Annotated in this window: 47 protein-coding genes and 1 pseudogene (2 of these 48 running past the window's edge); 19 read left to right on the forward strand and 29 right to left on the reverse strand. The window is 60.3% G+C overall.

From position 1 onward, the window contains the following. Positions 1-347: the 5' end (the start) of an NAD(P)-dependent oxidoreductase gene (locus J4D99_RS01915; protein ID WP_208129996.1), read on the reverse strand. It extends 868 nt beyond the left edge of the window; only the first 347 of its 1215 coding nucleotides appear in the window; it begins with the start codon at positions 345-347; its stop codon lies off the left edge, out of view. A 107-nt stretch (positions 348-454) separates the two neighbouring features. On the opposite strand from J4D99_RS01915, the gene gcvP reads away from it, so the two are divergent. Both gcvP and J4D99_RS01925 read left to right on the forward strand, forming a co-directional pair. After that, complete coding sequence (gcvP, locus tag J4D99_RS01920; protein WP_208129997.1) at positions 455-3379, forward strand: aminomethyl-transferring glycine dehydrogenase; 2925 nt, start codon at positions 455-457, stop codon at positions 3377-3379. A 238-nt stretch (positions 3380-3617) separates the two neighbouring features. Next, on the forward strand, positions 3618-4247 hold the full coding sequence (locus J4D99_RS01925) for a DUF4136 domain-containing protein (RefSeq protein ID WP_208129998.1): 630 nt from the start codon (positions 3618-3620) through the stop codon (positions 4245-4247). Between the two features lie 78 nt (positions 4248-4325). Here J4D99_RS01925 and lipA read toward each other — a convergent pair whose 3' ends face one another. Continuing rightward, positions 4326-5228, reverse strand: a complete 903-nt coding sequence (gene lipA, locus J4D99_RS01930; protein WP_370551394.1) for a lipoyl synthase — start codon at positions 5226-5228, stop codon at positions 4326-4328. Positions 5229-5278: 50 nt separating this feature from the next. Continuing rightward, a complete protein-coding gene (locus J4D99_RS01935; protein WP_208130000.1) occupies positions 5279-6133 on the reverse strand; it encodes a hypothetical protein in 855 nt (284 codons plus the stop codon). 77 nt (positions 6134-6210) lie between these two features. Here J4D99_RS01935 and J4D99_RS01940 point away from each other — a divergent pair, with 77 nt between their 5' ends. From J4D99_RS01940 to J4D99_RS01950, 3 genes are all read left to right on the forward strand, one after another. Continuing rightward, the gene (locus tag J4D99_RS01940) at positions 6211-6639 is read left to right on the forward strand and encodes an OsmC family protein (RefSeq protein WP_208130001.1); all 429 of its coding nucleotides are present in this window, start codon (positions 6211-6213) and stop codon (positions 6637-6639) included. 98 nt (positions 6640-6737) lie between these two features. After that, a complete protein-coding gene (locus tag J4D99_RS01945) occupies positions 6738-7379 on the forward strand; it encodes a sulfite oxidase-like oxidoreductase (RefSeq protein WP_208130002.1) in 642 nt (213 codons plus the stop codon). After that, positions 7376-8119 (forward strand): ferredoxin reductase, encoded by a 744-nt coding sequence (locus J4D99_RS01950; RefSeq protein ID WP_208130003.1) that lies wholly within the window; start codon positions 7376-7378, stop codon positions 8117-8119. The genes J4D99_RS01945 and J4D99_RS01950 overlap by 4 nt, the downstream gene beginning before the upstream one ends. A gap of 6 nt (positions 8120-8125) precedes the next feature. Here the strand turns inward: J4D99_RS01950 and J4D99_RS01955 are convergent, their stop codons facing one another. The 3 genes from J4D99_RS01955 to uvrA are packed head-to-tail and all read right to left on the reverse strand — an operon-like array spanning position 8126 to position 11875. Next, positions 8126-8419, reverse strand: a complete 294-nt coding sequence (locus J4D99_RS01955; protein ID WP_236018458.1) for a type II toxin-antitoxin system RelE/ParE family toxin — start codon at positions 8417-8419, stop codon at positions 8126-8128. A 43-nt stretch (positions 8420-8462) separates the two neighbouring features. Further along, a complete protein-coding gene (locus J4D99_RS01960; protein ID WP_208130005.1) occupies positions 8463-8726 on the reverse strand; it encodes a hypothetical protein in 264 nt (87 codons plus the stop codon). Between the two features lie 47 nt (positions 8727-8773). After that, positions 8774-11875 carry an excinuclease ABC subunit UvrA gene (uvrA, locus tag J4D99_RS01965; RefSeq protein ID WP_236018463.1) on the reverse strand — a complete coding sequence of 1034 codons (3102 nt, stop codon included), beginning with the start codon at positions 11873-11875 and terminating at the stop codon, positions 8774-8776. A gap of 196 nt (positions 11876-12071) precedes the next feature. On the opposite strand from uvrA, the gene J4D99_RS01970 reads away from it, so the two are divergent. The 3 genes from J4D99_RS01970 (at position 12072) to J4D99_RS01980 (ending at position 14534) form a co-directional block, all read left to right on the forward strand. Continuing rightward, positions 12072-12467 carry a hypothetical protein gene (locus J4D99_RS01970; protein WP_208130006.1) on the forward strand — a complete coding sequence of 132 codons (396 nt, stop codon included), beginning with the start codon at positions 12072-12074 and terminating at the stop codon, positions 12465-12467. Between the two features lie 84 nt (positions 12468-12551). Continuing rightward, positions 12552-12998, forward strand: a complete 447-nt coding sequence (locus J4D99_RS01975) for a hypothetical protein (protein WP_208130007.1) — start codon at positions 12552-12554, stop codon at positions 12996-12998. Positions 12999-13697: 699 nt separating this feature from the next. Then, positions 13698-14534 (forward strand): hypothetical protein, encoded by an 837-nt coding sequence (locus J4D99_RS01980; RefSeq protein ID WP_208130008.1) that lies wholly within the window; start codon positions 13698-13700, stop codon positions 14532-14534. Positions 14535-14635: 101 nt separating this feature from the next. Here the strand turns inward: J4D99_RS01980 and J4D99_RS01985 are convergent, their stop codons facing one another. Both J4D99_RS01985 and asnS read right to left on the reverse strand, forming a co-directional pair. Beyond that, positions 14636-16267, reverse strand: a complete 1632-nt coding sequence (locus J4D99_RS01985) for an FAD-dependent oxidoreductase (protein ID WP_208130009.1) — start codon at positions 16265-16267, stop codon at positions 14636-14638. 120 nt (positions 16268-16387) lie between these two features. Continuing rightward, on the reverse strand, positions 16388-17791 hold the full coding sequence (gene asnS, locus J4D99_RS01990) for an asparagine--tRNA ligase (protein WP_208130010.1): 1404 nt from the start codon (positions 17789-17791) through the stop codon (positions 16388-16390). A gap of 173 nt (positions 17792-17964) precedes the next feature. On the opposite strand from asnS, the gene rpoN reads away from it, so the two are divergent. The 3 genes from rpoN (at position 17965) to J4D99_RS02005 (ending at position 20774) form a co-directional block, all read left to right on the forward strand. After that, positions 17965-19578, forward strand: a complete 1614-nt coding sequence (gene rpoN / locus J4D99_RS01995) for an RNA polymerase factor sigma-54 (RefSeq protein ID WP_208130011.1) — start codon at positions 17965-17967, stop codon at positions 19576-19578. 77 nt (positions 19579-19655) lie between these two features. Beyond that, positions 19656-20303 carry an NAD-dependent epimerase/dehydratase family protein gene (locus J4D99_RS02000; RefSeq protein WP_208130012.1) on the forward strand — a complete coding sequence of 216 codons (648 nt, stop codon included), beginning with the start codon at positions 19656-19658 and terminating at the stop codon, positions 20301-20303. Between the two features lie 84 nt (positions 20304-20387). Next, positions 20388-20774 (forward strand): hypothetical protein, encoded by a 387-nt coding sequence (locus tag J4D99_RS02005; protein ID WP_208130013.1) that lies wholly within the window; start codon positions 20388-20390, stop codon positions 20772-20774. Positions 20775-20786: 12 nt separating this feature from the next. On the opposite strand, the gene J4D99_RS02010 is transcribed toward J4D99_RS02005, so the two are convergent. Continuing rightward, complete coding sequence (locus J4D99_RS02010) at positions 20787-22340, reverse strand: hypothetical protein (RefSeq protein WP_208130014.1); 1554 nt, start codon at positions 22338-22340, stop codon at positions 20787-20789. A gap of 124 nt (positions 22341-22464) precedes the next feature. Between J4D99_RS02010 and J4D99_RS02015 the strand changes: the two genes are divergently transcribed. Then, positions 22465-22731 (forward strand): CsbD family protein, encoded by a 267-nt coding sequence (locus J4D99_RS02015; RefSeq protein ID WP_208130015.1) that lies wholly within the window; start codon positions 22465-22467, stop codon positions 22729-22731. Between the two features lie 61 nt (positions 22732-22792). Here J4D99_RS02015 and J4D99_RS02020 read toward each other — a convergent pair whose 3' ends face one another. After that, a complete protein-coding gene (locus tag J4D99_RS02020; RefSeq protein WP_208130016.1) occupies positions 22793-23710 on the reverse strand; it encodes a histone deacetylase family protein in 918 nt (305 codons plus the stop codon). 258 nt (positions 23711-23968) lie between these two features. On the opposite strand from J4D99_RS02020, the gene J4D99_RS02025 reads away from it, so the two are divergent. Continuing rightward, positions 23969-24172, forward strand: coding sequence for a hypothetical protein (locus J4D99_RS02025; protein ID WP_208130017.1), 204 nt, complete (start codon positions 23969-23971; stop codon positions 24170-24172). 6 nt (positions 24173-24178) lie between these two features. Here J4D99_RS02025 and J4D99_RS02030 read toward each other — a convergent pair whose 3' ends face one another. The 4 genes and pseudogenes from J4D99_RS02030 to J4D99_RS02045 all read right to left on the reverse strand — a co-directional run bounded on the left by J4D99_RS02030 (position 24179) and on the right by J4D99_RS02045 (position 29097). Beyond that, entirely contained in the window at positions 24179-24961 is a 783-nt protein-coding gene (locus J4D99_RS02030; protein ID WP_208130018.1) for a TIGR00266 family protein, read from the reverse strand. A 284-nt stretch (positions 24962-25245) separates the two neighbouring features. Then, positions 25246-25659, reverse strand: coding sequence for a hypothetical protein (locus J4D99_RS02035; protein ID WP_208130019.1), 414 nt, complete (start codon positions 25657-25659; stop codon positions 25246-25248). 114 nt (positions 25660-25773) lie between these two features. Then, positions 25774-27978, reverse strand: coding sequence for an Ig-like domain-containing protein (locus J4D99_RS22125; RefSeq protein ID WP_208130020.1), 2205 nt, complete (start codon positions 27976-27978; stop codon positions 25774-25776). A 168-nt stretch (positions 27979-28146) separates the two neighbouring features. Continuing rightward, positions 28147-29097, reverse strand: a pseudogene (locus J4D99_RS02045) (DDE-type integrase/transposase/recombinase). Positions 29098-29893: 796 nt separating this feature from the next. Between J4D99_RS02045 and J4D99_RS02050 the strand changes: the two are divergent. Continuing rightward, on the forward strand, positions 29894-33775 hold the full coding sequence (locus tag J4D99_RS02050; protein ID WP_208130021.1) for a cadherin-like domain-containing protein: 3882 nt from the start codon (positions 29894-29896) through the stop codon (positions 33773-33775). 195 nt (positions 33776-33970) lie between these two features. Here J4D99_RS02050 and gltX read toward each other — a convergent pair whose 3' ends face one another. The 4 genes from gltX to J4D99_RS02070 all read right to left on the reverse strand — a co-directional run bounded on the left by gltX (position 33971) and on the right by J4D99_RS02070 (position 38967). Continuing rightward, positions 33971-35518: a glutamate--tRNA ligase gene (gltX, locus tag J4D99_RS02055; protein WP_208130022.1), complete on the reverse strand. Its 1548-nt coding sequence runs from the start codon at positions 35516-35518 to the stop codon at positions 33971-33973. Between the two features lie 98 nt (positions 35519-35616). After that, positions 35617-36006: a Rid family detoxifying hydrolase gene (locus J4D99_RS02060; protein WP_208130023.1), complete on the reverse strand. Its 390-nt coding sequence runs from the start codon at positions 36004-36006 to the stop codon at positions 35617-35619. A 96-nt stretch (positions 36007-36102) separates the two neighbouring features. Beyond that, positions 36103-37938 carry a glutamine--fructose-6-phosphate transaminase (isomerizing) gene (gene glmS, locus J4D99_RS02065; RefSeq protein WP_208130024.1) on the reverse strand — a complete coding sequence of 612 codons (1836 nt, stop codon included), beginning with the start codon at positions 37936-37938 and terminating at the stop codon, positions 36103-36105. A 216-nt stretch (positions 37939-38154) separates the two neighbouring features. Then, the gene (locus J4D99_RS02070; protein ID WP_173116962.1) at positions 38155-38967 is read right to left on the reverse strand and encodes a glycogen/starch synthase; all 813 of its coding nucleotides are present in this window, start codon (positions 38965-38967) and stop codon (positions 38155-38157) included. A gap of 116 nt (positions 38968-39083) precedes the next feature. On the opposite strand from J4D99_RS02070, the gene panC reads away from it, so the two are divergent. Beyond that, positions 39084-39926, forward strand: a complete 843-nt coding sequence (gene panC / locus J4D99_RS02075) for a pantoate--beta-alanine ligase (protein WP_208130025.1) — start codon at positions 39084-39086, stop codon at positions 39924-39926. Between the two features lie 20 nt (positions 39927-39946). Here the strand turns inward: panC and J4D99_RS02080 are convergent, their stop codons facing one another. After that, positions 39947-40960 (reverse strand): sugar phosphate nucleotidyltransferase, encoded by a 1014-nt coding sequence (locus J4D99_RS02080; RefSeq protein WP_208130026.1) that lies wholly within the window; start codon positions 40958-40960, stop codon positions 39947-39949. Between the two features lie 180 nt (positions 40961-41140). Between J4D99_RS02080 and J4D99_RS02085 the strand changes: the two genes are divergently transcribed. The 3 genes from J4D99_RS02085 to J4D99_RS02095 all read left to right on the forward strand — a co-directional run bounded on the left by J4D99_RS02085 (position 41141) and on the right by J4D99_RS02095 (position 43192). Then, on the forward strand, positions 41141-41773 hold the full coding sequence (locus J4D99_RS02085; RefSeq protein ID WP_208130027.1) for a LemA family protein: 633 nt from the start codon (positions 41141-41143) through the stop codon (positions 41771-41773). Between the two features lie 139 nt (positions 41774-41912). After that, positions 41913-42374, forward strand: a complete 462-nt coding sequence (locus J4D99_RS02090) for a TPM domain-containing protein (protein ID WP_208130028.1) — start codon at positions 41913-41915, stop codon at positions 42372-42374. Continuing rightward, the gene (locus J4D99_RS02095; protein ID WP_208130029.1) at positions 42371-43192 is read left to right on the forward strand and encodes a TPM domain-containing protein; all 822 of its coding nucleotides are present in this window, start codon (positions 42371-42373) and stop codon (positions 43190-43192) included. Before J4D99_RS02090 ends, J4D99_RS02095 begins: the two co-directional genes overlap by 4 nt. A gap of 77 nt (positions 43193-43269) precedes the next feature. Here the strand turns inward: J4D99_RS02095 and J4D99_RS02100 are convergent, their stop codons facing one another. Together J4D99_RS02100 and recJ are read right to left on the reverse strand one after the other, a co-directional pair. Beyond that, positions 43270-43878 carry a 3'-5' exonuclease family protein gene (locus J4D99_RS02100; RefSeq protein WP_208130030.1) on the reverse strand — a complete coding sequence of 203 codons (609 nt, stop codon included), beginning with the start codon at positions 43876-43878 and terminating at the stop codon, positions 43270-43272. An 88-nt stretch (positions 43879-43966) separates the two neighbouring features. Next, entirely contained in the window at positions 43967-45841 is a 1875-nt protein-coding gene (gene recJ / locus J4D99_RS02105; RefSeq protein ID WP_208130031.1) for a single-stranded-DNA-specific exonuclease RecJ, read from the reverse strand. A 219-nt stretch (positions 45842-46060) separates the two neighbouring features. On the opposite strand from recJ, the gene J4D99_RS02110 reads away from it, so the two are divergent. Then, a complete protein-coding gene (locus J4D99_RS02110; protein ID WP_208130032.1) occupies positions 46061-46840 on the forward strand; it encodes a hypothetical protein in 780 nt (259 codons plus the stop codon). A 62-nt stretch (positions 46841-46902) separates the two neighbouring features. On the opposite strand, the gene J4D99_RS02115 is transcribed toward J4D99_RS02110, so the two are convergent. The 8 genes from J4D99_RS02115 to J4D99_RS02150 all read right to left on the reverse strand — a co-directional run. After that, positions 46903-48756, reverse strand: coding sequence for a tetratricopeptide repeat protein (locus J4D99_RS02115; protein ID WP_208130033.1), 1854 nt, complete (start codon positions 48754-48756; stop codon positions 46903-46905). A 141-nt stretch (positions 48757-48897) separates the two neighbouring features. Next, positions 48898-51027: a peptidylprolyl isomerase gene (locus J4D99_RS02120; RefSeq protein WP_208130034.1), complete on the reverse strand. Its 2130-nt coding sequence runs from the start codon at positions 51025-51027 to the stop codon at positions 48898-48900. Positions 51028-51141: 114 nt separating this feature from the next. Continuing rightward, the gene (locus J4D99_RS02125; RefSeq protein ID WP_208130035.1) at positions 51142-51396 is read right to left on the reverse strand and encodes a hypothetical protein; all 255 of its coding nucleotides are present in this window, start codon (positions 51394-51396) and stop codon (positions 51142-51144) included. 10 nt (positions 51397-51406) lie between these two features. Continuing rightward, complete coding sequence (gene lptC / locus J4D99_RS02130; protein ID WP_208130036.1) at positions 51407-51973, reverse strand: LPS export ABC transporter periplasmic protein LptC; 567 nt, start codon at positions 51971-51973, stop codon at positions 51407-51409. Positions 51974-51981: 8 nt separating this feature from the next. Then, positions 51982-53310 (reverse strand): BamG family beta-barrel-assembly machinery protein, encoded by a 1329-nt coding sequence (gene bamG / locus J4D99_RS02135; RefSeq protein ID WP_208130037.1) that lies wholly within the window; start codon positions 53308-53310, stop codon positions 51982-51984. Beyond that, positions 53297-54055, reverse strand: a complete 759-nt coding sequence (locus tag J4D99_RS02140; RefSeq protein ID WP_208130038.1) for a type III pantothenate kinase — start codon at positions 54053-54055, stop codon at positions 53297-53299. The genes bamG and J4D99_RS02140 overlap by 14 nt, the downstream gene beginning before the upstream one ends. A 132-nt stretch (positions 54056-54187) precedes the next feature. Continuing rightward, complete coding sequence (locus J4D99_RS02145; RefSeq protein ID WP_208130039.1) at positions 54188-56098, reverse strand: pseudouridine synthase; 1911 nt, start codon at positions 56096-56098, stop codon at positions 54188-54190. Positions 56099-56262: 164 nt separating this feature from the next. Further along, a protein-coding gene (locus J4D99_RS02150) for a TraR/DksA family transcriptional regulator (RefSeq protein ID WP_151086662.1) crosses the window boundary here: on the reverse strand, positions 56263-56529 show its 3' portion. It continues 117 nt past the right edge of the window; only the last 267 of its 384 coding nucleotides appear in the window; the start codon falls outside the window, past its right edge; its stop codon occupies positions 56263-56265.

A 56529-nucleotide genomic window follows, 5' to 3' on the forward strand; every position in this document is an offset into this window, starting at 1 on the left:
AGCGTAATACCCTTTTGCAGAATGGTTTGCAGCAACTGCTTATTGGCCGGCTGCTTCTTGATGGTGTGTGAGAAAAAGCAGTAGGTTTTGCCGGGCAGCAGCCACGCGACGGGCACTTCCTTCACCCCTAGTAGTACGTCGCAGGCGGCCATATCGTCGCTCACTTCAATGCCGAGGTCGCGGTATTCCTGGTCGGTAAAGGCACGGTGTGGGCTAGGCTGCGCCCGCACGCGCAGGCCGGGATAGGCGTCTTGCAGCTCGACGCATTTTTTGGGGGTGAGGGCCACGCGGCGGTCGGGCGGGGTACGGCCTTCGCGCAGCAGGCCAATGAGGGTGGGAAAAGGCATAAGCAGCACAGGAAAGAGCCCAAAAGTACGCTCGCCCCCGGACCAAACCGGGCGTACCTTTGTTAAGGAAAAAGTTGCTCTCTTCTCCCCTCCCCCAGCTCCCATTTATGTCGTTTAGATTCAAGCCCGCCGATGTGTTTGAAACCCGCCACAACGCGCCCGACCTCGCCAGCCAGCAAGCCATGCTGCAAGCAGTTGGGGCCGCCGACCTGGCTCAGCTCATCGCCGAAACGGTACCCGCGGCCATCCGGCTGCCGCAGGGGCTAGCGCTGCCGCCAGCCCTCACCGAGCGCCAGTTTTTGAAGCGCTTCAAGCAGATTGCCGGCCAGAACAAGGTGTATAAGAGCTACATCGGGCTGGGGTATCACGACACCACCCTGCCGCCCGTTATTCAGCGCAACATCCTCGAAAACCCGGGCTGGTACACTGCCTACACGCCTTACCAGGCCGAGATTGCGCAGGGACGCCTCGAAGCGCTCATCAATTACCAAACGATGGTGATTGACCTCACCGGCCTGCCCATCGCCAACGCCAGCCTGCTCGACGAGGCCACCGCCGCCGCCGAGGCGCTGCACATGCTGCACGCGCAAACCAAGAAGAAAAACGCCACCAAGTTTTTCGTGAGCGAGCAGGTGCTGCCCCAAACCATTGACGTGCTGCGCACCCGCGCCACGCCGCTCGGCATCGAGCTGGTTATCGGCGACCACCGCACGGCCGACCTCAGCGACGAGGCATTCTTCGGCGTGATGGTGCAGTACCCGGGCGCCAACGGTACCATCTTCGATTACAAGGAGTTCATCGCCCAGGCCCAGACCAACAACCTGTTTGTGGTAATGGCTGCCGACCTGCTCGCCCTCACGTTGCTGACTTCGCCCGGCGAACTGGGTGCCGACGTATGCGTGGGCTCATCGCAGCGCTTCGGTGTGCCGATGGGCTTTGGCGGCCCGCACGCGGGCTTCTTCTCGTGTAAGGACCAGTTTAAGCGCGTTATCCCCGGCCGCATTATTGGCCAGAGCGTGGACGCGGCCGGCAACAAGGCCTACCGCATGGCCCTGCAAACCCGCGAGCAGCACATTCGCCGCGAAAAAGCTACCTCCAACATCTGCACGGCGCAGGTGTTGCTGAGCGTGCTGGCCGGCATGTTTGCCGTGTACCACGGCCCGAAAGGCATCCGCCAGTTTGCCGTTAATACGCACCTGTTTGCTCAAATTCTGGAAGCTGAGCTGAAAGCGCTAGGGGTCGAGCAGCTCAATAGCCACTACTTCGACACCCTGAGCCTGCGCCTCGAAAGCCACGAGATGCAGCAGGCCCTGAAGAAAGAAGCCGAAGCGGCGGGCATCAATTTCCGCTACTACGAGGATACCCTAGTGGGCATTAGCCTGCACCAGAACGTAGAGTTCGACGACGTGCGCGACATCGTGGACATTTTCGCCAAGGTGCTGGGCAAGGAGGTAGCCACTACGGCCGCCCCTACTATCGACGCCGAATTGACGTTGACCTGGCCCGAAAGCCTGCAGCGCACCAGCGAGTACCTCACGCACCCGGTGTTTAACACGCACCACGCCGAGCACGAGATGCTGCGCTACATGAAGCAGCTCGAAAACAAGGACTTGAGCCTCGCCCACAGCATGATTCCGCTAGGGTCGTGCACGATGAAGCTCAACGCCACGGCCGAGATGATACCCGTGACCTGGCCCGAAATCGGCCAGCTGCACCCCTTCGCCCCGGCCGACCAGACGCTAGGGTACCAGCAGATTTTCCGCGACCTGCAAGCCTGGCTCTGCGAGGTGACGGGCTTTGCGGCCATCAGCCTGCAGCCCAACTCGGGCGCCAACGGCGAGTACGCCGGCCTGCTGGCCATCCGGGGCTACCACCTGGGCCGCGGCGACAGCCACCGCACGGTGGCGCTCATTCCGGCCTCGGCCCACGGCACCAACCCCGCTTCGGCCGTGATGGCTGGCATGCAGGTAGTGGTGGTGAAAAGCACCGACGAAGGCAACGTGGACATGGACGACCTGCGCGCCAAAATCGCGCAGCACGCCGACCGCCTCAGCTGCCTCATGGTGACGTACCCCAGCACGCACGGCGTGTACGAGGAGACGATTATCGAAATCTGCGAGCTCATTCACCAGGCCGGCGGCCGGGTGTACATGGACGGCGCGAATATGAATGCCCAGGTGGGCCTCACTTCGCCGGCCAGCATCGGCGCCGACGTGTGCCACCTCAACCTGCACAAGACCTTCTGCATTCCGCACGGTGGCGGTGGCCCCGGCGTGGGTCCCATCGGCGTGGTCGAAGACCTGATTCCTTACCTGCCCGGCCACGTAGTGGTGCCGGTAGAGGGCCGCAACAGCGGGGCCGTATCGGCCGCGCCGTATGGCTCGGCCAGCATCCTACCCATCAGCTACGCCTACATTTCGATGATGGGCGGCGACGGCATCACCCGCGCCACGGAGATTGCCATCCTGAATGCCAACTACATCAAGGCTCGCCTGGAGGCGCACTACCCGGTGCTCTACACCGGCGCGCACGGCCGCTGCGCCCACGAGATGATTCTCGATTGCCGCCACTTCAAAAAGGCCGGCATTGAAGTAGAAGACATCGCCAAACGCCTGATGGACTACGGTTTCCACGCGCCCACGGTGAGCTTCCCGGTAGCCGGCACGCTTATGATTGAGCCCACCGAAAGCGAAAGCAAGGAAGAACTAGACCGCTTCTGCGACGCCATGATTGCCATTCGCAAGGAAATCACCGAAGTAGAGGAAGGCCGCGCCGACGCGAAGGAGAACGTGCTCAAGCACGCGCCCCACACCGCTGCTATCGTGCTCACCCAGGAGTGGACGCGCCCCTACTCGCGTGAGCAGGCCGTGTACCCGCTGCCCTACGTGCGCAATGCCAAGTTCTGGCCCACCGTCAGCCGCATCGACTCGGCCTACGGCGACCGCAACCTCATTTGCAGCTGCACGCCGCTGGAGGAGTACGTCGACGAGCCCGAACACCTAGTTTCGACCGATAAAGGCCCGTCGTATTAGTGCAGCGCGGACTCTCAGTCCGCAAGCAGCACGACGCACGCACCGGGCGGACTGAAAGTCCGCGCTATAAAAACGCCCGGCTGAGCACGCGAAAGCGACTCGGCCGGGCGTTTGCCGTATTAGTCGATTGGCTAAGCAAACTAGTCGGCTTGCCTACTTTTTTTGGAACATTGCCCAGGCTGGTAGCGTTACCTCAGCACCTCCGCATTCGTGGACTATCTCTTTAATTTTTAGCCTTATGAACCGCATCACTCGTTTTCTGGCCCGCCCGGCCGCCCTGGCGGTCACGGGCCTGGCGCTGACCCTGGGCATGGCCTCGTGCGCCACTTCGGCCAACGTGGCCGCCACCAGCGACTTTGACCACGCCGTCAATTTCCGCGCCTATAAAACCTGGGCCTGGTACCCCAAGCAAGCCAATGATACCGAAGGCGGTCCCGCCCGCGGCTACGAATCGTTTACCGACCAGCGCATTCGCGACGCCGTGACTAAAGACCTCACGGCCAAAGGCATGACTGAAGTAGCCAACAATGCCAGCCCCGACGTGTACGTGGCCTACAGCGTGCGTGTCGAGAATAAGCAGCAGGTAGCCGGCGGCTACCCCTACGGTGGCTACGGCTATCCGTACTACGGCTATGGCTACGGTGGATTTGGCGGCTACCCCTACGGCGGCCGCGCCTACAACTACAAGGCTGGCACCGTGATTATCGACATTGTGGATGCCAAGCGCAAGGAGCTCGCCTGGCGCGGCACTGGCCAGGCTCAGCTCAATAACAATAGCATTTCGGAGGAGGAAACCTATCGCATCGTGAACAGCGTGCTGGGCAACTACCCGCCTACCGATACGCGCCGCCCGGCAGCCTACCGCTAGGCCCCCGCAACGCAGCTACCAGCAAAAAGCCCCGCCAGCTTGGCGGGGCTTTTTGTTTTATGTTAGTGCTGGCTAAGCTTAAATCGGCACGTTCACGTGGCGCTCGGCGTGATACGAAGAGCGCACGAGCGGGCCGCTTTCTACGTATTTCAGGCCGCGTTTCAAGCCTTCTTCGCGGTAGGCGGCGAATACCTCGGGGTGAATAAACTCGGCTACGTCGAGGTGGCGCTTGGTGGGCTGCAAATACTGGCCTAGCGTGAGGATGTCGAGGCCATTGGCCACGAGGTCGTCCATGGCCTGGTGCACTTCGTCTTGCTTCTCGCCCAGGCCCAGCATAATGCCCGACTTGGTGCGGTGCCCGGCCAGCTTGGTGCGCCGAATCTGCTCCAGCGAGCGGTCGTACTTAGCCTGCGGGCGCACTAGGCGGTAGAGGCTGCCCACAGTTTCCATGTTGTGCGAAATCACTTCCTGGCCACCCGAAATCATGGTTTCGAGCGCTTCCCAGTTGGCTTTCACGTCCGGAATGAGCGTTTCAATAGTCGTTTCAGGCGAGAGCTGCTTGGTAAACACCACCGTATCGCGCCACACACTGGCGCCGCGGTCTTTGAGCTCGTCGCGGTTCACACTCGTAATCACGGCGTGCTTCACTTTCATCAGCGCGATGGCCTCGGCTACGCGGCGCGGCTCGTCGAGGTCGAGCTCGCTAGGGCGGCCGGTGGCCACGGCGCAGAACGAGCACGAGCGCGTGCATACATTGCCGAGTATCATAAAGGTGGCGGTACCGGCACCCCAGCACTCGCCCATATTGGGGCAATTACCTGATTCGCAGATGGTATGCAGCTTGTGCTCATCCACAAGCTTGCGCACGGCCGCGTAGTCGGGGCCGATGGGCAGCTTTACGCGCAGCCAGTCGGGCTTCCGGGGGCGGGCCGGCGCGGCGGGCGCAATCGGCTCGGCCTGAATAATGGGAAGGGTGAGCAACAGGTTATCCATACTATAAAGTTAAGGCCTAGCGGCCAGGCTAGCCCCCGCTAGCTGCGGTGGCCGATATAGAGCGTGAGGTAAACCGACGGGAAGAACTGGCGGTTTAGGCTATTGGGGTCGGCCGGGGCGGGCGGGTTCAGCATGAGCAGGCGCTTGGTATAAGCTTCGAGCAAAAAGCCGACCTCGGCGCCGGCCACGGCGTCGCGGTAGCGGCCATACTCAAAGCTGAGGCCGCCGCGCAGGTGCACGCCGGGCACTATCTTGGTCTGGCTGACGCCACTAAACAGCGGGGCCCGGTCGTAGATAAAGTTTTCGTTGGCGTGCTCGGGGTGAGCGGTGGGGTCATAGGCCTCATCCACAATCATGTCACTCGGCCCGAAAGCGTTGTTCTTATACGCCGTGTAGTCGTAGCTAATGTAGTAGGGCATGAGCAGCCCAATCGTGGGGCCAGCGCTCAACAAGCCATTGACCTGCACGCCCGCATCGGCCGCCTTACGAAACAGAATGCGCTGAATGCCAATGGATGGCCGCAGCGCAAACGCGTAGTTGGCTTTGAAGCGCTTGTAGCTGCCCCCCGTGTAGGGGTTGCTGACGTTCTCCTCCTTAGGGTTTTTAAACGACACGCCCTCCAGGCTCCAGAAACGGAGCCAACGCTCATCGAGCGTGCGCGACACGCGCACATTGACGCCCCCAATCAGCCCGCCCTGGGTATTGAAGTTGAGGCCAAAAATCGTTTCGCGGCGATACGACTGCTCGTCGGATGGCATAGCCTGCGGCGGCGCTACTTCGAGGGTGGGGCCCACGGGCGCGGGCGCGGGGCCGGGTGCCTGGGCCTGGGCGCGGCCAGCCCCGGCCAGGATGAGCGCCAAGCAGCCGGCGGCAAGGACGTACGTCTTGTTCATAGAGAAGTCAAAAATACCTGCCGCAGCGGCTTTTGCCACCTAGCGTTTCCCTAACGCAGCTAGGGTAGCTTTGTGATATGAGCACGCCCCACACCACCGCCACCGCCCGCTACGAGGGCCACCTACGCACCGAAGCTACGCACACGGCTTCCGGCACTGTCATTCAAACCGATGCCCCGGTTGATAACCACGGCCGCGGCGAAGCGTTTTCGCCAACCGACCTCGTGGGCACCGCCCTAGGCACCTGCATCCTCACCACGATGGCCATTGTGGCTGAGCGCCACCAGCTAAACCTCGTGGGCAGCTCGTTTAAGATGGAAAAAATAATGAGCCAGGAGCCGCCGCGCCGCATTGCCCAGCTGAATGTAGAAGTGCACCTGCCCGCCAGCCTCGGCGACACCGAGCGCCGGCTGATGGAGCGCACTGCCCACACCTGCCCCGTAGCTTTAAGCCTGAACCCGGAAATCAAGCAAGAGGTTCGGTTTGTGTACGAAGAGCTAAGCTAGCTGCGCCCGCTGAATACCTGGTGACTAAGCTGCCCCCTGCCAATCTTTTGCGTAGCTTGGCGCTTAGTCACTAGCCGTTTCTCACCCGTTTCATTTCTATGGGCTTTTTCACCAACAAGGGCTTTCAGCCCAAGCGCCAGAGCAACCACAAGCTGCCGCCCGGCCAGTACGAAACCACCGATTTTCCGGTGCTCTCGGCCGGCCCTACCCCGCGCATCAACCTCGCCGACTGGGAATTTCGCCTCGAAGGGCTAGTGGAGGAGCCGGTGAAGTGGAGCTGGGAGGAGTTCAACAAGCTGCCCATGCAGGACTTCAACCCCGACATTCACTGCGTTACCAAGTGGAGTAAATTCGACACCCACTGGCGCGGCGTGAGCGTGGACACCTTGCTGGAGCACGTCAAGCTGAAGCCCGAGGCGCAATTTGTGACTGAGTTCAGCTACGGCGGCTACACCACCAACCTGCCCTTAGCCGACCTGCGCGGCGGCAAGGCTTTTGTGGGCCTCCTTTACGATGGCCAGCCGCTAGCCCCCGAGCACGGCGGCCCGGCCCGCCTGGTGGTGCCGCACCTTTACTTCTGGAAAAGCGCCAAGTGGGTGCAGGGCCTGCGCTTCACGGCCCAGGATGAGCCCGGCTTCTGGGAGCGCGGCGGCTACAGCATGTACGGCGACCCGTGGAAGGAGCAGCGCTACCGCGACGATGACGACGACCAGGCTAGCCCCTCGGCCATTCGCCTATGAGCCGCGTAGCCTGGCAGCTGGCCACCGTTAAAGAAATTAAGCAAGAGACGCCGCGCGTCAAGACGTTCACCCTCAGCCTGCCCACCTGGACGCCCCATCTGGCCGGCCAGCACTACGACCTGCGCCTCACTGCCGAGGGCGGCTACCAAGCCGAGCGCAGCTACTCCATTGCTTCGCCACCCGAGCAGGTGGGCGAGATTGAGCTGACCGTCGAGCTTATCGCGGACGGCGAGGTGTCGGGCTACCTCAACGAGGGTGTGGCCGTGGGCGACCAGCTGGAGGTGCGCGGACCCATCGGCGGCTATTTCGTGTGGCGCGGCGAGCCTAGCGCGCCGCCGCTGCTGCTCGTGGGCGGCGGCTCGGGCGTGGTACCGCTGATGGCCATGCTGCGGCACCGCCACCTACTAGGGGTACACACGCCGGCCGTGTTGCTGTTCAGCGTGCGCACGCCAGATGAGGTTATCTATCAGGCTGAGCTAGAGGCAATGGCGCAGGCCGACCCCAGCTTCACGCTCCTGCTCGACTACACCCGGCAAGCGCCGCCCGGCTGGGCCGGCTACCAGCGCCGCATCGACGCCGCCATGCTAGCCGAGGTGGTGGCGCGGTTTGGGCCGGCCACGCCGCAGGCGTTTGTGTGCGGCCCCACGGGCCTGGTGGAAGCCGTAGCCGATGGCCTGCTGGCCGCTGGGCTAGCCCCCGAAATGATACTGACCGAGCGGTTTGGGCCGACGGGCGGGTAGCTGCTTCTAAGCTGCGGGCAACTCCTGTTGTAGCAGCTTCAGCAGCTCTTCTTTCGCAATACTGGCAGCTTCCGCCTTGTCATAAATCGTTACCAGATAGATGGTTTCACCCTCGTCAGTTTGCTCTACATAGTAAGTAATGACGCGAAAGCCACCGCTTTTACCGCTGCCCTTGCTGGCGCTGGCTAGGCGAATTTTATAGAGGCCGGCGCCAAGGCTTTCGCCCTGACGTGGGGTGACTTCGAGACTAGCGATAAGCTGTCGCAACTCAACTGGCAGCGAACGGTATTTTTTAACCAAGCGCTTTGCCCGACGGTTAAACTCTACAAATGGGATAATCTGCCTACTCATCAGCTTCAATTTCGGCAAATAACTCTTCCAGTGTTGACAGCTTCGCCTTACCGGTCTTTAACAGCTTAACCTGCTCAATGCTAGCGCGCAGCGCTTCCATCGAGATACTGACGTGGGTATCCGTATCGCCGTCATCCTCCTCGGCGGCCGGGCGGGCGGCGGGCTGGTCGGCCTGCACGATGAGCTGCTTGAACTGCTGCTGAATACGCTTGGGCAGCACCTTGTACTGCTCAAACAAAACCTGGGCGGTGGTCATGGCGCTAGGGGTTAGGGAAGTGAATTTACGACGAAAAAGGCGGCGTGCTAAGCGTATACGCTCGTCTTCAGCTCCTCGGCGAGGAAGCGACTGGTATGGCCCTTGCCGCTCTTGGCTACCTGCTCGGGCGTGCCCTGTGCCACGATGGTGCCGCCGCCCGCACCTCCCTCGGGGCCAATGTCGATGACGTGGTCGGCCACCTTAATGAGGTCCAGGTTGTGCTCGATGATGAGCACCGTATTGCCCTTGTCGGCGAGCTTGTGCAGCACGTCGGCCAGGTGGCGAATGTCCTCGAAGTGCAGGCCGGTGGTGGGCTCGTCGAGGATGTAGAAGGTCTTGCCGGTGTCTTTTTTGCTGAGCTCGGTGGCTAGCTTCACACGCTGGGCTTCGCCGCCCGAGAGCGTGGTTGCCTGCTGACCCAGCGTGAGGTACCCTAGCCCGACATCGGCTAGCGTCTTGATTTTGCGTAGAATACGCGGTTGGAATTCGAAGAATTCTACGGCCTTTTCCACCGTCATATCGAGCACGTCGGTGATGCTCTTGCCCTTGAAGCGCACTTCCAGCGTTTCGCGGTTGTAGCGGCGGCCTTTGCAGGTTTCGCAGGGCACGTGCACGTCGGGCAGGAAGTTCATCTCGATGGTGCGGATGCCGGCGCCTTCGCAGGTTTCGCAGCGCCCACCCTTCACATTGAACGAGAAGCGGCCCGGCCCGTAGCCACGGATTTTGGCCTCCGCCATCTCGGCAAAAAGCTGCCGAATTTCGGTGAACACGCCGGTGTAAGTCGCTGGGTTCGACCGCGGCGTGCGGCCAATGGGCGATTGGTCTACTTCTATCACTTTGTCAATGAGCTCCAACCCTTCGAGGCTGCCATAGGCTAGCGGCTCGCGGTGAGCATTGAAAAAGTGCTTGTTGAGAATCGGGTACAGCGTGTCGTGGATGAGCGACGACTTACCCGAGCCCGACACCCCCGTAACGGCGATAAGCTTGCCTAGCGGAAACTTAGCCGTTATATTCTTAAGATTGTGGCCTTTAGCGCCTTTCAATACCAGAAAATTGCCTTCGCCCTCGCGCTTTTTCTTGCGCATCTCTATGTGGCGCTGGCCGCTGAGGTACTGGGAAGTAAGCGAGCCGGAGTTGAAAATGGCGTCGGGCGTGCCTTCGGCCACGATGTGGCCGCCGTGGATGCCCGCACCGGGCCCGATATCGAGCACATGGTCAGCGTGCAGAATCATATCCTTGTCGTGCTCCACCACAATCACCGAGTTGCCGATGTCGCGCAGGTGCTGCAAGGCCTTGATTAGGCGCTCGTTGTCGCGCTGGTGCAACCCGATACTCGGCTCGTCCATGATGTAGAGCACGCCCACGAGCTGCGTGCCAATCTGGGTGGCTAGCCGGATGCGCTGGCTTTCGCCACCGCTGAGCGTGCGCACCGAGCGGTGCAGGCTGAGGTAGTCCAAGCCTACTTCGAGCAGGAAGCCGATGCGCTTGCGAATCTCCTTCAATAGCTCCCTAGCGATGAGGTTCTGGCGCTCACTCAGGCGCTCTTCCAGCCCCACAAACCAGGCGGCCAGCTCGTTGATATCCAGCACTGAGAGCTCGCCAATGTTCTTATCGGCCAGCTTGAAGTGCAGGCTTTCCTTTTTGAGGCGATAGCCGTCGCACACCGGGCAGGTCTGAGCCTGAGTATACTGCTGAATCCACTCGCGGATGCTGTCCGAATCGGACTCCATCTGGCGGCGCAGAAACGGGATAATGCCCTCAAACGGCTCGGTATAAGCCCCTTTGGCGTCATCGGCCTCGTCTTGCGTAATGCCGTGGAGCAGGCGCTGCAACAGCTCGGCCGGCAGCTTGTCAATAGCCGTATTAAGGCTGACCTTGTGCTTCTTGAGAATAAGCTGCAGCTGCTGAAAAATCCAGATGTCGCGGTACTCCCCTAGCGGCGCAATGCCGCCCCGGCTGATGCTCAGCTTGGGGTCCGGAATCACGGTTTCTTCCGTAATCTGCTGCACCTCGCCTAGCCCTGCGCAGTGCGGGCAGGCGCCGTAGGGCGAGTTGAAGCTGAACGTGTTAGGCGCTGGGTCGTCGTAGGCGATGCCGGTGTCGGGATCCATGAGGAAGCGCGAGAAGAACTGCGGCGCAGTCTTTTTGGCGTCGGGGTCCAGCACCATCAGCGTACCCTTGCCGTGGGTCATGGCGTTCTGCACCGAGCCCGAGAGGCGAAACCGGTCCTCTTCTTTCACCACGAGCCGGTCAATCACGATTTCGATGTCGTGAATCTTGTAGCGGTCGACCTGCATCTTGGGCGTGATGTCGAGCAGCTCGCCATCGACGCGCACCTTGGTGAAGCCCAGCTTGGCAATCTTCTGAAAATCTTCGCGGTAGTGGCCCTTGCGTCCCTTCACTACGGGGGCTAGCACGATGAGCTTTTTGCCATCGTAGTGCCGCAGGATGTAGTTGATAATCTGATCGTCGCTCTGCCGAATCATCTTCTTGCCCGTGGCGTAGCTGAAGGCCTCGGCCGTGCGGGCGTAGAGCAGGCGCAGGAAGTCGTAAATTTCGGTGATGGTGCCCACCGTGGAGCGCGGGTTGCGCGAAGTGGTTTTCTGCTCAATACTGATAACCGGCGACAGGCCTTCGATTTTATCGACGTTCGGCCGCTCCAGCCCGCCCATGAAGGAACGGGCGTAGGCCGAGAACGTCTCCATATACCGCCGCTGCCCCTCGGCATAGATGGTATCGAAGGCGAGCGACGACTTGCCTGAGCCCGATATACCGGTGAAAACCACCAGCTTACCACGCGGAATCTTCACCGACACATTTTTGAGATTATGCTCGCGGGCGCCATACACTTCGATGAAAGGCGCCTCGGCCGCCGCGCCTAGCAGCGGGCCTTCGGCCGGGGGCGGCAGGCTAGCGGGCGTTTGGTGCGCTTCGGCCACGGCTAGCCCGGCGGGCGCGGGCTGGCGGCCCACAGGCAAGTCATGCCGCACATCGGGGGCCTGCTGCTCAGCCACTTCGGCGAAGGCAGCCGCCGAAGCGTCGGTCAAAATTTCGGCAGCAGGAGCGGCAGACTTGGCCGCCTTTTTGGGCGCGGCCTTGGGTGGTTTCGGAGCGGGAGCAACGGGAGCGGTAGCCGTTTTTTTAGCCATGCGGGCAGATTCGGAAGAACAAGCAAAGGTACGGGAACGGACAGGCGAAGGATGGGCAGCGGTAGCTGCATGAGTCATCCGCCTGGCCGCGGGCCGATGGTCACTAACAAGCCTAGCCCGCGAATGGTGCGGGCCGGTTCGGCTTTCTTTGCCGGGCTAGCTAGTTAACAGCAATCCTCTTTTTCTCCTTTTACTCATGGCTACTTCTTCTCGTTTTTTCGTCTTATCGGGATTTTTACTAGGTGCTGGCCTACTATTGAGTAGCCCAGCTGCCATTGCTCAAACGGCATTACCAGCATCCAGCGCAGCGGCGCATGGTTATGATTTTCTAACCATGACCACTCTCGAAGGCACCAAGGCCTATTCGTGCATCCTATTTGCGCCCGCGTTTGAAGGGAAGACTGAGATTCCACTGGCCGTAATTGCCACGTTGAATTCCGACAAATACAAAGAGCTGCTGCTAGAGAATATGCAGCGTATCAACGGCCAGCTCAGTGCTTTGACCGTAGCAGGCTGGGAGTTAGTGCAGGTGTATACGCCCACTACTATCGCTAATTCTCGCTGCTACCTCTTTCGCAAAGCCAAAAGTTAAGGGCCTGCGTATAAGACGGCCTACCCCCAGCGTAGCATTGGCACCGTCCTTGCCACGGGGCAGGCTCACTCTTATTCTTTCCGCATGAATTTCCTTCAAAAAACTGCCTCGCTAGCCGTGCTGAGCGGGCTGGCGCTGGCCGCTGCCCCGGCCCACGCCCAAATTAACGTGAACATCAACACGGCTCCGCCCGTGGTAGTAGGCGCCCCGGCCGATGCCCAGTACTACTACATTCCAGAAGCCAATGCCTATTACGATGTGCCGGCCCGCCGCTACCTCGTGCAGCGCAATGGCCAATGGGGCCGCTACGAGCGCCTCGATGGCTACGACCCGCGCAATTTTCACCCGCAGTATATCGACTACCGGGGCGACTCGCCCTGGCTCTGGAAAGGCAAGGGCCACCCCCACGGCATGCCCCCCGGCCAGGCCAAGAAGATGTATCGTGACGGCTACCGCGATGGCCGCGACTATGACGACGACCAGGGCCGAGGCCACGGCAAGGGTCATGGCCGCGACCACGACCGCGACTAATACCGCCAGGCTATTTGGCCCGAGGCTGATTAAAAAGCGCCCCTCGGGCGCTTTTTTGGCTTTCAGCTGCCGGGGTGGTCAGTCGGCAGAGCAGTGGTTTTCGTCTGCTAAAAGGCTAGGGCTAGCGAATGCCCAGCTTTCGGGCACTCGTTTTGACTTGGGCTGGGTATCCTGCTTAACCCTTTTCTGCTTTTCACTCATGAACTACCGCCCGCCGCTTTTCGCTTTTGTATTCGGTGCCTTTGCTGCGCTGGCTAGCCCCGCCGCTCATGCCCAGGTAAACATCAATGCCCGGTTTGTCCACTAACTTCCACCCGGTGGCAATCGATTATCGGGGGCGCCAGCCCTGGCAGCAATACCGCGACCTCCACGCCCGCTACTACCGCTCAGTGGTGGTGTAGCGCCAGGTTGTACGTTAGGTAAACCGCTTGGTACTGGTACAGCGGCAAGTAGTGCGCCCGGTACTCGTGGAGCGCGTTAACCTTCAGGGCCGCGTAGTAGCGCGCCGGGTACGCTAGCCCCCTCTTTACCAGCCCTAAATTCCCGTCCGTTGGGCAGGGCTTTTGGGGCGCCGAGGTATTAGTCGGCATAGTTGGCCACCCTGCCTAGCGCATAGCCCTGTTTATCGGGGCGGCTAAAATCCGGCACTTTACTTGCACTTACCCTAGCCAGGTAACCCAACTTTTTTTATTGTCAGTCATGAAATTCCGCCTCCCTTTTCTTGCTTTCGCGCTGGGCTCTGGCTTGGCGCTCACCGCCCCCACTGCCGCGCAAGCACAGGTGAGTGTGGGCGTGAATATCGGCCTGCCGCCCTGGGGGCCGCCCGTGCCCCAGGGCACGCAGTATTACTACATCCCGGAGATTGACGGGTATTACGATATCTACAACGGCGTATACATCGTGTTTGATGGCCAGCAGTGGATTCAGGTGCCTTACCTCGATGGCTACGACCCCTACTACTTCCACCCCGTGCCGGTGAGCTACGTGGGCGCCCAGCCCTGGCTCTACATCAGCACCTACCGCCAGCGCTACCCGCAGTACGTGACGGTATATCGCGGCGGTGGCTACGGTGGCGGCGGGCGCTACTATGGCCACGACTATGGCGCGGGCCGGGTATATGGCTACGACCACGGCGGCTACGGCGGCAACCGGGGCTACTACGGTGGCCACGTTGACCGCGACCACGACCGTTTTGACCACGACCATGACCGCTTTGACCGCGATGGGCGTGGCAACTATGGCGGGGGACGCCCCGGCGGCAACTATGGCGGCCTGCCCAACAACCCCGGTGGCGGCCGGCCCGGCGGCTACAATGGTGGCAACCCCGGCCAGGGGTACCCCGGCAATACCCCGGGCCGCGGCTGGGGTGGCCGGCCCGGCGGCGGGAACCCTAACCCGGGCAACCCTGGGGGCGGCAACCCAGGCGGCTTTGGCGGCAACAACCCAGGTGGGGGCGGCTACCACGGTGGTAACCCCGGTGGTGGCCAGCCAACCGGCCCCGGTGGTGGATTTGGCGGCGGCCGAGGCCGGCGCTAGCTAACGGCTTTCGCTAGTCCTGCTAAACAAAAAGAGCTGCTCCCATTGGGGCAGCTCTTTATTGTTTAGCAGATGGTTGTTTCAGAAGTCCTTGGTCAATTTTAGGCAAGGGGCGGTAGCTCAGCCCATTTTACCCCTGCCCGCACAGCGGCCGGAGCAGGCAGCTGCCCCAGCCCTAGCCGCTCGGCTATGTATAGCATATCAGTGTCGTGGTTCATGCCGGCAGCGGCTACAATGCGGTTGTCGAGCACGTAGAAGGCCAGAAAATCCTGTGCAGCTACGTTACCCTGGCAGATAATCTCGTCCCAGCGCTCGGCGTGGCCGGCGTAGCGCAGGCTTTTGCCATATTGCTGCGTCCAGAAGAAAGGGGCGGCCGTAAATTTTTGCCGCTGGCCCAGCATATTGCGGGCGGCCGTTTGGCCGTGCTGCTGGGCCACGCGCCAGTGCTCGATGCGGGTGAGCTGGCCGGTGGGGGCTAGCGGAAAGCGAGCGATATCGCCGGCCGCGTACACATTCTCCGCCGCTTGCAAGTACGCATCGACGGCTAGGCCACCGTCTTTTTCCAGCGCAAAAGCCCGGGCCAGAAAGTCGGTGGCGGGGCGCACGCCCACGCCCAGCACTACGGCGTCGGCGGGCAGCGTTTTACCTGATTTCAACTGCACGCCGGTTACGTGCTTTTCCTGCCCTAGCAGCGCCGTCACCTCGGCTTCGACCTCAAACTTTACCCCTTTTTCCTCGTGCAGCTTCTGGAACATAGCCCCGATTTCGGGCCCTAGCACGCGCTCGAAGGGCACTTTCTGCTGCGCGATTACCGTCACCTGCCGGCCTTCAGCGATAAGGCTGCCAGCGGCTTCCATCCCGATAAAGCTGCTGCCGATAATAACGACCTGCCGGGCCTCTTTGGTGGCGGCCAGCAGGGCATCGGCATCGGCCTGGGTGCGCAGGGGCAGCACACCGGGCAGGTCGTGGCCGGGCAGCCTGGGCAGCAGGTTGGGCGTGCTGCCGGGGGCTAGCAGCAGCTGGTCGTAGCGTAGCGGGGGCTGGCCTTCGAGCTCGATTTCCTGGCTAGCCAGGTTAAGGCCGGTGGCGCGGGTATTGGTCAGCACTTCAATCTTTTGCTGCGTATAAAACCCTCGCTCGCGCAGGGGCAGGGCGGCGGGCTTGGCCTTGCCGGCCAAGTAGGCTTTGCTGAGCTTGGTGCGGTCGTAGGGCAGCTTTTCATCAGCCGACACCAGCACCACGCGGCCCGCAAAACCCTCGCGGCGCAAAGTCTGGGCTGCAAACTCACCGGCGGCCCCGCCACCCACGATAACGAACGTGCGGGTATCAACTGGCACGCTAGCGGCCGTCGGCGGCACGCCGCCCACCTCGGCCGTGGGGGTGGCGTCGGGCTTGTCGGTGCTGGCGGGAGGGCTAGCGGGCACCTGCACCAAAATGCGCCCGCCCGCCTCGCGCACGGCGTAGGTGGGCAGGTCGTCGAGGGATGGGGGCTCGCAGAGGTGGCCGTTTTCGACCTTGAAGCAGGCATGATGCCAGGGGCAGATGAGGCGGCCGTCTACCACCTTGCCCTTCTCTAATGGGGCGCCGTAGTGCGGGCAGTTGGGCGCGAAGGCGTGCACCTGGCCTTGTTGCCGGGTCAGCAATACGCTAGGGCCGCCCCCGGGCGTCGGAAAGGCTATGAGCGCGCCTTCGGGCAGGCTGGCGGCGTCGGTAAGGTCGAGTTCGGGGAGCATAGCGGCGGAGGTTACTTCTGGCTAGCTGAACGGGGAGCCGCCGGAGCGAGTTGCTGCGCAGTGGACACTAAAAAGGCGCCCTGGCCAGGGCGCCTTTTTAGAACATACGCTTTCGCAATGCTAAAATTCCGCGTTCTTCGGGAAGCGCGGGAAGGGAATGACGTCGCGGATGTTGGTCATACCCGTCACAAACAGCACCAGGCGCTCGAAGCCCAGGCCGAAGCCCGAGTGCGGCGCGGTGCCAAAGCGGCGCGTATCGAGGTACCACCACAGCTCGTCGGCAGGCACGTGCATCTCGGCCATGCGGGTTTCGAGCTTGGCCAAGCTCTCTTCGCGCTGCGAGCCGCCGATGATTTCGCCGATGCCCGGGAAGAGCACGTCCATGGCCCGCACGGTGCGGCCGTCCTCATCGAGCTTCATGTAGAAGGCCTTGATTTCTTTGGGGTAGTTGGTGAGGATAACCGGCTTCTGGAAGTGCTTCTCCACGAGGTAGCGCTCGTGCTCGCTCTGCAAGTCGGTGCCCCAGTCTACGGGAAACTCAAACTTCTTCTTGGCTGATTTCAGAATCTCCACGGCCTCGGTATAGGTGAGGCGCTGGAAGGCGTTGTCGGTCACCGACCGGAGGCGGGCTAGCAGCTCCTTGTCGTAGGTGTCGTTCAGGAATTGCAGGTCGGCAGCGCAGTGCTCCAGGGCGTAGCGCACCAGGCTCTGGAGAAAATCCTCGGCCAGGTCCATGTTATCGACCAAGTCATAGAACGCCATCTCGGGCTCTATCATCCAGAACTCGGCCAGGTGGCGGGCGGTGTTCGAGTTTTCGGCCCGGAAGGTGGGGCCAAACGTGTACACCTGCCCTAACGCCATCGCGGCGAGTTCGCCTTCGAGCTGGCCCGACACCGTAAGGTTGGTTTGCTTGCCGAAGAAATCCTGGCTGTAATCGACCGAGCCGTCCTCGGTGCGCGGCGGGTGCTCGGGGGGCAGTGTGGTGACGCGGAACATCTGGCCCGCGCCCTCGGCGTCGGAGCCCGTGATGATGGGCGTATGCACGTAGTAGAACCCGTGGCGGTTGAAGTAGTCGTGCACCGCAAATGCCAGCGCGTGCCGGATGCGCAGCACCGCCCCGAAGGTGTTGGTGCGGGGGCGCAGGTGGGCAATTTCGCGCAGGTGCTCCAGCGAGGTAGCTTTCTTTTGCAGCGGGTAGGCCTCGGGGTCAGCAGTGCCAAGCACCTCGATAGAGGTGGCCTGTACCTCTATCGACTGGCCTTTGCCCTGGCTAGCCACCAGCTGGCCACGCACGGCCACGCACGAGCCGGTGGTTACTTCTTTCAGGCTTTCTTCGGGAAACTTCTCAGCATCAGCTACTACTTGGATGGTGGCCAGGCCCGAGCCATCGTTGAGCGCGATAAACTGCACATATTTGTTGCCCCGGCGGGTGCGTACCCAGCCCTTCACCAGCACTTCGCGGTTGAGGTCGGTACTCGTGAGCAGGTCTTGGATGCGGGTGCGGCGGAGCTGGTCGGCAGGCATAAGCAGGTTGGCAAAAGGCAGTTGAGCTGGCAAAGGTAAAGCCCTTGCCGGGCTAGCGCCGACTAACCCCAACCGGAAATTGCCAGTATGAGGGTACGTCCACGCCCGCGCCGGCTGCGTAGTATGTTTCTTTCCCCACCGCTAACCTCCGCGTTTCATTCGCCCTTCTTTCTATGCAACGCCTTGATTTAAAACAACTTCTTTCGCAACGCCTCTCGCCCCAGCAGATTCAGTTCATTAAGTTGCTGCAGATTCCGACGGCCGAGCTCGAAACGCGCATCAAGGAAGAAATGGAGGTGAACCCGGCGCTGGAAGAAGGTGACAGCGACGATGCCGACGAGCGCGACGACAGCGATGCCGACGACACGCCCGAGGCCGACGACCCCAACGACTCGCTCGACAGCGACGATACGACCCTCGACGAGGATTTTAGCGGCCCTAGTGAAGTTAGCGACGACAGCGCCGGCCCCGACGACTACGCCGACGAGCGCCCCGAGCCCGCCGCCGAAGTGGAGGCACTGGGCATCGACAACGACAACCACGAAATCGACATCAGCGACTACGTCAACGACGACGAGATAGCGGGCTACAAGATGCAGGGCGACGGCCCCGGCGACGAGGAGGAGCGCGACATGCCCCTGGCCGACACCAGCGGCTCGCTGCAAGACTCGCTGCTAGACCAGCTGCACTTTGCGCAGCTCGATGAGCTGGGCCAGGCCATCGGCGAGCAGCTCATCGGCTCGATTGACGGCGACGGCTACATCCGCCGCGATTTGGCAGCCATTGCCAACGACCTGGCTTTCAGCCAGAATATTGAGGCTAGCGAGGCTGAGATTGAGCGCGTACTGCACGTTATTCAGCAATTCGACCCGCCGGGCATCGCCGCCCGCGACCTGCCTGAGTGCCTGCTACTTCAGCTAGAGCGCCGGCCCCAGGAGGAGGCCACTATCAATGCCGAACGTATTCTGACTGAGACGTTTGACGAGTTTACCAAGAAGCACTACCAACGCATACAGCAGAAGCTGGACCTGGAAGACGACGAGCTGAAGGAAGCGGTGGCAGTAATTCTGAAGCTGAACCCCAAGCCGGGTGGCAGCGGCCCGATGGGTGGCGGCAAAGGCAGCGCCGGTGGCGCGCAGTACCTCATGCCCGACTTCATCCTCACCAACGACAACGGCGAGCTGAACCTGACCCTGAACGCCCGCAACGCCCCCGAGCTGCGCGTGAGCCGCGACTACCGCGAGATGCTGCAGACCTACGATAAGGCGGCCAAGAAAGACCAGAAAATGAAAGAGGCCGTGAGCTTTGTAAAGCAAAAGCTCGACTCGGCCAAGTGGTTTATCGACGCCATTCGGCAGCGCCAGAACACGCTGCTGCGCACGATGTCGGCCATTGTGGAGCGCCAGCGCGAGTTCTTCCTAACAGGCGACGACTCGAAGCTGCGACCCATGATTCTCAAGGATATTGCCCAGGCTATTGGTATGGATATCAGCACCATCAGCCGGGTAGCCAACTCCAAGAGTATCCAGACCGAGCACGGTATTTACCCGCTCAAGTTCTTCTTCTCGGAAGGCATTGCCACCGACTCGGGCGAGGACGCCAGCAGCCGCGAGGTGAAAAGCATTCTGCGCGACCTCATCGGCAACGAAAAGAAAGACCACCCGCTCAGCGACGACAAGCTGGAGAAAATGCTGAACGCCCGCGGCTACAACATTGCCCGCCGCACGGTGGCCAAGTACCGCGAGCAGCTCAATATTCCGGTGGCCAGGCTGCGCAAGGAGCTGTAACAAGTGTAGTTGCTCACCAAGTAAAGTAAAACCCGCTTTTTATCGTCTGATTGAGAGCGGGTTTTCGCTTATATACTATGTCCCAACGCATTATTATCACGGGCGCCACCGGCATGGTCGGCGAAGGCGTGCTCCTCACCTGCCTGGCCCAGCCCGATGTGGAGGCGGTTCTGTCCATCAGCCGCAAGCCTAGCGGGCATACGCACCCCAAGCTGCGCGAACTGCTGGTGAAAGACTTTTTCGACCTCTCGGGTATTGAAAGCGAGCTGGCGGGCTACACGGCCTGCTTTTTCTGCGCGGGCATCTCATCGGTGGGCATGAAGGAAGCCGAGTACACGCACATTACCCACGACTTGACGCTGTACTTTGCCCGCACGCTGCTGCGTTACTCACCGCAGGCCACGTTCGTCTACGTATCGGGCAGCGGCACCAGCGCAGATAGCCGCCAGATGTGGGCCCGCGTGAAAGGCCACACCGAGAACGAGTTGCTGGCGCTGCCTTTTGGGCGGGTCGCGGCATTTCGGCCGGGCGTTATGCTGCCCGTGCCCGGCCAGCGCCACGACAGCTACCGAGCTATTACTTGGCTAGCCAAATGGTTGCGCCCAGCGCTGCCGCGCTTCATCTGCACTATGCGCGAGGTAGCGCTAGCTATGCTCAATACAGCCCGACACGGTGCCCCCAAGCCGGTGCTGGAAGTGCCCGATATTGTGCAGCTAGCCCGCTAATACCACTGGCCGCAGTCCTGGCGCTTCCCCTACCCTAGCCATTTGCCTAAGGCGAGGAATAGCCAGAAGCTATTACTTTCACGCATGCTTCTTACTCGCGTCATTACCTGCTTAGTAATTCTCACGGCCGGAGCCACTGCCGCTAGCCCGGCCGCGCCGCGCTTTGCCTACGCCCGGCACCCCATGCAGGCGCAACCGCCGAAGGGCCGCATCCAACTGGGCAAATGCGACCAGCAGGTGGTGTACAACCTGCCCGCCCAGCGCTTCGACCAGACGGCCACGGCCATTGCCCACGCCACGGGCTGCTACATCCGCTACACCAACAAAAAGCTTATGAACGTGCCCGTGCAGCCCGTGCGCGGCCGCCTCACGCGGCGGCAGGCCCTTCGCGTGGCGCTGCGGGGCACCCAGCTGCACATTGTGCGCGAAACGCCCAACCTAATGGAGGTGATGCGCGTGCCGGCCAAGTAACCGGCTGGCGGGCTAGCCCCCGGCCACTTGCAGCAGCACCTCATAATAGGGCCGCCCCAGCACCCGGGCCCGCAGCCAAGCAAAGAAGCTGATTATCTGCAAGTCTTCTTTTTCTTGCGAAAGAAATGCCGGCATAGTGGCTACGCGCTGGGCAAAGGCCGGTGTGGTAGCCACGGCCGGGTCATCGATGATTTCGCGCACCAGTTCGAGGTAGCGCACCACGGCGTGGTAGGGGCCGCCGGGCGCCACAGCGGGGGCGTCGGCGGTGGCGGGCTGAGCGGGAAACTGCTCGTGCAGGCGCCGCTCAATGGCGCGCAGGCGCGTGAGGGCTACGTCGGGGTTGCCGAGCTCTAGCTGAATAAGCAGCTCGCCGATGTTGTGATTGAGCAGCCACTCCAGGCCCAGGTTTTGCTCGAGCCAATGGTCGGTGCGGTCGAGGCTGATGATGGTCTGGTTGGCTTTGTGAAAATTGCCTTCGGCGAAATAATGGAAGGTGAGCTGCAAGCGCGCCGTGAGCTGGTCGGCGGGCAGCAGCGCGGGCTTGGCTTTTAGGGCCCCATCCAGGAGTTTGATGCTATCGCGGTTACGGTTTAGGAACGCATAATTAGCGGCCAGCAAAAACGTGAAGCGCGGCCCTACTTCGGCAAACTGCCGGCTGGGCGCGGCCGCCAACACGGCTAGTCCCTGCTCGAGGTAGGCCACCGACTCCTGAAATCGGCGGGCGCGGTACAGGGCGTGGGCTAACATGTAAAGCAGCCGCAGCTGATGGCCGCGGTGAGCGGGCGCAAAGCCGTGGCGGCGCTCCATGAGCCGGTAGCAGCGCTCGATAAAGGGCGCAAAATTGGCAAAGTCGCCGCGCACTAGCATAGCGTGGCGCGCTATGCTAAGCAAGCGCGTGAGCAGCGAAGGTGAGCGGGCGAAAGCTTCCTGCAAGTCGTACTCAGTGAGCACGTTGCGCACTAGTTCATCGACGGGCACGGCGCCGCGGCCGTGCAGGCGGGCCTGGCGCAGGCGCTGGCGCAGCAGCGCATCGGCAATGCCGGCGCGCTCCTCCTCGTCTGCGGCTTTCTTGTTGCGGTGTCGGCGCTCAATAATGGCATCGAGCGGCTCGGCATGGGGCGAGTGCGCATACTGAATCTGCACGTTGTAGACGGCATTCAGCGGCTCGTACTGCTCGGCGTCGAGGGCTACTTTCTCGGCCTTGCGCAGCATATTCCAGGCCAGGCGCGGCACCCCGGCGTCAAACAAATACTGGGCTAGGGTGAGGTGGCCGCGCACCGACGTGGCGGCGGTGGCATCGTGCTGGCGCTGGCGCAGCAGCAGAAAGTCGGTGAGCTGCTTAAAGAGTCGCTTGCGCAAGGCATAGTAGGCCACGGGGTTAGGCTCGTCGGGATAGAGCTTTTTGATGAGCACTTCCGAGTCGTATTCCTTAGGGTGCAGCAGCAATTCGAGTAGGCGCAGGTCCTGGCGGCCGGCGGCGCGGCGGCGCTGCCACTGCATAAACTGGGCAAGGTCGCGGCGGTCGTCGGGGGCTAGGGTTTGCAGCGTAAGGCGCAGGTCGTCCATGGAGGGCGGATGAAGTCGGGAAGCCGAAAGTAAGCGGGCCGCCGCTAAAGAAAGGCTGCCTCCAACCTACGGGTTAGCTCTACCGTACAAAGCACTACAATCCCACCTTTTCCCTTTTTCACTCATGGACGTTAACAACAATAACATCGGCGACAACACGGAGCTGCGCGCTCGTGGCGACTGGAATCAAATCAAAGGAGCTGCCAAGCAGAAGTGGGGCCAGCTTACCGACGACGACATGTCTTACGACGAAGGCAAGCAGGACGAGTGGTTTGGCCGCTTGGAGCAGAAAACCGGCCACGCTATCGACGATATCAAAGATTGGTTCTCGAAGACGTTTAGCGGCACGAGCAACGACCCCAACCGTCCTTCCAACCAGAACAGCCGCTAGGCACTTTGCTTAGCCAGTAATCCACAAAGCCCCGCGCCCACCCCGGCGCGGGGCTTTGTGCTTAGTGCCAGAGGCTGGCCGCCACGCGGTAGGTATTGGCATGGGCCTCTACAATATCGGCAATGCGCTCGGAGTAGCCGCCCCCCATGCACACCACCACGGGCAGGCCGCGCCTGTGGCAGGCCCCTAGCACCAGCTCGTCGCGGCGGCGGCAGCCCTCGCGCGTGAGGGCCAGGTGGCCTAGCTTGTCGGTGGCCAGCACATCGACACCGCTGAGGTAGAACACAAAATCGGGCTGGCACAGGTCGCCCCCGAGCAGACGCGGCAGCACGTCGGTGAGCCGGGCCAGATATTCGGCGTCGCCGAGGCCGTCGGGTAGCGCCAGGTCGAGGTCCGATGCCTCCTTGCGCCCCGGAAAATTGCGCGCGCCGTGCATCGAAAACGTGAATACCCGCGGCTCGTGCCGAAAGATGGCCGCCGTGCCATTGCCCTGGTGCACATCGAGGTCAATAATAAGAATCTGGCGCACCCGGACCGGCTCGTGGGCCAGCAGCCAGTTGGCGGCTACAGCCTGGTCGTTTAGCAGGCAAAAGCCCTCGGGCCGGCCCGCGAAGGCGTGGTGCGTGCCGCCGGCAATGTTGAGCGCCACGCCGCCGCTAGCCAGCGCCCGCCGCACACAGCCAATGGTACCGCCGAGCAAGGTCATTTCACGCTCGGCCAGGGCCGGGCTCCACGGAAAGCCGCTGGCCCGCTCTTCGGGCCGCGTAAGCTGCCCGTGCAGCAGCCGGTGCACGTAGCCAGCCTCGTGCGTCCGCAGCACCTCGGCCAGCGGCGGCGGGCTGGGAACAAAAAAATCGCCGGCCGTGGCAGTGCCTTCGTAGAGCAACTGTTCGGGCAGCAGCTCGTATTTCAGCATCGGAAACCGATGGCCGGGCGGCAGAGACAGCACGTAGTTTGGGGTAAAAGCAATATTCATCATGGCAGGCCAGCCAGCTCGTAGAAATAAAACAAAACACTGAACCAGGAGCCGCCTCGCCCTCGTGGCGCAACGGTTTTGGCCACCATAGTCCCTCGATTATTATACCTGCCTCGTCTTTTATTTAAGAGGTAGTAGACAAATAATTAGTGAATTAGGCATTTTGTATAATCCAAAGTGCCCGCTGGTCCGTAGCTTTGTTTCCCTTCTTTGCTCATTTATACTTTAGTTCCCACCAAGCATCTATCTCCTTCTGCTACGATGGCTTCTCCGCACCTTAGCTCTTCTCACCACTCTTCGCTGCCTCCGCGCCCCTATCGCCGCTCGTCGTTTAATGGTGCCAAGCAGCTGGAGGCCGCTGGGGCCTCTACCCGGCGCACGCTCCTGCTGGTGGGCGCGCTGGTTGTGGGCTTGGTTGTAGCACTAGGGGTAGTTGCCTTTCATTTGGCGGGCGGCGGGCGCTAGCGACCCTTATTCGTCGAGCAGGCTGCCGAAGATGCCGCCTAGTGCGGTCCCGCTTTCTTTGCGGGCATTGCCGCCCCAGGGGGCAAGCGCCTGAATGAGCTTTTTGACGGGCATCGACTGAATCCAGACGCGGCCGGTGCCGCGCAAGGTGGCCAGCAGCAGCCCCTCCCCACCAAATATCATCGACTTGAGGCCCCCAGCCCGGGCCACACTAAAATCGATGCCCGGCTCAAACGCCACTACGCAACCCGTATCTACGCGCAGCAGCTCGTTGCTCAGGTGCTTTTCGATGATGGTGCCGCCAGCGTGCACAAAGGCCTTGCCATCGCCGGTAAGCTTTTGCAGAATAAAGCCCTCGCCGCCAAACAGCCCGGCCCCAAATTTTTGGTTGAAGTGCAGGCTAATCTGAGTGCCCCGCGCGGCGGCCAAAAAGCCATCTTTCTGCACAATGAGCCCCTGGGGCAGCGTACTCAAATCGATGGGAATAATAGTGCCCGGATAAGGCGCCGAAAAGGCCACCCGGCTCTTGCCATAGCTGCCGCGGTGCGTGAAGTGCGTGAGAAACAGGCTTTCACCCGTAATGAGGCGCGTGCCCGCCGAAAACAGCTTGCCCAGCATACTCTGGTCGGCTGAGGAGCCGTCGCCCATCTTGGTTTCGAAGGCAATGGCTTCGTCCATGTACACCATCGCGCCGGCCTCGGCAATCACGGTTTCCTGGGGGTCGAGCTCTACTTCGAGCACCTGAATGTCGGAGCCAAGAATGCGGTAGTCTACATCGTGCGAGCGCATGGTAAACGGGGGTAATAAGGTGAAGCGCAAATGTAGGGCTAGCCCCACTTCGTGCCCAGCAGCCAGGCATCCCGAAGCTGCTTCTTTGCCGATACGGCTGCGCTTGCTATACAGCCCGGCAGGCGAGCACCCTAGCGCGGCCAACGTGCTAGCCTAAATCTTACCCACACTAGCAGCCGCGCCGACGTGCCCGCTGGCGTTGCGCCCGGGCTGGTAGCAGCACTACTATTCGGGCACTGCGCGCCGCGACAAACAAGAACGGCCTTCCGACGAGCAGGCCGGCCCTATTCGGGTAGCTCACGGCGGGTTTCGGCGGCCTCATCGGCTTCGTTGCCCACTGTTTTCTTGCGCTTGGCCTCGCGGCTGGTGCGCTTCATAAAGTCTTCGTCGGTTTCTTCGGGCTCCTCATCCTGGCCATCGGCTACCGGAAATTTCTCGTCGTCTTCGCGGGCTAGCCGAGCCGCCTCGGCCGCGCTGCGGGCCTGCGCTTCTTCGCCAAACTGACCTTCCCGGTGCACGATTTTCTTGTCGCGCACGTGGCGCCCTAGAAATTTATTTATTTCCTCGATTGAGTAATTGGAAGTGATTTCGCCCAGCGGGTTTACGCCGATTTCGAATCCTTCCAGCTCTTTGTGCACGCGGGCTTTCTTTTCGGGCTCGGGTGCCTTTTGCTTGGGTTTAGTGGGTTTCTTAGCCATGAGAATCAACTAATAAAGTAGAAGCAGTACTACTAATTGGGGCGCCCTGATAAGCAAAAAGGCCGCGCCGTAGTGCATACGGCGCGGCCTAAGGCAAGGGTTTAAGTGCTTTTTCTATTCAGCCAAAGTAAGGCGAATAGTTTGGCTGCCAATCCGCACTAAATACAGACCTTTAGGAGTGTTTGCGGGCAATACGAGTTTAGCAGTACCAGAGGCATCAGCTATTTCTGTGTGCACTACCCGGCCTAGCGCATCTAGTACCTGCACGTTGGCCCCAGCCACTGCCCCTACCAATGTAGTGCGCGTGCCGGAGGGATTTGGATAGAGTGACAGGCTCGTAGCCATAGTCCCAGCTCCTACTAGGGTACGTACAGGAGAGTAGTACGCTTTGCCATCAATATCAACCTGCCGCAAGCGGTAATAACGGGTCGTGCCCTTAGGGGTAGCCGAGAGGTCATGGAAGGAGTATGGGGTAGCGGTGGCTTTGGTGCCTTGAGCGGCTACCTGTCCAATCGCGGTGAAGTCTTCCCCATTTAGGCTGCGCTCAATAGCATAATAATCACTATTTATTTCCGACGCCGTAGCCCAATTCAATAGGGCGTTGCCACCTACCCAGCTAGCCTCGAAGCTAACCAGTTTCACAGGCAGTGGCCGGTTAACCGTCACCGTAACCTGTGCTGTATTATAACAGCCCCCAGTACTGAAACCAGTTACGGTGTAAGTAGTAGTGACCGTTGGCGTCGCCGTTACAGTGGCACCCGTTGTGCTGTTGAGGCCGGTAGAAGGCGACCAGTTATAACTGCTGGCACCACTAGCCGTCAAATTAGTTGAGTTGCCATAGGTTATACTTGGATTATTAGGTGTAACCGAAATGCTCGGAGCAGCATTATTGCTGACCGGTACCGTCACATCCTGCTGAGAACTGCCGCAGCTTGTCGTCTGCACTACGCGGTAGGTCGTGTTAGCAGTAGGTGCCACCGTGAGAGCGGCGGAGGTCGAAAGGATGGTACCTAAGTTTGTGCTGATATACCATGCATAGGTAGCATTTGAAACGTTAGAGCTAGCAGTTAGCGTGATTTGTTGACCGCTGCAGATAGCCGCCGGACTGCTGGGCGATACCGTGAGGCTAGCAGCACTTGTGACGTTTACGGTGGCCGAAGCCGATGTCTGGCCGCAGTTGGTGTAGGCCGTAACGCTATAAGTAGTGTTTACTGTAGGTGCAACCGTCACAGTAGCCCCGGTAGCCACGAAGCCGTTGGGTAGGGAGTTCCAAGTGAACGTTGCATTGGGGTCGGGCGAAGTAGCTGTTAGAGTGGTCGACGAGCCGCTGCATATAGTAGAAGTACTCGGTGTAACTGATACGGATGACGTACCTACCCCTACCCCCACCTGCTGCGTCAGCGTACCACAGTCAGTACCGACAGCCTGCACTGTATATATCGTACTAGTAGTCGGGCCCACAGTAATACTTTGCCCGGTGGCGTAAGGAGTACCTGTTGCTGCTCCTCCTACAAACCAGTTATACGTAATCCCGCTGGTGCTATTACCACTATAGGTAGCTGTCAACGTGGTGCTTTCCCCAAGACAGATGGTGGGTGCACTGGGGGCAATAGTGAGACTGCTCACCGGAATAGTAATCTGCTGCGAACTAGTGCCGCAAGTAGCAGTGGTCGTTGTTACCGTGTAAGTAGTGGTCGTAGTCGGAGACACAGTCAGTGTATTACCTGTAGCGCCGGCAATTACAGACCCACCGGTCGACCAAGTATATGTTCCGCTACTCGAGCCACCCGCTGTAAGCGTTACAGAAGTACCGGGGCACACGCTGCTCGTGGTATTTGTGTTAAAACTCGGGCTAGAAGTAAGCGTTAAGCTGGGAATAAACGTCAGATATACGTAGCTGTCACCACTACCGCATGAGGTAGCATGCACACGCAATTGTATATTACTTGCAAAGCTTATTGAGAGCGGAAGTGGCGGAGGTGCATTACCATTTTTAACCTGAGCATAAGATGCAGATGTTAGTTGCTGCACTACATCATTAACTGAAGTTGTGGGGTCTTTAGTAATTACCCTAGCCCATTCTAAGGTTACCGCGCCGTTAGCAGTAGCTGAGGTAGTGGAAGCGGTAAAATTATAAAGTGCCCCGGCAGTAGGGCAAACAGGTACGCTCGTTCCGCTGGAACCTTTATTAATAGTCTGCGATTGCGACACCCCATTAGCATCGGTGTAAGAAATAGTTATCTGGTTAGAACACTGCGCGTAGCTAAGTAGTGGTCCTAGCAGCAGTAAGCTTAAACAAAAGAGAAGAAGTGATTTCATAGGTAAAGGGGTGAAGGAAACTGATTTTTAGGCAAGAAATAGCATTTTATTATTAAATGCCTGAAAACGAGCCGGCAATATACCATTTTTTTTACTTATCTGTACATTACCATTATTTTATAACTTAAAGATCAAGCTGTTTATTTAGTTATTCGCGCAACTGATTTATTAGGTGTATAGTCCCATCATGAGGTGGGTCGGGTCGTGGGTAAAGATAGTAGGGTTCTTTTGCTACTGAGCGCAGACAAATTCGTGTGGGGTCAGCCCGCGCAAAGTCTTCGCTTGGCATGGTTATAGGCCAGCAAAAAGGTTTGCAGGTGCTCGTACTCGCCGGTGGTCGGTAGTGGAAGCGTTGGACGGTAGCTTTTTTAATCGTGCAGTTCATGCGTTCGACTTGACCGTTAATCCACGGGTGGGCTGGTTTGGTCAGGCGGTGCTCCCGGTGCTCCACACCATATTCGCGGCAAATGCGGTCAAAGCTGTGCCCGCCCGGCAGGAATTGGTGCGGCTGGGGCGTAAACTGTAACCCGTTGTCCATCAGCACGGTATGCTCTTTGTAGGGCAGCTTATCCAGCACGCGCCGCAAGAATTCGGTGGCCACGACCTGTTTGGCCCGCGGATGCAACTCGGCAAAGGCCACTTTACTGGTGCGGTCAATGGCCACAAAGAAGTACAGTCGGCCTGCTTCGGTCTGCACCTCAGCAAAATCAACATGCAGGTAGCCAACAGGATAATCCTTGAATTTTTTTTCGGCGGGCTTTGCCCGTCTTCGTTTAGCGGCAGGCGGCTGATACCGCAGCGTTGGAAGCAGCGGTGCAGTGCCGAGCAGGATAGGGGCGGAATCGTGGCCTGTAGCGCGTAGAGGCAATCGTCCAGCAGCAAGAGCGTGTGCCGCTGAAAAGCCACGGCGACGGCTTTCTACTCGGCCGTAAGCACGGTTGATGCCGGCTCCGGGCCCATGCGCGCATCGGTTGTGGTCGAGCGCTTGCACCACTTGGCCACCGTTTTAGGGTTGATGCTGAATCGTGTGGCTAGGCTTTGTAGGCTTTCCTGGCTGTGTTAGATAGCGCGCCGTATTGCCGCCGTTGTGCGGGCGCTGCCGTGGAGTACTTGTCCCATAAGTGCGTGCGAAATTCCGGCCCGGAAAATACACCACTACGCCTTGGAACTATACAACCAGCAAGGACTTGCCGATTCCAACTTGGAAAAACCCGCCCGCAGTGGGTTATGCCAAAGGTTTTGGCTTCAGTTTTTCATCTAATAGTAATGCGCTTACAGTCCACCAAGCCTCTTATTTTAAGGCAGGCTTTTCTTTGGTCAACTACGGTAGAGGGCTAGCCAGAGAAATATTAAGCCTGTTTCCTGCTTATTATCATAGGCTAGCCAGAGAAACCTTATTTTAATCAGCAAAACGCTGTATAACAGATATTTGAGTTATTCAACGAGACTTTAAGCTCAACATTGAATTGTTTTTTACAAAGAAGAATTATCCATTTACCAATAGAGCAATTAATGATACCCATTATGGACAGTATATTTGCAACTGCTTCATAATTAGGGTGAACGCTTTAACTAATTTGTTACATTTCTTCTTCTTTTCATCTTTTTTTTGCTTATGAAAAACAATTTACACTGGGGGCCCGACAGCGGGCTTTTAGGTGGCTATCAGCGTGCTAGCGCCTCCCGCTGGCTTGTGTCAGCGGTGGCTGCCTGCGGCCTATCGCTAGTCAGCCACCTGCCCACACAGGCGCAAGTTGCATTTCCCATCAATGAAACATTTACCGGAACTTCAAGCTCAAACTTCACTTTTGGGGCTGGGGGTACTAGCAAGCCTGCTTCCCTTACGGGTACGGCCACTACGCCCGGCTACCTGCGCCTTACTGATAATACTACTAATCAAGCAGGTTTCGCTATTTTGAACAAGAGTTTTGCTTCACCTAACGGGTTCAGCATTTCATTCGAGTTCTTTTCCTACGGTGGAACGGGCGGAACTACGGGTGCCGATGGCATCAGTGTTTTTCTGGTAGATGCCAACGGCACCGACCCCACGATTGCCGGGCAGTTCAACGTTGGCGCTTTTGGCGGCTCACTTGGCTATGCGCAGAAAACGGCGGCCAGCGGCGCCGTTACCACCGACGTACCGGGGGTATCAAAGGGCTACCTGGGTATTGGTCTGGATGAGTTTGGCAATTTCTCTAACCCCACCGAAGGCCGCATTGGGGGGCCAGGCCAAGTACCCCAAGCCGTGGCCCTGCGCGGACCTGGCACCGGCACTACCGGCTATAACTACCTAACTGGAGGAGCGGTAGGCTTTCCGCTGAGCTTTCCGACTTCTACTACTGAGGCTCAGTCGACCAGCGCCAACTACCGCAAGGCCTACATTTTCGTTATCCCGGTGGCCGGCGGAGGGTATAACGTGACGGTGCGTATTCAAAATGGCCCGACTAACGTAGTAACTACCACCTATAACTATCCTATCTCGACGCCGCCCTCTAACCTACGCATTGGCTTTGCGGGCTCAACAGGCACTTACACAAACTACCACGAAATCCGGAACCTGAACATCGTTCAGAATCCTGTGGCGGCCGACGATGCTACATCGACCAGGTACTATGCTACGGCCAAGCTAGATGTGCTGGCTAACGATACCGGAGTAGGTGCAGCCCTCAACCGTGCCACGGTTGATTTGGACCCTACTACCGTCGGCATCGACAACTCGCTGACAGTACCGGGCAAGGGTACTTTCACCGTTGATAACAACGGGATTGTGACGTTTACTCCTTCCGGCACCTTTGCAGGCATAGTAAGCATCCCTTACACGGTAAATGACCTGCTCGGCAGTGTATCGAACCCGGCTACTATCACCGTCACCGTCACCGGCGCCGATGTGGCCACCTCGGTTAGCGGCCCGGCCACGGCTAACCCCGGGGCACAGGTAACCTATACCGTAAATACGACCAACCTAGGCAGCGAAACGGCTACAAATGTCAGCCCTACGCTTCAGCTACCTACCGGCCTGACGGTACCAACCTCGACCGATAACAGCTATACACTCTCGACCAACACCTCGGGCACACTGGTAACTTTCTCGCCCATTACGCTTGCGAGCAATGGCACGACCAGCAATTCGATTACGCTAACGGCGCCCAGTTCTGGCTCTATTACCGCTACATCCAACTACACCTACGGGTCTAACCCGGTGGTACCCGACCCGGCAACGGCCAACAACTCAGCTACGCTGACCACGAATATCGCCGGTCCTTCGAGCGCGGCAGCTGTGTGCGCAACGCCCGGCAAGGACGGCCCTGGTGCGCTCACGACCGCTGGCCCGAATACGTATTATCCTGGCACTTCCGTTACTACTGCCAATAGCGTTTCGATTATCAACGTTGGGACGGCCGTCGGCTCTACTCCGGTAGCCCCCGGCGACCTGGTACTGATAATGCAGATGCAGGATGGTGCTAATATGCTAACGCCTAACACTGCCTCTTACGGAACATTCAATAGCACTGGCACTAAGGCTGGGCAGTATGAGTACGCAGTAGTAGCCAGCGTGAGCGGCACACCCGCTTCCTCTATTATTCTGAATAGAACGCTGACCAACACCTACAGTACCAGCACTAACCAAAATTTCCAGGTTATTCGAATTCCGCAGTATTCTTCGCTCGCAGTTAGTGGTGTTGTAACGGGCACAGCCTGGGATAGCCAAAACAAGGTGGGCGGCGTGCTGGCCCTGGATGTAGCCGGCGCAACGACGTTTTCGGGCACCGCTGGCTTGAGCATGACGGCCAAAGGCTTCGCGGGCGGCGGTGGCGTGAGCTACAACGGCCTTAGCGGCACTACGAATACGCCCACTGTTTACGCTACATCCTCAACTAACCTCCCGGCCCACGGGGCCAAAGGCGAAGGTGTTGCTGGCACGCCACGGTATTTTTATAATGGTACTGCTGTTGCGAGCAATGCAACCGATGGCTATGCTACCGGCGATAACAACCAAGGAGCTCCGGCCAACGGCGGCGGCGGCGCGCAGGACTTTGCCCCCGCTACCAATACCGGCAACGCGGGCGGCGGCGGCGGGGCCAATCTAGTGGCTGGTGGCAAAGGCGGCTACGGCTTTAACTCAAATAGCACGGGTAACCTCGCAGTAGGTGGGCAAGGCGTTGCCACTGGCTCGCCTTCTGTACTCATTATGGGCGGCGGCGGCGGTGCGGGCTCTGTAAAAAACGGTACGGCGCTCAACAGCAGTGGCGGTGTGGGTGGTGGTATCATTATCCTGCGCACAGGTACTGTCTCGGGCACGGCAACCATTCGGGCTGATGGCGGTGATGCCCCTAGCACGGCTGCCAATGCAACTGCGCAAGGTGGCGGCGGCGGCGGCGCCGGTGGCACTGCGCTAGTGTTAGCAACCCCAGCTACCGGCACGGGCAGTCTCGCGGGTATCACTGCTAGTGCAACTGGCGGTAATGGAGGCAGTGTTAACCTCGTTTCCAAAGGTGCTTCTTATGGCCCTGGTGGAGGTGGCAGTGGCGGTGCAATCTATGCTAACACCACTTTAAGCGCTACTACTACCGGCGGCAACAGTGGACAAACCACTGACGGTTCTCAAAACAAGACTACTTCCTTCGGTGCAACGAATGGCACGACTGGCACGGCTGCTCCTAGCACGGCTGCTACTCCGCCGACAACTACCGCTCCCTCCGCTACCGCTACCATTGGTGGCGCTGGCTCGTGCATTCCGGCCCTAGCAGTAGAGTTGACTACGGCTACGCCCAATGTTACGCGCAACTCGCCGAGCACTGCGCCTACCCCTGCACAGTACACCGCTACCATCTCTAACACCGGCGGCACGGCGCAGAATACCAGCACCACGCTGACGATGGACCCGCTCTTCAAGCAGGACAATTCGGTAGCGCCAATGGTAACCCTAACTTCGGCTAGCGGTGCCAATACCACCTTGACCAGCTATACACTGACCGGTCAGGGCACCTCTACGCTCGTCTTAAGTGGCATCACCATTCCAGCTGGCTCCACACTTAAAATTTCTTACCAGGCTATCATTGATGCCAGCGCTGCGAATGGCACAGCTTACCAAGCTAGCGGTAGCGTAGCATTCATTGACCCAACTCGCACTTCGACCACCGGTACCGTCAGCCCTGGCGGCAACTTTGCCAGCGGGGGTGGCACTGCGCCGGGCACCAACTACGCAGCAGCAAGCAGCACGCTCGAAGACGTGACCATCGTCACTCCGCTGCCCGTTGAGCTTACCCGCTTTACAGTGCTAGCCGTGCGCCAAGATGCCCTGCTAACCTGGAGCACCGCTTCGGAGCGCAACAACGACCACTTCACGGTAGAACGCTCGCTCACGGGCAGCAACTTCGTGGCCGTGGGCACGATGCGCGGCCAGGGCACTAGTCTGCGGAACACCGACTACACGTTCACTGACCCGAATGCTGGCCGCTTGGCTTCGAACACCCTATACTATCGCTTGAAGCAGGTAGACCTCGATGGTACCGCTACTTACAGCCCGGTACGCACTGTGCAGTTTGGTGCTACGGCCAAAGCTGGAGCCACCCTCTATCCCAACCCCAGCCAGGGCCAGATTGTGCTCGATCTGAGTGGCTTGGCCGAAGGCAGCTACTCGGTACAGGTACTTGACCTCACGGGCCGCGTGCTGCGCTCGCAGCAATCGACTGCCCAGGCTGCTACCCTTGACCTCAGCGGCCTGCCCCAAGGCGCCTACATGGTGCTGGTGCAGGGTGCCGGAGTGCGCCAGGCGCTACCCTTGTTGCGCAACTAACCACTGCCAGCGGCACGTAGTAAAAAGGCCCTGCCAGCTATGGCGGGGCCTTTTTAATGGCTATAGTCGGGCGTTTGCTCGCCTCATATATTTCAGATAAACCTAGCGGCAGCTGGCACCAGCTAGCCCCTTACACCAACTAAAAAGGCGCCCCGAACCAATCGGTCAGGGCGTCTTTTTAGTTGGTGTAAGGAGCTAGCCCAGGCGCTCTACGGCAGTGCGCAGGCGCTGGGCTACCTCGCCCGTACCCAGAATGGCTAGGGTTTCAAACAGGTCGGGGCCAGCGGCAGCACCCGTTACGGCTACGCGCAGGGCTTGCAGCACCTGGCCGGGCTTCAGGCTTTGGGCTTCCATCGTCTGGTTGAAGAGCGCCTTTAGTACTTCAGCATTGGCGCTAGGCTCCGAGTTGTCGGGCAAGGCTTCGGCGTAGGCGGCCAGGGCCCCCGACACCTGCGTATTCCATTTTTTGGCGATTACCTGCTCGTCATAGCTGGCTGGGGCTTCGAAGAAGTATTTGGCTTCCTGCCAAAAATCCTGCGGGAAGCTCACACGCTCCTTCATCACGCCCACAATCTGCTCGGCCTTGGCTTCGGTGCAGGCAATGTTGTGCTCGGCCAGGGCGCTGAGCAGGTAGGGGGCTAGCTCGGCGTTAGGCTTGGCGCGCAGGTAGTGCTCGTTGAACCACTTCACCTTGGCCTGGTCAAATTTGGCCGGCGACTTGCTCACGCGCTCAATCGAGAAGGCCTCAATTAGCTCCTGCATCGAGAAAATCTCCTGCGCCGTGCCGGGGTTCCAACCCAAAAAGGCCAGAAAATTGACCAGCGCTTCGGGCAGATAACCGTCTTCGCGGTAGCCGCGGCTCACGGTGGGCTGGCCGGTTTCGGCGTCGGTGCCGTGCCACTCCAGGGCAAACACCGGGAAGCCCAAGCGGTCGCCGTCGCGCTTCGAGAGCTTGCCGGTACCATCGGGCTTGAGCAGCAGCGGTAGGTGGGCGAATTGCGGCATGGTCTTTTCCCAGCCCAGGTAGCGGTAGAGCAGCACGTGCAGCGGCGCCGAGGGCAGCCACTCCTCGCCCCGGATAACGTGCGAAATCTCCATCAAATGGTCGTCCACGATGTTGGCCAAGTGATAGGTCGGCATACCGTCCGACTTCATCAGCACCTTGTCGTCGATGGCGCTCGAATGCACCACTACCCAGCCCCGAATGAGGTCCTGGAAGCGCACTTCCTCCTTACGCGGCACCTTGAGGCGGATAACGTAGGGTTCGCCGGCTTCCAGCAAGGCTTTCACCTCGTCTTCGGGCAGGGTGAGCGAGTTGCGCATCTGGGCGCGCGTGATGGAGTTATACTGCGGGTTGGGCACCTTGGCGGCCTGCAGGCGCTCGCGCATGGCGTCGAGCTCTTCGGGCGTGTCGAAGGCGTAGTAGGCATAGCCATCGCGAATGAGCTGGTCGGCATACTCGCGGTACATGGGCTTGCGCTCGCTCTGGCGGTAGGGCGCGTGCGGGCCGCCTTTCCAGGGGCTTTCATCGAGCTCGATGCCTACCCATTCGAGGCTCTCGCGAATATAGTCTTCGGCGCCGGGCACAAACCGGTTCTGGTCGGTATCCTCGATGCGCAGTATCATGGTGCCGCCCAATTTGCGGGCTAGCAGGTAGTTGTATAGCGCCGTGCGCACGCCGCCAATGTGCAGCGGCCCAGTGGGCGAAGGTGCAAAACGCACCCGGACAGGTCGGTTACTCATAATGAAGCAAAGGTACGGCCGGGCAATGGGTGAACGGGCGAGTAAGTAAATGGGAGAATGGCCCTAGCCGGCATTCACTTACTCGCCCATTTAGCCAGTTAGTTATTTCCTACCGCAATGCAGGAAATCTCCACCTCTACATCGCGTGGCAGGCGGGCTACTTCTACCGTTTCGCGGGCCGGCGCCGTGGCTTCGTCAAAATACGAGCCGTATATCTGGTTGATAGTACTGAAGTTACCTAGGTTTTTTACGAAGATGGAGCACTTCACTACGTCGGTGAGGGCTAGCCCGGCAGCAGCCAGCACGGCGGTCAGGTTTTTCAGTACCTGATGCGTTTGGGCCGCTACATCGCCTTCGCCCACGAGCTGGCCGGCGGCGCTCAGGGGTATCTGGCCTGATACATACACAGTGCTGCCAGCTTTAATAGCCTGGCTGTAGGGGCCGATGGGCGCGGGCGCCTGGTCGGTAAGAATAATCTGGTGGGGCATGGAATGAGGGAAAGAACGTACTTGAAAAGCCAAAGTAACGAAAGAAGCCGCCCCGGCTAGGGGCGGCTTCCTGGTTTTTTAACAGCGACTCGGCGCTTATTCTACCGTCACCGACTTGGCGAGGTTGCGGGGTTGGTCTACGTTGCAGCCGCGCAGCACAGCAATGTGGTAGCTCAGCAGCTGCAGCGGAATCACCGACACGAGGGGCACGAGTACCTCTGAGGTAGGAGGAACTTCAATCACGAACTCGGCCATGGCCGGGATGGTGGTGTCGCCCTCGGTTACGACGGCAATGATGCGGCCCTTGCGGGCTTTGACCTCCTGGATATTGCTCACTACCTTCTCGTACGAGCTGTCTTTGGTAGCGATAACTACCACCGGCATGTTCTCATCGATAAGGGCAATGGGGCCGTGCTTCATCTCGGCCGCGGGATACCCTTCGGCGTGAATGTAGCTGATTTCCTTCAGCTTGAGCGCGCCTTCCAGGGCTACCGGGAAGTTATAGCCACGGCCCAAGTACAGGAAGTTAGGCACATCTTTAAAGGTCTCGGCAATTTGCTGAATCTCAGCGTCGAGCTTCAGCGCTTTTTCTACCTTGGTCGGAATGTTGTGTAGCTCCGTTACCAACTCGCGCAGCTTCACATCGGTAATAGTGCCCCGACGCTGACCAATGCACATGGCTAGCAGCGTCAGCACCGTTACCTGAGCCGTGAAGGCTTTGGTCGAGGCTACCCCGATTTCGGGGCCAGCGTGCGTGTAGGCACCCGCATCGGTAGCACGGGCAATGCTGCTGCCCACCACATTGCAGATACCGAAGATGGTGGCACCCTTGCTCTTAGCCAGCTCCAGGGCGGCTAGCGTGTCTGCTGTTTCGCCGCTCTGCGAGATGGCGATAACAATGTCGCGCTCCGAGATAACAGGGTTGCGGTAGCGGAATTCCGACGCGTATTCTACCTCTACCGGAATGCGCGCCAGGTCCTCGATGAGGTACTCGGCCACAAGGCCGGCGTGCCACGAGGTGCCGCAGGCCACGATGATGATGCGCTGGGCATTCACAAACTTCTGCTCGTAAGCCCGGAAGCCAGCCATGTTGAGGTGGCTGCCCCCTAGCTCCAGGCGGCCGCGCATCGAGTCAAGGATAGAGCGCGGCTGCTCAAAAATCTCCTTGAGCATAAAGTGCTCGTAGCCCCCTTTTTCGATGCTGTCGAGTTCCAGCTCCAGGCGCTGAATGTAGGGCGTCTGCACGACGTCTTCGCGCGAGCGAATGGCTAGCTGCCCATCCTTGATAACGGCCAATTCGTAGTCATTTACATACACCACCTCATTGGTGTACTCAATGATAGGCGTGGCATCTGAAGCCACAAAAAACTCGCCCTCGCCGATGCCGATAACCAGCGGCGAGCCTTTGCGGGCCGCAATAAGCTGGTCGGGCGCATCCTTGCTTAGTACCACAATGGCGTAGGCCCCAATCACTTCGTGCAAGGCCAGGCGCACGGCCTCTTCCAGCGAGCAGTGGTTGTTGGTTTGAATGTCCTCAATGAGGTTGACAAACACCTCGGTATCGGTGTCGGAATGAAACACGTGGCCCTGCTTCTGCAAGTGCGTTTTGAGCGCCGCGTAGTTTTCAATAATACCATTGTGAATAATGGCAATGCGCTCCGAGGTGGAGTAGTGCGGGTGCGCATTCACATCGTTGGGCTCGCCGTGGGTAGCCCAGCGGGTATGACCCATGCCCACGGTAGCGTGGGTATTCTTGTCGGTAAGGAAGTTTTCCAGGTCCGCGACTTTGCCCTTTTTCTTATATACGCTCAGGTTGCCGTTGAGCAAGGCCACGCCGGCCGAGTCATAGCCCCGGTATTCGAGGCGGTGCAACCCTTTGAGAATGATAGGACAGGCCTCACGATGGCCCAGATAAGCAACGATACCGCACATGTGCAGGAAGAGTAAATGTAAAGGAGATAAATAGCAACGCGCCGCCGATAAAATGGACGTGCCGCCGGGCGACAAGCAATTTTTCAGCCAAACAGCGCTAGCTGCCGGGCTTAGGTAAAGCAATACCGGCCGCCGGCTCCGCCCAAAGCGAGGCCAGCGGCCGGTACGGGATAAAGCAAAGTTAAGAGGTAAGCTCTCAACTAGGCAGGCCTAGGCTTAGTTAGCCAGCTCGTTGTAGAGGGCCTGGTACGACGAAAGCAGGTTCTCGTCGGCGGCTACCTGGCTCAGGCGCTTGTGCGAGGCATATTCCTTGAACAAGCCGTTCAGATTATCCGAGAAATCTTCGTCCGAACGCACTACCGTGTCAGCATACTCCATGCCCAGCTTCACGAAGCCCGAGAAGTCGGCCGACTTGAGCGAGGTCAGCATCTGGTCGTCGATGTCGAGCATCTTGGCTTTGTCCACCAGGTTGCCCTCAAATTTGTCCAGAAACTCGTTATTGTAGACCGTGAACACCGACTTGGCGTCCTTGAACACCGGGTCTTTCTTATAAGTCGTTTTTAGGTACAGCGGAATGAGCGAGGTCATCCAGTCGTTGCAGTGCACGATGTCGGGCGACCAGCCGAGCTTCTTCACCGTTTCGAGCACGCCCTTGCAGAAGAAGATGGCACGCTCGTCGTTGTCGAGGTAAAACTTGTCGTTTTTGTCAACCAGGGCCGACTTGCGGTGGAAGTAATCCTCGTTGTCGATGAAATAAACTTGTAGCTTCGCAGTCGGAATGGAAGCCACTTTAATCACGAGCGGCTTCTCGTCGTCGCCCACCGCGATGTTGATGCCCGAGAGGCGTACTACTTCGTGCAGGCGATTCTTCCGCTCGTTGATGATGCCGAAGCGCGGCACAAAAATCCGTATTTCGGCACCCGCCTCCTGCATGCCTGCCGGTAGGCGGCGTAGCAGCTCCGCTACCTTCGTAGTCTGGAGGAAGGGGTCAATTTCGGTGGCCGCGTACAGGATGCGCAACTTCGACATAGCTAGTGAACTAAAGGATTTGAGAACGAGGCATAGATTGCCTCCACAAAATTACGCATTTTTTCGCGAATTTTCAATAAAATTTGCTTAACCCTATCGCCTTATTGCTTAGTTTGATGCACGTTTTTACTACCGCCGCCGCGCTGCAATCCTTTGTGGAGGCTAGCCGGCGCGCCGGCCGCCGCCTGGGCCTAGTACCTACTATGGGCGCCCTGCACGACGGACACCTGCAGCTAGTGCAAGCTGCTGCCGCCGATTGCGACGACGTGGTGGCTAGCATATTCGTCAACCCCACCCAGTTTAACAACCCCGAAGACCTACGCCTCTACCCGCGCCTGCCCGAGCAGGACACGGCCCTACTGGCCGGGGCGGGCTGCACGGCGCTGTTTATGCCCGGCGTGGAGGAGATGTACCCGCAGCCAACAGTGCTGCATTTTGATTTTGGCCCCTTAGAGCGGGTGATGGAGGGCGCGCACCGCCCCGGCCACTTCAATGGCGTGGCCACGGTGGTGAGCAAGCTCTTTCACATGGCTAGGCCCCACCGGGCCTATTTTGGGCAGAAGGACTTTCAGCAGGTAGCCATTGTGCGCCAGCTCATTGCCGACTTATCGTTTGACCTGGAGCTGGTGGTGGCGCCCACTATCCGCGAGGCCGATGGGCTAGCCATGTCGTCGCGCAACCGCCGCCTGAGCCCCGAGGCCCGGGCGGTGGCGCCCCTGCTGCACCAGGTGCTGGAGCAAGCAGCCAGCCAGGTGCGGCAGGGGCTAGCGCCCACCCAGGTGCAAGCCGGGGCCCTAGCCGCGCTGGCCCAGGAACGGCAGTTCACGCCTGAGTATTTTGAAGTAGCCGATGCGCAAACGCTGCAGCCACTAGCCCACTATGAGGCCGGCCGGTCGGTAGTGCTATGCGTGGCCGCCCACCTGGGCGGCGTGCGGCTGATTGATAACATAGTGGTGTAGCACGAAGCGGAAGCTTCGCGCTACTGGCGAGCTTGGCTGTAGTCGATTTCGGTGTTGTCACCGAGGTTGAGGCTGTGGTTGAGGCCGCGAAACGAGGCGTCGGAGCCCACGATGCAGTCGCTCATCACGGCCGAGCTGAGCTCAGAATACGAGCCGATGATGCTGTCGCTCACGATGGTGTGGCGGATAATGGTACGGTCGCCGATGGCCACATTGGGGCCGATGATGGCGTGCTCGATGCGACAGCCCGCCCCAATGCTGACGGGCGGAATGATGACCGTATCCGGAAACTCGGGGTACTCGCGCACCTGCCGAAACTCGGGGCGGTCGAGCAGGCGGGCGTTGGCTTCGAGCAGCGTTTCCTTGCGGCCGCAGTCAAACCAGTTGTCCACGGCGGCGGTCTGCATGGGCTCACCCTCTTCGATGAGGTGCATGAGCGCGTCGGTGAGCTGGTACTCCTCGTGGGTGCGGCGGCCGGTGCTGATGAGCCACTCCAGCGCCTCGGCCAGCTTCTCGGCGTTGGCGATTTTGTAGAGGCCCACCAGGGCGTAGTTCGACTTGGGGATGCGCGGCTTCTCGACCACGCGGCTCACCTGGCCAGCGGCATTGGTTTCGACCAGGCCAAAGAGGCTGGGCGTTTTCACTTCCTTCACGGCCAGCACCGAGCCCGGCTGGGCTAGCAGGGCGGGCAGGTCCACGTCCACGATGGTATCGCCGAGCATGATGAGCACGCCGTCGGGGTCGTGGCGGAAGGTGTCGCGGGCTAGCCACAGGGCGTGGCCCAGCCCCTCGCGCGGCTCCTGCACCACGAAGGTGACTTGCAGCTCGGGGTAGTGGCGGCGCACGTAGTCCTCAATCTTATCGCCTAGGTAGCCAATGACGAACACAAACTCGGTGAAGCCCGCCCCGCGCAGGCGGTCAACGATGTGGCCCAGAATGGTATTGCCAGCCACCGGCACCAGGCTTTTGGGCTGGGTGTGGGTGTGGGGGCGCAGGCGCGAGCCGATGCCGGCAACGGGGATAACAGCTTTCATGAACGAGGGGGCAAAGGCAGGAAAAACAGAACCGTACAACCGTTGCCGGGCGACTGCGTACTTTGCGCCGGTCGGGCACCATAACCGCCACCACTGGGCGCTAGTTACGGCCGTTCGATTATTTCTTTCTCACCGCTGGGCCTCAAAGCTAAAAGCCAGCACTTAGAAACCACTCACCCTATGAAACGCCTTCTTCTCTACTTCGCCGCCATGGTGACCTTGCTCTCGCAGTCGTCGTGCGGCTACAACGGCATGGTGCAGCGCGACCAAGCCGTGAAAAGCCAGTGGGCCAATGTGCAAAGCGCCTACCAGCGCCGCGCCGACCTCATCCCTAACCTTGTGAACACGGTGAAGGGCGCCGCCAATTTTGAAAAATCGACCCTCGAAGGCGTTATCGAAGCCCGCGCCAAGGCTACCAGCGTGCAGCTCAGCGCGGACCAGCTGACGCCCGAAAATATCCAGAAGTTTCAGGCTGCCCAGAGCCAGCTTTCGGCCGGGCTAGGCCGCCTGCTGGCCGTGAGCGAAAACTACCCCGAGCTGAAAGCCAACGCTAACTTCCAGGAGCTGCAAGCCCAGATTGAGGGCACCGAAAACCGCATCAACGTGGAACGCAACAAATTCAACGCCGACGTGAACGACTACAACACTTTCACGCGCTCGTTCCCGAATAACCTCTTTGCCGGCATGTTTGGCTTCCCGCCCAAGGGCTATTTCGAGGCCGACGCCTCGGCCAAGGAAGCGCCTAAAGTGGACTTTGGCGATATGGGTAACGCGCCAACATCAGGCGGAAACACGCCGGCTGGCAGCAAATAAGCGCTGGCTAGCCCCTAAAGAACGTCATGCTGAGCTTGTCGAAGCAGCTCGCTCGCTTCGTTGGAACGGCGCGGCAGAGCTGCTTCGACAAGCTCAGCATGACGTTCTCCCTTTTGCAGACAGTCTGTATCTCAACGAAATGACCCACCCCCTCACCCCTGCCCAGGAAGAATCGCTGGTAGCCGCCATCAAGGCGGCCGAGCTGCGCACGTCGGGCGAAATCCGGCTCCACCTGGAAGACAAGTGCCCCACGCCCGAGCCCCTCGACCGCGCCGCGCAGGTGTTTGCCGAGCTCAAAATGCACCACACCAAGCTGCGCAACGGGGTGCTGTTTTACCTGGCCTGGCAAACCCGGCAGTTTGCCGTGGTGGGCGATGCGGGCATCAACGCCTCGGTACCCGACGACTTCTGGGAAGACGTGAAGGAAACCGTGGTGGGGCACTTCCGGCAGGAGCAGTACGTGACGGGCCTGGAGCGCGGCATCCGATTGGTGGGCGAGCAGCTGCGGCAGCTTTTCCCCTACGATGCCGCTACCGACGTGAACGAGCTAGACGACGAAATTTCTTACGGCGACGACGCCCCCTCCTCCCCTAGCCGATGAACACTGCACTACTTTTTTGGCGGCGTAGCCCGGCCCGCTGGGCCTGGCTGCTGGCCCTGTGGCTAGGCCTGGGGCTAGCGGCGCGGGCCCAGAACGTGCCTCCGCGCCCCGACCCGCCGCACCTCGTCAACGACTTGGCCGGGCTAATGCAGCCGCAGGAAGTGGCCGCGCTGGAGCAGAAGCTGGTGGCCTACGATGACAGCACCTCGTCGCAGATTGCGGTGGTCACCGTGCCCTCGCTCGATGGCGACGACATTGCCGACTATGCCCAGAAGCTGTACGAAAGCTGGGGCATTGGCCGCAAGGGCAAGGATAATGGCATCCTGGTGCTGGTGGCTAAGCAGGAGCACACGGCGCGCATCCAGACCGGCTACGGCCTCGAAGGCGCCGTGCCCGACGCCCTGGCCAAGCGTATCATCAGCAATACACTGGTGCCCGCTTTCAAAGAAAATAACTACTACGCAGGTCTCGACCGGGGCACCGACCAGCTCATTGCCCTAGCCAAGGGCGAGTACAAGGCCGACCCCAACGAGGTGCAGCCGCGCCAGGGCAGCCGCGACCACTCGGGTTCGGGGCCGGGCTTCTGGATAATTATCGGCATCCTGGTGCTGTTTTTCATCCTGCGCTCGCGCGGGGGCGGCGGCCGGGGTGGCCGCGGCGGCGGCTTCGTGCCCCCCATCATCTTCGGTGACTTCTCGGGCGGCCGCGGCGTGTTTGGCGGCGGTGGCGGCTGGGGCGGCGGAGGTGGTGGCGGAGGCGGCTTCGGGGGCTTTGGCGGCGGCAGCAGCGGCGGCGGCGGGGCTAGCGGCAGCTGGTAAGCCTTTCAATGGGTGAATGAGCGAAGGGGTGAATGGATGAATGACTTTCTACAGCATTCACCAATTCACCCCTTCGCTCATTCACCCATTTTATATGCTGGCCGCTCGTAGAACGGCCGCAGCAGGCGCACTACTTCCAGCGCGTCGGCTAGGGCCTCGTGAGCCACGCGGGGCTCGGCATCGCCGGCACGAGCCTGGCAGATGAGCATGGAGGGCAGACGCGAGTCTTTATGCCAGTTGAGGTAAAAAGCGGCCGGGTCCAGCACCGCAGGCTCGGCCTTCACAAGCGTGCCCCAGCCCGGCAGTTGGCGCAGAAAAAGCAGGTCAAACGTACCGACGTTTTTGCCGGCCAGCGTGATGCTCACGTATTCTTTTTTATCGGGCTTAAAGCCGTGGGCGAGCAAGAACTCGCGCAGCTGCACCAGCACCTCCTCAGGGCGGCAGATGTCGGAGGCTTCGGCCCGGCTTTTATCGGCCAGCTCTACCAGCAGGCGGGCATTGAGGGCCAGCGCGCCGGGCGTACCGGTGAGCTCCTTGTAGCGCAACGCGCGGCGAAAAGCGGGCAGCTCGGCCAGCGGCGTGGTGGCGGTGCGCCGGGTATCTTCTACCACGGCCGCCAGCTCCAGCACCTGGTGGCGGAGCGGGTCGGAGCCGCTGGTTTCGAGGTCGAGTGAGACGTAGCGCATTTTTAGCTGTTAGCTAGTGGCTGTTGGCAGCTAGCTTTTCGTTAAACGGAAGCCAACGGCTAATAGCCACTAGCCAGCAGCTAAAACCTTACTCCCAGCGCAGGTCGAGCAGGCGCAGCTGCAAGGTGCGGCTGCCTCTGAACTCATTCATTTCCAAGGTATAGCAAACGCTAAACTCGGCATCGGGCTGCTCCAGGAGGCGCGGCAAATAATGTCCTAGCCCAAAGCCAATGCCTTCGAGCACCAGGCCCGGCGCCTGGCTAGGCTGCATCAGCCTGATTTTGAGGTGGCCGGCCTGGCCCACCGGCCGCACCGAGCCCGGCACCGCCCGCACGTGGTGGGTGGCGAAAATGGGCGTCGGGTTGCCCGGCCCGAAGGGCTCCAAGCGGGCTAGCTGCTGCAAAAACTCTTCGGTGAGCTGCGTAAAATCCAGCTCGGCATCAACCTCCACAGGGCGCACCGGCAGCTGGCCCACGGGCAGGCGGGCGGCCACCTCGCGCATGAATTGCTCCTTGAACGCTGGCACGTTTTCAATGGGCAGGGCTAGCCCCGCCGCCGCCTTGTGCCCGCCAAACTGCCGCAGCAGCGGCGCGCAGGCCTCCAGCACCTCGTGCACGTCGAAGCCCGTCACCGAGCGGGCCGAGCCAGTGGCTAGCCCATCGCGCTCGGTGAGAATAACGGTGGGGCGATAGTATTGGTCGAGGCAGCGCGAGGCCACAATGCCTAGCACGCCCTGCGGCCAGTGCGGCTGGTAGAGTACCGTGGCGGGCGCCGTGGCCCCGTCGGGGTCTTCGGCAATGAGCGCTAGGGCCTCCTGGGTGGTGCGCGCGTCAGAAAGGCGGCGCTCCTGGTTCATGTGGTCGACTACCTCGGCGGTGTAGCGGGCCTCCTGCTGAGTCGAAGCCAGCAGCATATTCACGGCGCGATGGGCGTCGCCCATGCGCCCGGCGGCGTTGATGCGCGGTGCAAACCCAAACACTAACGAACTGAGGCTCAACGGCCCCTGGCGCGGCGTGGCCAGCTCATGCAGGGCCGCCAGGCCGGGGCGCAGGCCCTCGCCGGCTACGTCGGCGGGTGCGGGGGCTAGCGGGGCCGGGCCATCGAGGGTATCGGCAGAGGCTAGAGCCGAGGGTTGAGGCGCGGCAAAGGCCGCCGCCTGCGTCACGTTAAAGCGGCGCAGGCCGTGGGCCGCCATAATGCGGTTTTCGCCGGTTACGGGCACCACGTCGGCCGCGATGCTCACCGTCACGAGGTCAAGCTGGGCGTAGAGGGGGGCTAGCGGCAGGTTTAGCTTTTCGGTGAGCGCCTGCAAAAGCTTGAAACCCACCCCACAGCCCGACAGCTCGGGGTAGGGATAGCTGCAATCCAAGCGCTTAGGGTCGAGCACGGCCACGGCGGGCGGCAGCTCATCGCCGGGCAGGTGGTGGTCGCAGATAATAAAATCGAGGCCTAGCGACTGCGCGTAGGCCACCTGCTCCACGGCCTTCACGCCACAGTCGAGGGCTACTACGAGACTAAAGCCATGCTCCTGGGCATAGTCCACGGCCTGCATCGAGATGCCATAGCCCTCGCGGTGCCGGTCGGGGATGTAGGGTTGAAAGCGGCTCTGCTCCTCGGGCAGGTCGTGCGGCTCGGCTAGGGGGCGCAGGAAGCTGATAATCAGCGCTACCGACGTGATACCATCGACATCGTAGTCGCCGAGCACCAGGATTTTCTCGCCCCCGTCGAGAGCTCGGCGCAGGCGGTCCACTGCCCGGTCCATGTCGCACATCAGCCAGGGCGAGGCCAGATTGGCCAAGTCGGGCTCAAAAAAATTGCGGGCGGCGGCGGGCGTTTCAATGCCGCGCTGCACCAATAGGCGGGCTAGTACTGGGCTGATACCCAGCGCCTGCCCCAGCCCGGCCACCGTCGTGGGGTCGGGTTCGGGCGCGATATTCCAGCGCTTAAGCGGTATAACAGCCATTAATTTTTCGGACAAGGATAGCCCCAAAAGTACGCAAAAAATAGCCGCCGTACCTTCGCCGGGCTCCTTCCCCCTCCCGCCATGCGCCGCCTCCGCGAGTTTTACCAGCGCTACCGCCAATATATTTTGTCCGATGGGCTGATGTATCTCGTGTTCATCCTGGCCCTGGCGTTGATGTTCGTGTTTTTTGGGTAGGAATAGCACGAGAATCCCATTTGTATGAAAGTCGTAGCTCAGACTGATTTTAATCTTGGGACAAAGATTCTTATCTATTCCTGTGTAGTTGGGTTTGGGCTTTTAGTGACGTGGGATGCGATTGACGTGCCACAGCGGAAAGATTTTGAGCGGAAAGATTTTGAGCGGAAAGATTTTGGGCATCTCTATTTTATTAGTCTTCCTTTGCTCTTAGGCTGTATTACTGGATTTTTCTATTTAATAAGGCACCGTTTAGTACTCACTGAAACATGCCTTTGGCAATATGGATTTCGTGCGAAATCTATTCTACTGGAGGACATAGAATCAATTACAGAATACATGGGCTCTTACCTTATCAAAGATGATAAAACAAGTATTCGTATTACTACCGACTTGCGGCACAAAGACACATTTAAAAATCAAGTAATACAGCAGTTTCAGCAACTTGACAAGGCGCGGCACCGCATTCCAGGCCAAGAGCTAGCGACAGAATATGCCAACAAGCTGGTGCAGCAAATTCGCCATATGGTTGATAAGGGGCTTCAATCCGAAAGCTTAATTAAAATTGCCCCTTCGCTCCTAGAGCAGCTAGTAGAGCCGACTTATTATGTCGTATACGAACACCCTACTCACGAATTTCTGCATCGCGCTTATAATACAAAACTTAGTTTATTAAAAAGTTTTACCCAGCAGTATAGCGAAGATATAACTACATCAAAAACAGACGCTTGGATACTTTCGCAAAGCTTAGAATGGTTCATTTTATGCTCTACAGATGGAATGTTCTTTTATGCGAACAATTGACGCTTCAAGTTCTACTGCTTAAGACAAAATGCTTTCTATAGGCGCAATAGATTGCCCTCCCCCTACTGCACGGCATCACCGCGCAACCTACGGAAGCGCTTGCGGGCCTCGGCCACGTAGATGCTGCCCGGGTACTTGGTGAGCACCTGCTGGTACAGCTCCTGCGCCTTGGCCTTGTCCTTCAGGCTTTCATCCTGAATCTCGGCCATCAGAAACAGCGCGTCGTCGCTGAGCACATCGTATTTGGGGTTGCCCGTAATCTGGGCTAGGGTACTCACGGCGGCGGCGTAGTCGCCGGTGCGGCGCTGCAGCTTGGCTTTCAAAAACAGCGCATCGTCTTGCAGGGCGTGGCCGGGGTACTTGCGCAGCAGCGCATCGAGGCCCGTTTCGGCCTGCGGAATCTTGTTCTGAAACACCAGCTCCTCTACGGCCGCGTAGTCTTTGAGGGCTAGCCCCAGGGTATCCTCTGCGGTGCTTTCCTGGATGAGCAGCGAGAGCTGCATGGCGTCGTTGGCAATTTCGCGGGTGGTGGCTTCCTTGAGAATGTCGAGGTGGCTCTGGGCCAGCTTGAAGTCGCCGGCGAAGTAGCTGAGGCGGGCGTTGCGCAGCTTAGCCTCGTAGCCTAGCGGCGCCTCGGGGTGGGCCTTCTCCACCTGCGAGTAGAGCAGCGTGGCCTCCCAGGGCTCGCCCTTCAGCAGGTAGAGGTCGCCGAGGGTGGTTTTGGCCTCGTCTACCACGTCGGCCGAGGCACGGGGCATGGCGATTACTTCCTGCAGCAGCGCCATCGCCTTGGGCTTGTTGTCGAACTGGAAGGCGTAGAGATTGGCAAGCTGGCGCATCACGGGCGCGGCGTCGGGTGTGCGGCCCAGCTCGGTGAGCAACTTCTCGTAGTCGGCGGCCAGGGCCTGCACCTGGGCAGGGTCGACGGGGTAAGTATCGCGCACTTGCGCCTCGCGGGCTTGCAGCAGCAGCTGGCGGGCTAGCCCGTAGTTGGGGCCGGTGCGGTACTCGCGCACCACGTATTCGCAAGCCGCGATGGCCGTGGCGTAGTCGCGGTTGCGCTGCGCGATGCCGGCCAGGCTCAGCACCCGGGCGCCCTGGGCGCCGGTACGGCGGTCGAGCGCCCGCACCTGCACCAGGGCGCCGGCAAAGTCGTGGCGCTGCACCTGCAACCACAGCAGCAGCTCGCTGTAGGCGTTTTGGTCGGGCTGCGCCTGCACCTTAGTCAGCAAGATTTTCTCCAGCGCGTCGAAGTCTTTTTCATCGCGCAGGGCATTTTGCAGCATGTTACGCACGAAGGGCAGCTGCTGCTCGTCGCGCTCCACGAGGTGCAGGGTCTCGCCCAGCAGCTTTTCCTGCTCCTGGCTTTGAGTGTAGAGCTGAATGAGCTGCGGGGCGTATTCGGTGTTGTTCTTGGCTAGCTCGCGGCCCCGCAGGTAGGTGCGCTCGGCCAGGGCAGGCTGCTCGCGCTTCATAAACTCGGCGGCCACCGGCTGCACCTGCGCGGGTGTTAGCTGCGCAATCACGCGCTGGTACTGCTTGTCGGCGGCCGCTTGGTCGCCAGCCGCCTTGTAGAGCGACCCTAGCGCCACGCCGTAGCCGCCCTCCTCGGGGTGCTGCTTGATGGCTTTCTTCACCAGCTTCTCGGCGTCTTTATAGCGCTTCAGAGCTTGCAGCGTGGCCAGGTAGTCGGGCAGCACGGTGGGTGCGGTCTGCTCGTCGCTTTTCAGCTTTTCGAAGAGAAAAACGGCCTTCTCGTATTCACCGCGCTGGGCGTAGTCGCGGGCCAGCGTAGGTGCATCAATGGGCGCCCAGGTGCCCGGCCGGGGCGGCCCACCCTGGCCCGGTAGTTGGGCGTATAGCGGGGTAGCAAGGGCTAGCCAGCCAGCGGGCAAAAGCAACAACGAATAGCGCATACGAGATACCGGTTTCACTAGCTGGCAACGCCACCTGGCCGCTGGTTTGTTCAATGCGCCCAAGCTAGCCCCCGCCCAACTTACGCATAAAAAAAGGCTGCCCCCGCAGGAGCAGCCTTTTCTGGTCTTGGTCGCTAGGGCCTAGAAGAACTTCGAGCGGTTGTCCTTCACCTTGGCCTGGCCCTTGATGGCTTCGTAGATGAGGCCATCCTGGCGCTGCTGGCGCTGCTGCGTGAGCTGCTGGCGCACCACTTTCACGTCGCTAGGGGTGGCGGGGAACAGCGTGGTGGCTTCGACCACCAGCACGCCCTGCTCGCCCTGGATGGGTGCCGATTTCTGGCCCGGCTTCAGCGAGAAAGCGCGGCCCACCGCGTCGGGCTCAAAGCCCACATTTGGGATAGTGCCCTGGCCCTGGGCTACGCCCTCGGCATTTTGCACTACGGCGCCGGTGCCGGCAGCTTTGGCTAGGTCTTCGAGCGAGCCGGTTTTACCAGTCAGCTTGGCCATAATTTCTTTGGCCTTGAGTTCGTTGCGCACGGCAGCGGTCAGCTCAGGGCGGATGCTCTCGATAGTAGCGGTGCCTTTGCTGCGCGAGTCAGTCACGGCGGCAATTACGTGCACGTCGCCGATGTCAAACTTGCGTACATCGCCCACTTTCGTTTCGGAACCGCCATCGGGGTTGAAGCCGAAGGCCCAGCGCACAATCTCGCGCGAGCCGGGCAGGTTACCCACCGTTTGCGCATCGCGGGTCACGAACTTGGCTTCCTGCTTTTGCAGGGTCTTGTCTTTGGTGGGCAGGGCGCGGAAAGCGTCGAGGCTACTGGCGTCGGCTTGCAGCTTTTCGGCGCGGGCGTAGGCGGCTTCGCGGGTTGCGTCGCTGGGCTGCACGGCCTTCACCACGGCAGCCACCTGGTAGGTCTGGCTAGTTTTAGGGGCCGTCACCTTCACGATGTGGTAGCCGAAGTTGGTTTCCACCAAATTAGGCAGCAGGCCGGGGCTAGTGGCCGCAAATACGGCCTTGCTGAACGCCGGTACCATACGGCCTTCCTCAAACCAGCCGAGGTCGCCGCCCTGGTCTTTCGTACCATCAGTACCAAACTGCCGGGCCATCGTGGCGAAGTCGGCGCCGGCCTTGATTTTATTCAGAATATCCTGAGCCTGCTTTTTGGCAGCGGCCTTTGCCTCGGGCGTCATCTGGGCATCGGCCTTGATGAGAATGTGGCTAGCCCGGGCAGCGGGCGTTTTGCCGGCCTTCTCACCCGTTACTTTGTAGATAGCCAGAGTGTTGCCCTCCACGTAGGGCCCGTACACCTCGCCTACTTTCAGCGGCAGCTGCTTGCGAAGCTGCTCGGGCAGGTTGGCCGGCGAGAGGTAGGCGTGGTTGTAGGGCTGGTCAGAATTGGCCCGCACGAAGAGCGAGTCGTTGGGCGCCGTGCGGAACTGCTGGGCTAGCCCGCTCACGCTCTGGCGCAGGGCGGCGCTGTCTTCCTTGGTGGCAGTTTCGGGCACCACGATATACTCGATGCTGCGGCCATCTTCTACTTTGTAACGGGCCTTGTGGCGGTCGAGGTAGTCTTGCAGCTGGGCATCGGTGGGCTTGAAGGCCGAGTCCGACACGCTGGTGTAAGGCACGAACAGGTAGCGGAAATTGACCTTCGAGTTCTGGGCCAGGTCAAACAGCTTGGCCTCGGCCGAAGTCACGTACACCGAGTTTTTGAGCAGGGCGTTGTACTTGTTCACCGGCCGGTCGAAATCGCGCAGGCTGGTTTCGAAGTTGTGAAACGCGGCTTGGGCATCGGGCGGCAGCTTGTCGAGGTTCTTGAGGTAGTCGATGAGACGCGCGCGGTCAAACTGCCCCGTTTTGGGGTCAGTGAAAGCCTGCTTGATGGCGGGGTTTGGGTTGTCGCCCTGCACCATGTCCACGGCCTCGTCGTCGCCCACGGCTAGGCCCAGCTTATCGAGCTGTGGTTGGAAAGCCCGGCGGTATAGCAGCTGGTTCCAGGTCTGGTCGCGTAGGTAGCCCAGGGCTTGCTCATCGGGCTGGCGGCCTTGCTGGTTGGCAAAGTTCTGCTTGGCCTGCTCCAGGGCGGCCGTGAACTCGGGCAGCTCAATCTTCTCGCCGTTTACCTCGCCCACTACGTTGCCATCGCGGCCAAAAAGGCGGTTCTTTCCTCCAATCAGGTCGCCGCCCACAATGAAGAGCAGCATCCCGACGGCGACGGCGCCCACGGCCACCCCCGACTTTTCCCGTATCGTGTTAATTAAAGCCATTACGAATTTCTAATACCGTGGCACGGAGCCAAAAAGAGGCGCAAAATAACCACGAATCGCCCGAACTTTCAAGCTACTGGCGGGTTCGCCGGCCCCAAAGCGGCCCGACTGGGCCTAGCGGCGCTTCTTATTTTTCTTGGCCGGCTTATTAAGCTCGGCCACTTGCTTGGCTACTTCTAGCTCCTTGGCGCGGCGAGCTTCCTGCTGCCGCCAGTAGTTGAGGGGCAGCCAGCAGGCCAGCGATATCATGAATATCCAATAGTTGCGGCCCAAATCCTTCTCCACGATGGTCTGGTACACGCCGATGACGAATGCCACCACCCCTAGCGAGAAAAGCACCGTGCGCAGCAGGGATTTGTCGAATTTCATAGGTATCAGCTTATTTGCCCAGGCGCTGGGCCTCTGCTAGGCTAAACACACCCTTGGGCTGCAAAATGCCGTAGCGCGAAAAATCCTGGTTGGCGGTGAGGCCGTAGCCAGTGAGCACCTCGGTGGGCGTTTGCACGCGCACAAACATGGCGCTGTCGGTGTAGATTTTGCGCTGGCTGCTATTATAGAACAGCTCCTCGGTGTCGAGCGTTTGCTGCTCGGGCACGTTGGTCACTTTCACTGCGCCGCGCATGATGTAAAGCTGCTTGGCGTTATCGTACTTCACCCACTTGGCGAATAACGTGTTGATGACCAACTTGCCCGGCTTGTCATAAAACGTTACTGTCGCGCTTTTGGGATACAGCCGGTCGCTGTTTTCAAACACCTGCTCGACGGGCGCCGTGAGGCGAACCTTCAGGCGCGCCGAATCGCTTAGCAGGGTCACCACGTTGGTAGTTTCCATCAGCGGGCCGTTGTAAATAACCCGCGGTGCCTCTTTCTCCTTAGTCTGGCAGGCCACGGCTAGCCCCGTCAGCAGCACGCTAGCCACAAGACTGGCCCCCCAACGACGAAGCATCTGCATGGCTATTGCAGGCGGCGCTTGATAAACCAGCGGTTGCTGAGGGTGGCGCCCACCTGCACCCGCACGTATTTTTCCTGCACATTGCTCGTGCCACCGTTGCCGTAGAGGAAATCGGTGTTGCCGCGCACCCCATACAGAAAGGCCAGGCTGATAACCGTCGACTCGAGCGGCGTAGCCGTAGGCAGCGGGAAAGCGAAGCCCCAGTGCACGGCGCGGTCGTAAAGGCGGCTGCCGAGCGGGGCGTAGGGCATCTGGGCCAGGCTGAGGCCCGCACGGTAGGTGACGCGCTGAAAGTAGTGCTCTACCGAGCCGGGGTCGGGCGTAAACTCGCCGCCGGTCGAAACGCGCCAGGTGTCACTAAGCGGGGCCGACGAAACGATGCTGAACGTGCGAAACTTCGACCACTGCTGGCGCGCGGCATCTACGCTGAAGCTCCAGTTGCGACCATTGTCGAGGCTGAGGCCTAGCTGCGTGAGGGCGGGCGTAGTCACGTAGCCATCGTCGCTGGCCAGCTGCACGGTAGTAGTGCCGGGGGTTATTGCGCCGCTGGTTTCCTGTTGCTCGGTGGTGCGCTGGCGGTTGGCCTTCAGGCGGCCTTCGAAGGTCTGAACGGCCGCCAGGTTCAGGTTAAAATCCTTGCTAAACTGGTGGCGGTAGTGGGCCGCCGCCCGAAACAGGAAGTCGGAGTAGCGCAGCTGCTCGTTGTCGACTACTATCTGCTGCGTGCTGATGCCGGGCGCGATGATAGCCGTCCCCACACTCTGGTTTATCGTACCAAACAGGTAAGACGCGCTGCCGCCAATGTTGAAATCGCGCAGCACGTGAATGCCGGTGGCCAGGTACGCTTCCGACAGCCCGCCCGAGCCATTGTAGCGCCGGTAGGCCTGTGAAGTCGGGTCGTTGTTTACCGAGCCGAGCGTAGTAGCCTGATAATCAACGGTGCTGTAGGGCTTGAGACCGATAGCAGCACCCCAGCGCTTATTCAGGGGCACGGCCAGGGCCAGGTAGCCTAGCGTGCCAGTGCCCGACCGGTTGGACGTCGCCGCGTTACGCACTGTTTTGACCTGGGCTGAGAACGCCGCCTCCCAGGTGGTGCGGGGCGCATACACGAGCAGGGCCGGGTTCAATTCGTTGACGTTGCCCGTATTAGGTGCCGCTAGGCCGGTACCGCCCATGCCCAGCTGGCGCACGCCGCCGTAGTTGCCGTTGGCATCGCCCAGCCCGATGCGCGAGTAGGGCGAATTGCCTAGCCCCTGCCCGAGCGCCGAGCCAGCGAGCAAGGTGGCAGCGGCCGTCAGCAGGGCCCCGGATAGTTTTTTAGTTGTCAACATTATAGCGTAAAATCTTATCCAGGCCCAGCAGCACCAGTTCTGGCACTACAAAGATACGGCTGGTGAGCGGGGCTAGCGCTGCCTCCAGGTACGGGGCGTCGCCGCCCGTGAGCAGCAGCCCCAGGCCCGGGTACAATTGCTCGTACTCAGCCACTAGCCCGCGCACCTCGGCGGCTGTGCCGCGCAGCACCCCACTCAGCAGGCAGGAGGCCGTGGAGTCGCCAATTAGTTGCACGGCCTCGCCCACGGCCGGCAACTCCAGCAACGGCAGCCGGCCGGTAAACGTGTGCAGCGCCTGCAGGCGCATACGTAGCCCCGGCGCAATGCTGCCGCCGTGATAGGCCCCGTCGGCCGTTACTAGGTCCAGCTTCAGGGCTGTGCCGGCGTCGAGCACCAGCGTGGGCTGCCTGGGCCGCAGGCTGGCAGCCGCCACGGCTGCCGCCAGGCGGTCGGCGCCCAGCGTGTGCGGCGTGGCGTAGGTATTGCGCACCGGCACGGGCGTGAACCCCGGTCGAAACGGTAGTATCTGCCGCAGGCCATCAACCGCGGCCAGCGTGGCCAGCCAGGGCTGCGTGTGCTGCTCATCGGCTACCGACGACAGTATAGCGTGCGCGGGCTCCGTGCGTTGCCAAAGCGCTGCGAGGTCGGCGGGTGTGGCTAGCACACCGCTCTCTTGCAAGCCAGCCGGCTCGAATACGCCATACTTCAGCGCTGTATTACCGAGGTCAAGGGCTAGCGTGGTCATGAAGGTAGTTTAAGTAAAAACGTCATGCTGACCAAGAAGGCAGCTCGCTTGCTTCGTTGGGAAGTACCCCCTAGCGGCGTGAGCGAGCTGCCTTCTTGGTTAGCATGACGTCCTTTTGCAAGCTGTTAGCACTTACATAAAATACTTCAGGCGAATAACTTCCTGCTCAGTCAGGAAGCGCCATTTGCCGCGCGGCAGGTCTTTCTTGGTAAGGCCCGCATACTGCACACGGTCAAGAGCGACTACGTCGTAGCCGAGGTGCTCAAAAATGCGGCGCACAATGCGGTTGCGGCCCACGTGTAGCTCAATACCGACGAAGTGCGGGTTGCCCGCTACCACGGCCACATCATCTACTTCTGCCTTGCCATCTTCCAGCTCCAGGCCCGCCGCAATCTGGCCCAGGTGCTCAGCGGTGAGGGGCTTGTCGAGCTCGGCTTGGTAGATTTTTTTGTTTTTGTGCGAAGGGTGCGAAAGCTTCTGCGCCACCTCCCCATCGTTGGTGAAGAGCAACAGGCCCGTAGTATTGCGGTCGAGGCGACCCACCGGGAAAATGCGCTCTTTCGAGGCCGTTGCCACCAGCGACATCACCGTTTTACGGCCTTCGGGGTCGTCGGTCGTGGTAAGAAAGTCCTTGGGCTTGTTCAGCAGCACATACACCAGCTTCTCGCGGTTGAGGTTTGTTTTGCCGTACTGCACGGTGTCGGTAGGCTGCACCTTGTAGCCCATCTCGGTTACCACTTCCCCATTTACCCGGATTTCGCCCGATGCAATGAGTGCATCAGCCTCGCGGCGCGAGCAAATACCGGCGTTGGCGATGTAGCGGTTCAGGCGCATCTCTTCATTGCCGAAATCTTCTTCGCTGGCGCGGCGCTTGTTGCCACGCGTCTTGTCGTTTTCGTAATGCTTGAGGTTTTTATAGTCGGGCGCCTGGCCTACCGGTTGGCTATCTCCATTCTTGGCACCGTAGCCGGTGCCGCGGCGCGGGCCGCTCTGGGCCTCACGCATAGCCTCGCGGCGCTCACGGAAGGTGCCGCCCGTGTTGGCTGGGCGCTCGCCATAGCTGCGTGGCTTGCCGAAGGCGCCTTCCGTGCGCTCACGGCCGGCACTGCGGTCGTTGTCAAAACTACGGCGCTCGTCGCGCCCACCCTCAGCAGAGCGGCCTTCGCGGCTGCCGAAGCTGCGGCGCTCGGTGCTATCTCCGCCAGCTGGCCGGCGGTCGCCGTAGCTGCTACGGCGGTCATCGCGGCCGCCCTCGGGGCGGGGGCGCTGGCTAGCCTCCCGGCCCGTGCCGCGCTCCTCAAATGAGCGGCGCTCGTCGCGGCCGGTGTAGGCCGGGCGCGTGGTGTCGAAGCTGCGGCCTTCGCTAGGCCCAGCTTCCGTCTTCGAGCCGTCGGGGTTGGTTTTTATAAACTTGCGGTTGCGCTCGCCTGCTGTGCCACGCGGCACGGTAGGCTTACCTTCGTAGCGCACTGGCTGGCCCTGCCAGATGGGCTTGGGCGGGTAAGCCGGACGCTCGCCGCGGTCTTCGCGGCTCCGGGTCTCCCCACCTTCCGCCTGCTCGAAGCGCCGGGGGCGGGCATCACGGTCGCCACCGAAATTGCGCTTGTCGCCATAGCTGGGCTTGCCAGCCCCGCCCCGGTCGCCACCAAAGCCGCGCTTCTCGCCAAAAGCCCCGGGAGTGCGCTCGCCACCAAATGAGCGCTTTTCACCGAAGGCGCCCGGGTTCCGCTCGCCGCCGTAGCTACGCTTTTCGCCATAGCCACCGCGCTCGGGGCGGTCGCCACCGCCAAAGCTGCGCTTGTCGCCAAAGCCAGGCTTATCGGAGCCACTGCCACCCGGCCGGCCGCCAAACTTGCTGCCGCTGCCCTGCCCGAACGTGGGCCGAGCGGGCGAGTAGCCTTCGCGCCCATCGGGGCGGCTGCCTTTGTAGCCGCTAGCCCCGCGGGGCGAATAGCCGCCGCGCGAGTCGTTGCCGCTACGGCTGCCGCCGGCCCCGCCGCGCCGGCCGCCTGGCTTGTCCTCCGAAAAATGTTGCTTTCCCATCTGGTATACTTGCTAAATCTAGTTGCTGGCTTATAGTCCCGCGCCGCCGGCGCTGGTAAGTAGGTATAACTGCCAGGTGGCAGCTAGAAGAAAAAAAGCCCGGACCCGCAAGCCGGCCGCCGAAGCGCCAGGTACGGGTCCGGGCCATGGGCCAAGGGCCGCGCTTAGTCGCGCCGGGCCAGCTTGGCCTCAATCGAGTGTTGCGTGTGCGGCACAGCACGCAGGCGCTCTTTGGGAATGAGCTTGCCCGTGCCGATGCACACGCCATAAGTGCCGTTTTTAATACGCAGCTGCGCATTTTCAAGCTGCTGAATGAATTTCATCTGGCGCGAAGCCAGTTGGTTCAGGCTTTCTTTCTCGGCAGTTTCGGCGCCATCTTCCAGCACCTTTAGCGAAGCAGCCGTAGTGTCGGTGCCCGATTCGTTGTTGCG

Origin of the sequence: Hymenobacter sp. BT559 (assembly GCF_017571525.1) — a bacterium.
In the GTDB taxonomy this organism is placed as follows: domain Bacteria; phylum Bacteroidota; class Bacteroidia; order Cytophagales; family Hymenobacteraceae; genus Hymenobacter; species Hymenobacter ginsengisoli.

Excerpts from the sequence above, each read along its gene's own strand:
- panC (WP_208130025.1), top strand. The coding sequence starts at position 39,084 with ATGCACGTTTTTACTACCGCCGCCGCGCTGCAATCCTTTGTGGAGGCT.
- lptC (WP_208130036.1), bottom strand. The coding sequence starts at position 51,973 with ATGCTTCGTCGTTGGGGGGCCAGTCTTGTGGCTAGCGTGCTGCTGACG.
- J4D99_RS02015 (WP_208130015.1), top strand. The coding sequence starts at position 22,465 with ATGGACGTTAACAACAATAACATCGGCGACAACACGGAGCTGCGCGCT.
- glmS (WP_208130024.1), bottom strand. The coding sequence starts at position 37,938 with ATGTGCGGTATCGTTGCTTATCTGGGCCATCGTGAGGCCTGTCCTATC.
- J4D99_RS01985 (WP_208130009.1), bottom strand. The coding sequence starts at position 16,267 with ATGCTCCCCGAACTCGACCTTACCGACGCCGCCAGCCTGCCCGAAGGC.
- J4D99_RS01950 (WP_208130003.1), top strand. The coding sequence starts at position 7,376 with ATGAGCCGCGTAGCCTGGCAGCTGGCCACCGTTAAAGAAATTAAGCAA.
- J4D99_RS02030 (WP_208130018.1), bottom strand. The coding sequence starts at position 24,961 with ATGCGCTCGCACGATGTAGACTACCGCATTCTTGGCTCCGACATTCAG.
- J4D99_RS02035 (WP_208130019.1), bottom strand. The coding sequence starts at position 25,659 with ATGGCTAAGAAACCCACTAAACCCAAGCAAAAGGCACCCGAGCCCGAA.
- J4D99_RS02110 (WP_208130032.1), top strand. The coding sequence starts at position 46,061 with ATGAAAGTCGTAGCTCAGACTGATTTTAATCTTGGGACAAAGATTCTT.
- J4D99_RS02025 (WP_208130017.1), top strand. The coding sequence starts at position 23,969 with ATGGCTTCTCCGCACCTTAGCTCTTCTCACCACTCTTCGCTGCCTCCG.
- uvrA (WP_236018463.1), bottom strand. The coding sequence starts at position 11,875 with ATGGCTAAAAAAACGGCTACCGCTCCCGTTGCTCCCGCTCCGAAACCA.
- J4D99_RS02115 (WP_208130033.1), bottom strand. The coding sequence starts at position 48,756 with ATGCGCTATTCGTTGTTGCTTTTGCCCGCTGGCTGGCTAGCCCTTGCT.
- J4D99_RS01970 (WP_208130006.1), top strand. The coding sequence starts at position 12,072 with ATGGCTACTTCTTCTCGTTTTTTCGTCTTATCGGGATTTTTACTAGGT.
- J4D99_RS02005 (WP_208130013.1), top strand. The coding sequence starts at position 20,388 with ATGCTTCTTACTCGCGTCATTACCTGCTTAGTAATTCTCACGGCCGGA.
- J4D99_RS01935 (WP_208130000.1), bottom strand. The coding sequence starts at position 6,133 with ATGAACAAGACGTACGTCCTTGCCGCCGGCTGCTTGGCGCTCATCCTG.
- rpoN (WP_208130011.1), top strand. The coding sequence starts at position 17,965 with ATGCAACGCCTTGATTTAAAACAACTTCTTTCGCAACGCCTCTCGCCC.
- J4D99_RS02100 (WP_208130030.1), bottom strand. The coding sequence starts at position 43,878 with ATGCGCTACGTCTCACTCGACCTCGAAACCAGCGGCTCCGACCCGCTC.
- J4D99_RS02010 (WP_208130014.1), bottom strand. The coding sequence starts at position 22,340 with ATGGACGACCTGCGCCTTACGCTGCAAACCCTAGCCCCCGACGACCGC.
- recJ (WP_208130031.1), bottom strand. The coding sequence starts at position 45,841 with ATGGCTGTTATACCGCTTAAGCGCTGGAATATCGCGCCCGAACCCGAC.
- J4D99_RS01945 (WP_208130002.1), top strand. The coding sequence starts at position 6,738 with ATGGGCTTTTTCACCAACAAGGGCTTTCAGCCCAAGCGCCAGAGCAAC.
- J4D99_RS02120 (WP_208130034.1), bottom strand. The coding sequence starts at position 51,027 with ATGGCTTTAATTAACACGATACGGGAAAAGTCGGGGGTGGCCGTGGGC.
- J4D99_RS01975 (WP_208130007.1), top strand. The coding sequence starts at position 12,552 with ATGAATTTCCTTCAAAAAACTGCCTCGCTAGCCGTGCTGAGCGGGCTG.
- J4D99_RS02080 (WP_208130026.1), bottom strand. The coding sequence starts at position 40,960 with ATGAAAGCTGTTATCCCCGTTGCCGGCATCGGCTCGCGCCTGCGCCCC.
- J4D99_RS01940 (WP_208130001.1), top strand. The coding sequence starts at position 6,211 with ATGAGCACGCCCCACACCACCGCCACCGCCCGCTACGAGGGCCACCTA.
- J4D99_RS01980 (WP_208130008.1), top strand. The coding sequence starts at position 13,698 with ATGAAATTCCGCCTCCCTTTTCTTGCTTTCGCGCTGGGCTCTGGCTTG.
- J4D99_RS02090 (WP_208130028.1), top strand. The coding sequence starts at position 41,913 with ATGACCCACCCCCTCACCCCTGCCCAGGAAGAATCGCTGGTAGCCGCC.
- J4D99_RS02020 (WP_208130016.1), bottom strand. The coding sequence starts at position 23,710 with ATGATGAATATTGCTTTTACCCCAAACTACGTGCTGTCTCTGCCGCCC.
- J4D99_RS02085 (WP_208130027.1), top strand. The coding sequence starts at position 41,141 with ATGAAACGCCTTCTTCTCTACTTCGCCGCCATGGTGACCTTGCTCTCG.
- J4D99_RS01925 (WP_208129998.1), top strand. The coding sequence starts at position 3,618 with ATGAACCGCATCACTCGTTTTCTGGCCCGCCCGGCCGCCCTGGCGGTC.
- J4D99_RS02000 (WP_208130012.1), top strand. The coding sequence starts at position 19,656 with ATGTCCCAACGCATTATTATCACGGGCGCCACCGGCATGGTCGGCGAA.
- J4D99_RS02095 (WP_208130029.1), top strand. The coding sequence starts at position 42,371 with ATGAACACTGCACTACTTTTTTGGCGGCGTAGCCCGGCCCGCTGGGCC.
- J4D99_RS02140 (WP_208130038.1), bottom strand. The coding sequence starts at position 54,055 with ATGACCACGCTAGCCCTTGACCTCGGTAATACAGCGCTGAAGTATGGC.
- gcvP (WP_208129997.1), top strand. The coding sequence starts at position 455 with ATGTCGTTTAGATTCAAGCCCGCCGATGTGTTTGAAACCCGCCACAAC.
- asnS (WP_208130010.1), bottom strand. The coding sequence starts at position 17,791 with ATGCCTGCCGACCAGCTCCGCCGCACCCGCATCCAAGACCTGCTCACG.
- bamG (WP_208130037.1), bottom strand. The coding sequence starts at position 53,310 with ATGTTGACAACTAAAAAACTATCCGGGGCCCTGCTGACGGCCGCTGCC.
- J4D99_RS02145 (WP_208130039.1), bottom strand. The coding sequence starts at position 56,098 with ATGGGAAAGCAACATTTTTCGGAGGACAAGCCAGGCGGCCGGCGCGGC.
- J4D99_RS22125 (WP_208130020.1), bottom strand. The coding sequence starts at position 27,978 with ATGAAATCACTTCTTCTCTTTTGTTTAAGCTTACTGCTGCTAGGACCA.
- J4D99_RS02070 (WP_173116962.1), bottom strand. The coding sequence starts at position 38,967 with ATGTCGAAGTTGCGCATCCTGTACGCGGCCACCGAAATTGACCCCTTC.
- J4D99_RS02125 (WP_208130035.1), bottom strand. The coding sequence starts at position 51,396 with ATGAAATTCGACAAATCCCTGCTGCGCACGGTGCTTTTCTCGCTAGGG.
- gltX (WP_208130022.1), bottom strand. The coding sequence starts at position 35,518 with ATGAGTAACCGACCTGTCCGGGTGCGTTTTGCACCTTCGCCCACTGGG.
- J4D99_RS01960 (WP_208130005.1), bottom strand. The coding sequence starts at position 8,726 with ATGACCACCGCCCAGGTTTTGTTTGAGCAGTACAAGGTGCTGCCCAAG.
- J4D99_RS02060 (WP_208130023.1), bottom strand. The coding sequence starts at position 36,006 with ATGCCCCACCAGATTATTCTTACCGACCAGGCGCCCGCGCCCATCGGC.